43 protein-coding genes (1 of these 43 running past the window's edge) are annotated in these 57,671 nt (G+C 31.5%); 22 read left to right on the top strand and 21 right to left on the bottom strand.

Annotation, left to right across the window (positions count from 1 at the left end; translation table 11 throughout):
• Both ABD715_RS11925 and ABD715_RS11920 read left to right on the top strand, forming a co-directional pair.
• On the top strand, nt 1-369 hold the 3' portion of the coding sequence (locus tag ABD715_RS11925; RefSeq protein WP_344788476.1) for a glycoside hydrolase family 28 protein. 1,074 nt of this gene lie to the left of the window's left edge; the window shows 369 of its 1,443 coding nt (coding positions 1,075-1,443); the start codon falls outside the window, past its left edge; it ends in the stop codon at nt 367-369.
• A complete protein-coding gene (locus ABD715_RS11920) occupies nt 363-1,898 on the top strand; it encodes an alpha-L-fucosidase (RefSeq protein WP_344788475.1) in 1,536 nt (511 codons plus the stop codon). Before ABD715_RS11925 ends, ABD715_RS11920 begins: the two co-directional genes overlap by 7 nt.
• A 21-nt stretch (nt 1,899-1,919) precedes the next feature.
• Here the strand turns inward: ABD715_RS11920 and ABD715_RS11915 are convergent, their stop codons facing one another.
• From ABD715_RS11915 to ABD715_RS11885, 7 genes are all read right to left on the bottom strand, one after another.
• Nucleotides 1,920-3,461, bottom strand: a complete 1,542-nt coding sequence (locus tag ABD715_RS11915) for an acyl-CoA carboxylase subunit beta (RefSeq protein WP_344788474.1) — start codon at nt 3,459-3,461, stop codon at nt 1,920-1,922.
• A gap of 38 nt (nt 3,462-3,499) precedes the next feature.
• On the bottom strand, nt 3,500-4,942 hold the full coding sequence (accC, locus tag ABD715_RS11910; RefSeq protein ID WP_344788473.1) for an acetyl-CoA carboxylase biotin carboxylase subunit: 1,443 nt from the start codon (nt 4,940-4,942) through the stop codon (nt 3,500-3,502).
• 62 nt (nt 4,943-5,004) lie between these two features.
• Nucleotides 5,005-5,499, bottom strand: coding sequence for an acyl-CoA carboxylase biotin carboxyl carrier protein subunit (locus tag ABD715_RS11905; RefSeq protein ID WP_344788472.1), 495 nt, complete (start codon nt 5,497-5,499; stop codon nt 5,005-5,007).
• Nucleotides 5,500-5,748: 249 nt separating this feature from the next.
• The gene (locus ABD715_RS11900; RefSeq protein WP_344788471.1) at nt 5,749-6,423 is read right to left on the bottom strand and encodes a PrsW family intramembrane metalloprotease; all 675 of its coding nucleotides are present in this window, start codon (nt 6,421-6,423) and stop codon (nt 5,749-5,751) included.
• Between the two features lie 23 nt (nt 6,424-6,446).
• Nucleotides 6,447-6,998: an NUDIX hydrolase gene (locus ABD715_RS11895; protein WP_344788470.1), complete on the bottom strand. Its 552-nt coding sequence runs from the start codon at nt 6,996-6,998 to the stop codon at nt 6,447-6,449.
• A 9-nt stretch (nt 6,999-7,007) separates the two neighbouring features.
• A complete protein-coding gene (locus tag ABD715_RS11890) occupies nt 7,008-8,159 on the bottom strand; it encodes an aminotransferase class V-fold PLP-dependent enzyme (protein WP_344788469.1) in 1,152 nt (383 codons plus the stop codon).
• A gap of 48 nt (nt 8,160-8,207) precedes the next feature.
• Nucleotides 8,208-9,296: a M42 family metallopeptidase gene (locus ABD715_RS11885; RefSeq protein ID WP_344788468.1), complete on the bottom strand. Its 1,089-nt coding sequence runs from the start codon at nt 9,294-9,296 to the stop codon at nt 8,208-8,210.
• 103 nt (nt 9,297-9,399) lie between these two features.
• Between ABD715_RS11885 and ABD715_RS11880 the strand changes: the two genes are divergently transcribed.
• The 3 genes from ABD715_RS11880 to ABD715_RS11870 are packed head-to-tail and all read left to right on the top strand — an operon-like array spanning nt 9,400 to nt 11,251.
• A complete protein-coding gene (locus tag ABD715_RS11880; protein WP_344788467.1) occupies nt 9,400-10,086 on the top strand; it encodes a DUF4294 domain-containing protein in 687 nt (228 codons plus the stop codon).
• The gene (gene trhA, locus ABD715_RS11875) at nt 10,079-10,711 is read left to right on the top strand and encodes a PAQR family membrane homeostasis protein TrhA (protein ID WP_344788466.1); all 633 of its coding nucleotides are present in this window, start codon (nt 10,079-10,081) and stop codon (nt 10,709-10,711) included. The genes ABD715_RS11880 and trhA overlap by 8 nt, the downstream gene beginning before the upstream one ends.
• A gap of 39 nt (nt 10,712-10,750) precedes the next feature.
• Nucleotides 10,751-11,251, top strand: a complete 501-nt coding sequence (locus ABD715_RS11870) for a GNAT family N-acetyltransferase (protein ID WP_344788465.1) — start codon at nt 10,751-10,753, stop codon at nt 11,249-11,251.
• Here ABD715_RS11870 and ABD715_RS11865 read toward each other — a convergent pair.
• From ABD715_RS11865 to ABD715_RS11850, 4 genes are read right to left on the bottom strand one after another with little or no spacing between them, the layout of a single operon-like run.
• A complete protein-coding gene (locus tag ABD715_RS11865; RefSeq protein ID WP_344788464.1) occupies nt 11,238-11,666 on the bottom strand; it encodes a DUF4268 domain-containing protein in 429 nt (142 codons plus the stop codon). The two genes, ABD715_RS11870 and ABD715_RS11865, sit on opposite strands and share 14 nt — an antisense overlap.
• A 12-nt stretch (nt 11,667-11,678) precedes the next feature.
• Complete coding sequence (locus tag ABD715_RS11860) at nt 11,679-12,665, bottom strand: phosphotransferase (protein WP_344788463.1); 987 nt, start codon at nt 12,663-12,665, stop codon at nt 11,679-11,681.
• Nucleotides 12,666-12,681: 16 nt separating this feature from the next.
• Nucleotides 12,682-13,356, bottom strand: coding sequence for a ZIP family metal transporter (locus ABD715_RS11855; protein ID WP_344788462.1), 675 nt, complete (start codon nt 13,354-13,356; stop codon nt 12,682-12,684).
• Between the two features lie 35 nt (nt 13,357-13,391).
• Nucleotides 13,392-14,123: a class I SAM-dependent methyltransferase gene (locus ABD715_RS11850; RefSeq protein WP_344788461.1), complete on the bottom strand. Its 732-nt coding sequence runs from the start codon at nt 14,121-14,123 to the stop codon at nt 13,392-13,394.
• A gap of 254 nt (nt 14,124-14,377) precedes the next feature.
• Between ABD715_RS11850 and ABD715_RS11845 the strand changes: the two genes are divergently transcribed.
• Both ABD715_RS11845 and ABD715_RS11840 read left to right on the top strand, forming a co-directional pair.
• On the top strand, nt 14,378-15,538 hold the full coding sequence (locus ABD715_RS11845) for a THUMP domain-containing class I SAM-dependent RNA methyltransferase (protein WP_344788460.1): 1,161 nt from the start codon (nt 14,378-14,380) through the stop codon (nt 15,536-15,538).
• 97 nt (nt 15,539-15,635) lie between these two features.
• A complete protein-coding gene (locus ABD715_RS11840; protein ID WP_344788459.1) occupies nt 15,636-16,850 on the top strand; it encodes a hypothetical protein in 1,215 nt (404 codons plus the stop codon).
• A gap of 12 nt (nt 16,851-16,862) precedes the next feature.
• On the opposite strand, the gene ABD715_RS11835 is transcribed toward ABD715_RS11840, so the two are convergent.
• Nucleotides 16,863-17,501: an alpha/beta hydrolase gene (locus ABD715_RS11835; protein WP_344788458.1), complete on the bottom strand. Its 639-nt coding sequence runs from the start codon at nt 17,499-17,501 to the stop codon at nt 16,863-16,865.
• Between the two features lie 64 nt (nt 17,502-17,565).
• Between ABD715_RS11835 and ABD715_RS11830 the strand changes: the two genes are divergently transcribed.
• The 5 genes from ABD715_RS11830 (at nt 17,566) to ABD715_RS11810 (ending at nt 22,606) form a co-directional block, all read left to right on the top strand.
• Nucleotides 17,566-17,991 carry a PaaI family thioesterase gene (locus tag ABD715_RS11830; RefSeq protein WP_344788457.1) on the top strand — a complete coding sequence of 142 codons (426 nt, stop codon included), beginning with the start codon at nt 17,566-17,568 and terminating at the stop codon, nt 17,989-17,991.
• Nucleotides 17,991-19,118, top strand: coding sequence for a chorismate-binding protein (locus ABD715_RS11825; RefSeq protein WP_344788456.1), 1,128 nt, complete (start codon nt 17,991-17,993; stop codon nt 19,116-19,118). The genes ABD715_RS11830 and ABD715_RS11825 overlap by 1 nt, the downstream gene beginning before the upstream one ends.
• 145 nt (nt 19,119-19,263) lie before the next feature.
• Nucleotides 19,264-21,015 (top strand): 2-succinyl-5-enolpyruvyl-6-hydroxy-3-cyclohexene-1-carboxylic-acid synthase, encoded by a 1,752-nt coding sequence (gene menD, locus ABD715_RS11820; RefSeq protein WP_344788455.1) that lies wholly within the window; start codon nt 19,264-19,266, stop codon nt 21,013-21,015.
• 89 nt (nt 21,016-21,104) lie between these two features.
• Nucleotides 21,105-21,443, top strand: a complete 339-nt coding sequence (locus ABD715_RS11815; protein WP_344788454.1) for a DUF2853 family protein — start codon at nt 21,105-21,107, stop codon at nt 21,441-21,443.
• Between the two features lie 332 nt (nt 21,444-21,775).
• Nucleotides 21,776-22,606, top strand: coding sequence for a CvfB family protein (locus ABD715_RS11810; protein ID WP_344788453.1), 831 nt, complete (start codon nt 21,776-21,778; stop codon nt 22,604-22,606).
• Here the strand turns inward: ABD715_RS11810 and ABD715_RS11805 are convergent.
• The 3 genes from ABD715_RS11805 to ABD715_RS11795 all read right to left on the bottom strand — a co-directional run bounded on the left by ABD715_RS11805 (nt 22,598) and on the right by ABD715_RS11795 (nt 25,676).
• Nucleotides 22,598-23,026, bottom strand: coding sequence for a hypothetical protein (locus ABD715_RS11805; RefSeq protein WP_344788452.1), 429 nt, complete (start codon nt 23,024-23,026; stop codon nt 22,598-22,600). The two genes, ABD715_RS11810 and ABD715_RS11805, sit on opposite strands and share 9 nt — an antisense overlap.
• A gap of 218 nt (nt 23,027-23,244) precedes the next feature.
• Nucleotides 23,245-24,375 carry a redoxin domain-containing protein gene (locus ABD715_RS11800; protein WP_344788451.1) on the bottom strand — a complete coding sequence of 377 codons (1,131 nt, stop codon included), beginning with the start codon at nt 24,373-24,375 and terminating at the stop codon, nt 23,245-23,247.
• Between the two features lie 104 nt (nt 24,376-24,479).
• Nucleotides 24,480-25,676 carry an HYR domain-containing protein gene (locus ABD715_RS11795; RefSeq protein ID WP_344788450.1) on the bottom strand — a complete coding sequence of 399 codons (1,197 nt, stop codon included), beginning with the start codon at nt 25,674-25,676 and terminating at the stop codon, nt 24,480-24,482.
• Nucleotides 25,677-25,963: 287 nt separating this feature from the next.
• Here ABD715_RS11795 and mnmE point away from each other — a divergent pair, with 287 nt between their 5' ends.
• Complete coding sequence (mnmE, locus tag ABD715_RS11790) at nt 25,964-27,352, top strand: tRNA uridine-5-carboxymethylaminomethyl(34) synthesis GTPase MnmE (protein ID WP_344788449.1); 1,389 nt, start codon at nt 25,964-25,966, stop codon at nt 27,350-27,352.
• A gap of 599 nt (nt 27,353-27,951) precedes the next feature.
• Here the strand turns inward: mnmE and ABD715_RS11785 are convergent.
• The 5 genes from ABD715_RS11785 to ABD715_RS11765 form a co-directional block, all read right to left on the bottom strand.
• Nucleotides 27,952-28,617 (bottom strand): LbetaH domain-containing protein, encoded by a 666-nt coding sequence (locus ABD715_RS11785; RefSeq protein ID WP_344788447.1) that lies wholly within the window; start codon nt 28,615-28,617, stop codon nt 27,952-27,954.
• A gap of 50 nt (nt 28,618-28,667) precedes the next feature.
• A complete protein-coding gene (locus ABD715_RS11780) occupies nt 28,668-28,883 on the bottom strand; it encodes an acyl carrier protein (protein WP_344788446.1) in 216 nt (71 codons plus the stop codon).
• A 31-nt stretch (nt 28,884-28,914) separates the two neighbouring features.
• On the bottom strand, nt 28,915-31,152 hold the full coding sequence (locus ABD715_RS11775; RefSeq protein WP_344788445.1) for an amino acid adenylation domain-containing protein: 2,238 nt from the start codon (nt 31,150-31,152) through the stop codon (nt 28,915-28,917).
• Nucleotides 31,153-31,316: 164 nt separating this feature from the next.
• Nucleotides 31,317-32,273, bottom strand: coding sequence for a 2,3-diaminopropionate biosynthesis protein SbnB (locus ABD715_RS11770; RefSeq protein ID WP_344788444.1), 957 nt, complete (start codon nt 32,271-32,273; stop codon nt 31,317-31,319).
• A 36-nt stretch (nt 32,274-32,309) separates the two neighbouring features.
• Nucleotides 32,310-33,254 carry a pyridoxal-phosphate dependent enzyme gene (locus ABD715_RS11765; RefSeq protein WP_344788443.1) on the bottom strand — a complete coding sequence of 315 codons (945 nt, stop codon included), beginning with the start codon at nt 33,252-33,254 and terminating at the stop codon, nt 32,310-32,312.
• Between the two features lie 617 nt (nt 33,255-33,871).
• Here ABD715_RS11765 and ABD715_RS11760 point away from each other — a divergent pair.
• The 9 genes from ABD715_RS11760 (at nt 33,872) to ABD715_RS11720 (ending at nt 56,442) form a co-directional block, all read left to right on the top strand.
• Nucleotides 33,872-35,668, top strand: coding sequence for a helix-turn-helix domain-containing protein (locus ABD715_RS11760; RefSeq protein ID WP_344788441.1), 1,797 nt, complete (start codon nt 33,872-33,874; stop codon nt 35,666-35,668).
• Nucleotides 35,669-36,012: 344 nt separating this feature from the next.
• On the top strand, nt 36,013-36,879 hold the full coding sequence (locus tag ABD715_RS11755) for an alpha/beta fold hydrolase (RefSeq protein WP_344788439.1): 867 nt from the start codon (nt 36,013-36,015) through the stop codon (nt 36,877-36,879).
• A 33-nt stretch (nt 36,880-36,912) separates the two neighbouring features.
• Nucleotides 36,913-38,337 (top strand): amidohydrolase family protein, encoded by a 1,425-nt coding sequence (locus ABD715_RS11750; RefSeq protein WP_344788438.1) that lies wholly within the window; start codon nt 36,913-36,915, stop codon nt 38,335-38,337.
• Between the two features lie 168 nt (nt 38,338-38,505).
• Entirely contained in the window at nt 38,506-38,952 is a 447-nt protein-coding gene (locus ABD715_RS11745) for a hypothetical protein (RefSeq protein WP_344788437.1), read from the top strand.
• Nucleotides 38,953-39,186: 234 nt separating this feature from the next.
• Nucleotides 39,187-40,509 carry a hypothetical protein gene (locus tag ABD715_RS11740; protein WP_344788436.1) on the top strand — a complete coding sequence of 441 codons (1,323 nt, stop codon included), beginning with the start codon at nt 39,187-39,189 and terminating at the stop codon, nt 40,507-40,509.
• Nucleotides 40,510-40,635: 126 nt separating this feature from the next.
• The gene (locus tag ABD715_RS11735) at nt 40,636-42,087 is read left to right on the top strand and encodes a T9SS type B sorting domain-containing protein (RefSeq protein ID WP_344788435.1); all 1,452 of its coding nucleotides are present in this window, start codon (nt 40,636-40,638) and stop codon (nt 42,085-42,087) included.
• A complete protein-coding gene (locus ABD715_RS11730) occupies nt 42,088-45,441 on the top strand; it encodes a PorP/SprF family type IX secretion system membrane protein (protein WP_344788434.1) in 3,354 nt (1,117 codons plus the stop codon).
• A 311-nt stretch (nt 45,442-45,752) separates the two neighbouring features.
• Complete coding sequence (locus ABD715_RS11725) at nt 45,753-55,439, top strand: T9SS type B sorting domain-containing protein (protein ID WP_344788432.1); 9,687 nt, start codon at nt 45,753-45,755, stop codon at nt 55,437-55,439.
• Nucleotides 55,440-55,464: 25 nt separating this feature from the next.
• Nucleotides 55,465-56,442 (top strand): PorP/SprF family type IX secretion system membrane protein, encoded by a 978-nt coding sequence (locus tag ABD715_RS11720; RefSeq protein WP_344788431.1) that lies wholly within the window; start codon nt 55,465-55,467, stop codon nt 56,440-56,442.
• 388 nt (nt 56,443-56,830) lie between these two features.
• Here ABD715_RS11720 and ABD715_RS11715 read toward each other — a convergent pair whose 3' ends face one another.
• The gene (locus ABD715_RS11715) at nt 56,831-57,520 is read right to left on the bottom strand and encodes a VOC family protein (RefSeq protein ID WP_344788430.1); all 690 of its coding nucleotides are present in this window, start codon (nt 57,518-57,520) and stop codon (nt 56,831-56,833) included.
• Between the last annotated feature and the right edge of the window lie 151 nt (nt 57,521-57,671).

Genomic DNA, 57,671 nt, shown 5'->3' with positions numbered 1-57,671 from the left:
CCAGGACATTATATTGAAAATATAACCTTAGAAAATATTTATTTTTCTTATACTGGTTTTGGAGATTTAAATTTAGAAGATAGAGTTGTTCCAGAAGACGAAGCAAGGTATCCAGAGCAACTTTTCTTTGGAACTCTACCTTCTTATGGCATGTATTTTCGTCATGTAAAAGGGTTGAATCTTAAAAATGTAAACTTAGGGTTGCGTAATTTAGATAACCGACCAGCCATTGTTCTTGACGATGTTTATAATAGTAATCTTAAAAATATAGATTATGACCTTTCATCCAAAGTAAAATTAGGAATAATCAAAAAGCATACAAAAAATATAAATTCAAAAAATGTTAATTCAAATATTAAAAGATGGTAGGTAAAAAAATAATGTTTCGAGCTATTTATTTTATACTAAGTTTTGCTATTGTTTCTTGTAATAAAAAAGAAAATTCTATAAAAACGGTTCCCTTTTTAGAAAAAAAAGAACAATATAAAGCCAACTGGTCATCGTTACAAAAGCATAATACACCACAATGGATGCTAGATGCAAAATTTGGAATATACTGTCATTGGGGAGCACAATCTGTAATGCACGATTTAGGGGAGCCTAAAATGAGTGCTCAAGATGCTATTAAAAACTGGAAAGGAGAAAACTTTAATGCCAAAGCATGGGTAGATTTATTTCAAAAAGCAGGAGCGCAATTTGCAGGACCAGTAGCATGGCATGTTAATGGTTGTTTAAATTGGAACAGTAAAATTACAGACTGGAACACGGTACAAAAAGGACCTAAAATTGATATTTATGGAGAGTTAGCTAAAGAAATTCGTAAAACCGATATAAAACTTATGGCTTCTTTTCACAGTTCGACACTTTGGGGACAAATGAGCAAGACAGATAAAACGTATTTAGATCCTTTAGGAGATTATTCTAGACGAGGTAATACACCCAAAGTACATGGCGAAGATGGCAGGTATACTAAAGCTTATTTAAACGGTTGGCTAGATAGAATGAAGGAAGGTTACGAGCTACACCAACCAGATTTGGTTTGGGTAGATGTTGGTTTTGGTGGTACTGTTGGTCCAGAAAAAAAGCATCAAATAGTTGGCGGTAAAATTATAGATTCTGACAAAACATTAATGATTGATGGTATTAGAGAAGATGTGCAGCAAGATTTTATAAGTAGTTATTATAATGCTGCTTTAAGTTGGGGTAAAGATGTTGAGTTTATTTATAAAAGTTTCGACATACCACCTGGAGTTGCCATGAGAGATATTGAAAATGGTAATTTAGATGGTATGCAATACGACCCGTGGATGGCAGATATTAACATGCAACAGCATATAAAATGGCCTTTTGTTTGGTTTTATAATTCAGAAAATAAAATTAAAGATGCCAATATACTAGTTGATATGTTGGCTGATATTACTTCTAAAAATGGAAGAATACTTTTAAATGTTCCTCCAAAAGCAGATGGATCGTTTGCAGAAAATATTAAAGAAGAATTATACAAAATAGGGGATTGGCTGCAGTTAAATGGAGAGGCTATTTATGGAACAACACCATGGGTTTTTTATGGGGAAGGGCCAAGTTATATAAAAAATCCTGGACACCATGGTCAAGGTAAAAATCATGGAAATGATATGCCTATATATACGTCTAAAGATATTCGATTTACCCAAAAAGAAGGTGTTTTATATGCCATTGTTTTAGATTGGCCAGATGGTGAGTTAGATATAAAATCTTTTGGTTCAGATGGTAAACTATATGCTAACGAGATTAAAAAAATAAGTCTTTTAGGAAGTGCATCTAAATTAAAATGGAAGCAAAACTCACAAAGTTTAACTGTACAGTTTCCTGAAGAAAAACCTTGTAATTTTGCTTATGTATTAAAGATTGAGCGTTAAAACTTAATTTAATAACTTTTTTTATAAAGGGATGTTGCCATGTTTTCTTTTAGGAAGTTCTATTTTTTTATTTTCTAACATGGCGAAAGCTTTTAAAAGTTTACGCCTTGTGTTTTGCGGTAGTATAACTTCGTCTATAAAACCACGTGCAGCAGCGCGATAAGGGTTTGCAAATTTTTCTGAGTACTCAGCTTCTTTTTCAGCTAGTTTTTCTTCAGGATGGTCTGCATTTGCAATTTCTCTTTTAAAAATAATTTCACTTGCACCTTTGGCACCCATAACTGCAATTTCTGCTGTAGGCCATGCAAAATTTAAATCGGCACCAATGTGTTTAGAGTTCATAACGTCGTAAGCACCGCCATAAGCCTTTCTGGTAATTAAAGTTACTTTTGGTACTGTAGCTTCGCTTAAAGCGTACAACAGTTTAGCGCCATGTACAATAATACCGTTCCACTCTTGATCGGTACCAGGTAAAAAACCAGGAACATCTACTAAAACTAGTAAAGGAATATTAAAACTATCGCAAAAACGCGTAAATCTTGCTGCTTTTTTAGAACTATTTACATCTAATACACCTGCTAAAAATAAAGGTTGGTTGGCTATAATACCAACGCTTCTTCCTCCAATTCTAGAAAAACCTACAATAATGTTTTCTGCATAATCTTTGTGTATTTCGTAAAACGAATCAGTATCAATAATACCATTTATAACATGATGCATGTCATAAGGTTTATTGGCGTTTTCTGGAATTATGGTAGACAAAACATCTCTTAGTTCTTCTTTTGGTGTAAAAGGTAGTAACGGTGCAGTTTCGTTATTATTTTGAGGTAAGTAACTTATTAGTTTTTTTAAATCTTCTAAACATTCAACATCGTTAGCCGATGTTTTGTGAGCAACACCAGATTTAGAGGCGTGTGTGTACGCACCACCAAGTTCTTCGCTGCTTACTTCTTCGTTTGTTACAGTTTTTACAACACTAGGACCAGTTACAAACATATAACTTGTGTTTTCTACCATCATTGTAAAATCTGTTATTGCAGGAGAGTACACAGCACCACCTGCACATGGTCCCATAATGGCAGATATTTGAGGAATAACACCCGAGGCTTGTACGTTTTTATGAAAAATATCGGCATAGCCACCAAGAGATCTTACTCCTTCTTGAATTCTTGCGCCACCAGAGTCGTTTAGTCCAATAATTGGCGCTCCTACTTTAGTTGCTAAATCCATGATTTTACAAATTTTTTCGGCATGGGTTTCAGATAAAGAGCCTCCAAAAACTGTGAAATCTTGAGCATATATGTAAACTAATCTATTGTTTATTGTACCATATCCAGTTATAACACCATCGCCATAATATACTTCGTTTTCCATTCCAAAATCTGTAGTTCTATGTGTTACTAAAACTCCAATTTCTTCAAAAGACCCTTCGTCCATTATATAATTTACACGTTCTCTAGCTGTTAATTTCTTTTTGGCGTGTTGCCTATCAATGCGTTTTTGTCCGCCACCTAAATAGGCTTTTTCTAAGCGGTTGTTTAATTTATTTATATTAGATTTCATGTGTATGTGCTTTAATTTAGTTGTGTTTTAGCTAAAAACTAACAGTTAGGTAATCTTAGTTGCTTTTGATCTTCTAAATACTTTTTAACTGCAATTAAAGCAGCTAGTCTAGCTTTATTAGAGGTATTAGCTTCTAAAACTTCTGGATTATAATATTTTTTCACAAAATGAGTGTCAAAATGTCCAGATTGAAAGGCTTCATGATTACATACATATTTACCAAAATTTAATGTAGTTTCTACGCCTTCTACTTCGTAATTGTCAATAGCTTTTAGCATGAGTTGAATAGCTTCTTCTCGCGTTTTTCCATAGGTTATTAACTTAGCGAGCATAGGATCGTAATAAATGGGAATATCCATATTGGCTTCAAAACCATTATCAACTCTAATACCTTTTCCTGTCGGAATTTTGTAAGCACTTAAATAACCCACACTAGGTAAAAAATCGTTTAAAGGATCTTCGGCATAAACTCTTAACTCTAATGCATGTCCTTTAATTTTTAAATCTTCTTGCTTTAGTTCTAGTTTTTCACCTCTGGCAATTTTTATTTGTAATTCTACCAAATCTACACCTGCAATAAGCTCAGAAACAGGATGCTCTACTTGTAGGCGCGTGTTCATTTCTAAAAAATAGAAGTTAAGGTTTTCATCCAATAAAAATTCTACAGTTCCTGCCCCTAAATAATCACAAGATTTAGCCACTTTAATAGCTGCTTCTCCCATTTTGGCTCTTAATTCTGGTGTTAAAATGGTAGAAGGTGCTTCTTCAATTACCTTTTGGTGTCGCCTTTGTATACTACATTCTCTTTCAAAAAAATGCAAAATGTTACCATGACTATCTGCCATAATTTGAATTTCGATATGTCTTGGCGAACTCACGTATTTTTCTATAAAAACAGAACCGTCTCCAAAGGCAGAAGTAGCTTCGCTAATAGCTCGTTGCATTTGCGATTCTAAATCACTTTCTTTTTCTACAACACGCATACCTTTTCCGCCTCCACCTGCCGAGGCTTTAATTAAGATAGGAAAACCAATCTCTTTGGCAACTTTTTTGGCTAGTTCTATATCGGTTATTGCTTGGTCAATACCTGGTACCATTGGGATGTTGTAAGCTTTTACAGTTTCTTTTGCTGCAAGTTTACTTCCCATTATTTTAATGGCTTTAGATTTTGGCCCAATAAATATGATGTCGTTTTTTTCTGTTAAGGCTGAGAATTCTGCGTTTTCACTTAAAAAACCGTAACCAGGATGAATGGCGTCTACACCAAGTTGTTTGGCTACTTCTATAATTTTATTGCCTTTTAAATATGATTGGTTTGATGGAGATTCTCCTATATGCACAGCTTCGTCTGCGAGGCGAACATGTGGTGAGTTTCTATCTACGGTAGAGTAAACAGCAACCGTTTTTATTCCCATTTTTTGAGCAGTTTTTATTACTCGAATAGCGATTTCTCCTCGATTGGCGATTAGTATTTTTTTCATTTAAATGGATTGTTTTTATTTCCGCGCAAGCGAAACCTTAATATGTTTAGTTAAGCGATGTATTAAGATTTAGTATCGAATTCTATTAGTTGTTCATTCTTATCTACAGCAGCTCCTTTTTTTACTGAAATAGTTTTTATAATGCCATTAATGGGAGATGTAATTATGTTTTCCATTTTCATAGCTTCAAGTATAAGTATAGGGTCGTTTTCTTTAACCTCTTGGTTTTCTTTAACCAAAACATCTATAATTAACCCTGGCATTGGCGCTTTTATGGCATTAACTTGTTTTAACTTGCCGGTTTCGAATCCCATAGTTTTTATTAGGGAGTCTAACTCGTTGTTAATGTTTATGTTAAAAACAGTATTATTAATGTTTACTTTATATGTTTTTTCAAGAAAATTAGAGCCTAATATTTCAGCTTTTATAGAGTGGTGGTCTTGAATGATGTGATATTCGTTTTCAGAAATTTTAAGTGTGTCTAGTTTTGAAATATCATCGCTATTTAAATCAAAATCATATTGATTATTTACATTTACTTTAAATACTTTACTCATGCTAATACAAGATTATTTACTAGTAAATATATGAATTTTTTTGCGCTTATTTTTTTGATTTATTTGTATGCTGAAAGTGCTCGTTTTATAACATGAAAAAAGCCGTTTAAATAAATTTAAACGGCATTTTCTCAATTTGCTAGCATCTATAAGTCTCTCACATTTATTGGATGCTATGGTAATAGTCTCTCAAGTGCAAATTTATAAGATATGGCTTACATTTGCCTATTATAAATTCATAGGTTTTTACTAAATTTTGAATTTTGACTGATTTTGGTGCCTTTTTATCGCTTTTTTTGATAGGAATATGGCTATTGCTAGAGAAATAAATGCACCAACCCATATTCCTGGAATAAAATCGATAAATAAAAAGAAATCATATGCACCATGAAAAAGAATGGCTAGGAGTAATCCTGCAATATTTAATAGCGATTGATGGTTTGAAAATTTAGCTTTGCCTACAAAATATCCCATTAAAATACCAAAAGTTGCATGAGCGGGAATTGCTGTAAAAGCACGAAGCATAGCGGTTTGATATCCGCTTTCTAATACGTAAAAAATATTTTCTGTAGCAGCAAAACCCATCGATACCATTACTGCGTAAACTATACCATCAAACTGTTCGTTAAATTCTTTATTTGGTTGTGCGTAGTAGCGTACTATAATATATTTGCTAAACTCTTCGGTAAAACCAACAACTACAAAAGCTTTTAAAAATTGCTGATAAACACTATGATGCTCTGTTAAAGGTAAAACAATATCAAAAGCATAGTAAATTAAGGTCGTAACTATAATACTAACTATAGCGCCAAGTAAAAAGTTGTAAAATAGAATGCGTTTGGGCTCTTTTTCGTATGTATCGTTAAAATAAATGTAAAGTATAACAATAATAATAGGGGCAAGGGCAAGTAAGAGTAAAGTCATTTATAAATAATGATCTGTAAAAATTAAGAGGTTTTATTTTGAATATGTTGAAGTACAGTAAGGTAATAGTTGCTATTTGTGGCTACAAAATGGTTGTTAGTTTTACTTTGTGCTAATAGGTTTTTAAAAGTTGCAATATTTACTAGTTTTAAAGCTTTAACCTCTTCTTCTTGGCGTTTTAAATTAGCAAGTGGTTCTTTAAGTTCTGCTATAAAGGTATTATGAAACTCGTTGTCTATAATGCCATTTTTGTAGTTTTGGAAACAGTTAAAAACACCTATTTTATGCAAATCGGTTTCTATAATGTTTAATCCTATTTCTTCTTTTGTTTCTCTTATAGCTGCTTGTTTTATAGACTCGCCAGCATCTACATGTCCTGCTACAGAGACGTCCCACATGAGCGGACATATTGTTTTTTTTGCAGAACGTTGAGAAAGTAAAACGAAGCCATTTTTTGTGTAAAACCATACATGTGCTGTATGGTGATACAAACCTGTTTGGTGAATAACCGATTTTAATTCAGATTTTCCTGTTGGATAGCCATTTTTATCAACAACATCAATAAATTCATCCATAGTATTAAATTATAAAATAGAAGTTAAACATTGCAAAAGTATGGTAAAATCTTCTTTTGTGTTAAATAGATGGCAAGATACACGAATATAGTTACCTCGAATAGACACAAAAATTCGATGCTTTTCAAGTTGCGCCTTTAATGTTGTTAAATCGATATTATTTGGTAATTCTATACCAAATAGATGATTTGCTCTATACTCAGAATCTTCTATTTGGCAGCCTAGCTTAGTAAGTGGTTTTATAATGTGTTGAGAAATTTCTTGACAATACAATTGAATATATTCTGGAGTCCATTCTAGAATATTAGAAATAGAATCTTGCAGCATGGCTACAGCAATAAAATTAGCATTTTCTCCAGAGTTGTATCTAGCAGCTTGTATTTTATATTCTGATTGATAATTTGTTAAATCAGCAAAATTGTCGCTATTAACTCTATTGCTCCAATTTTCTTCAATGGGTATTCCATCATCAAAATAAGGTCCATAATATGCTAACCCGTAAGCATAGGCTCCAAATAACCATTTGTAGCCTGCACAAATTACTGCATCTGGCTGAATATTTTTTATAGAAAAAGGCAAAGCGCCTAAAGACTGCGTAGCATCGACTATAAGTAGTGCGTTTTTAGTTTTTGCCTTTTTGCTAATGGCTTTTAGGTTAAAAAGTGTGCCATCTGCCCAATGGATGTGACCTATAGCAATAACAGCTGTTTTTTCTGTTATACTATTTAATATGTCGATATTCCAGTTTTTGCCTCGATTTTTTTTGCCTTTTGGTTTCGCTATGGTAATTATTTTAGCATTATATTTTTCAACAAGGCGTTGCCATGCGTAAAAATTGCTAGGAAATTGATCTTCTACAATTAAAATTTCGTCTCCAGCATTTAAAACAATATTATTTGCAACTGTTGCAATGCCATAGGATGCAGACGGAATCGCTGCAATACGTTCTGGTTCGTTTGTATTAATTAATTTGGCAAATTGTTTTTTAAGCAAATTTAAAGGCGAAAAAAAGTCGTTGCTCGTAATGGTAAATGGTACACTTTTTTTATCTATAGCTTTTTTACCAGCAAGATTTGTACTTTTTAATAAAGGCGACATAGTCGCTGTATTTAAGTAAGTAATATGGTTAGGTAAATCAAATAAATGCTTTAGGTTTTGCATAATAATTAAGAATAAAAAATCCCGCCATTTGGCGGGATTTAGTAAGTTTTATTTAAAGTAACTAAACGTTTCCCCGTCTTCTATTTTTAATAGTGTTTCGTAGATAAGTTTAATAACATTTTCTACATCGTCTTTATGTACCATTTCTACAGTGGTATGCATATAGCGTAATGGTAACGATATTAAAGCACTAGCAACACCGCCATTGCTATAAGCAAAAGCATCTGTATCTGTACCTGTAGCGCGAGATAGAGCAGAGCGCTGAAAAGGAATTTTTTTATCTTCTGCTGTTTCTGTAATTAAATCTCGCAATTTTTGTTGTACAGCAGGAGCATAAGCAATAACGGGTCCAGCTCCAATTTCCATATGCCCCGCAGTTTTCTTTTCAATCATTGGGGTTGTTGTATCGTGTGTTACATCAGTAACAATAGCTGCATTTGGTTTTATAGTATGTGCAATCATCTCTGCACCACGTAAACCTATTTCTTCTTGTACAGCATTTACAATGTAAAGTCCAAAAGGAAGTTCTTTTTTATTTTCTTTTAATAAACGGGCAACTTCAGCTATCATAAAACCACCCATTCTGTTATCTAAGGCACGACAAACAAATTTATCGCCATTTAGAATATGAAATTCGTCTGGGTAAGTAATAACACAACCAACATGTACGCCAAGGTTTTCTACCTCCTCTTTAGTTTTGCATCCGCAATCAATAAAAATATTATCTGGTTTTGGCGCCTGCTCTTTAGCGCGGTTTCGTGTATGTATAGCTGGCCAACCAAAAACACCTTTTACTATACCGTTTTTAGTATGAATATTAACAACTTTACTTGGTGCAATTTGATGATCGCTACCTCCGTTTCTAACCACATAAATAAGTCCGTCGTCACTTATATAATTAACATACCATGCAATTTCGTCTGCATGTCCTTCTATAACAACTTTGTATTTAGCATCGGGGTTTATAACACCAACCGCTGTACCATAGGTATCGGTAATAAATTCATCTACATAAGGTTTTAAATAATCCATCCATAATTCTTGCCCAGTCCATTCGTATCCTGTTGGCGCTGCATTATTTAAATATTTCTCTAAAAAGTCCATAGACTCTTTAGTAAGTAAGCTCTTTTCTGCCATATTTTTTAATTTTCAACTAAAATAATAATATATCTATAAAATAAATGTTTTACAGAATGTAAATTATTAATTTTGGAGAGATTATTGCTCCTTTTGTTAATAGATGATTTTTTTTAGATACATATTTTTATTTTTTCCATTTCTTGTATTATCTCAAGTAAGCGGTAGAACTCTGGACTCTACACAAACAGATTACATTATTGTAAAAGGAGACTCGATACCACGAACGTCTATAGATTTGGACGAAGTTATGCTTTTGCATAAATTAAAGTTTAATAGTAGGGAAGAGCGTGTGCGCTATTTAATTTTAAGGCGAAAAACAATAAAAGTATATCCGTATGCAAAAATGGCTGCAGATCGTTTAGATTCTTTAACAAAGCATTTAGCAACTTTAACTAAGAAAAGAGATAAGCGACGGTATACTAAAAGAATTCAGAAATATATTGAAGGTGAGTTTTCTGAGAAACTAAAAAAAATGTCGCGTACCGAAGGACAGATTTTAGTAAAACTAATTCATAGGCAAACTGGTATAACAGCTTTTAATCTTGTAAAAGAATTGCGTAATGGTTGGCGAGCCTTTTGGTATAATACAACTGCAAGTATGTTCGATATTTCTTTAAAACGAGAATTCGATCCTGTAAACGAAAAAGAAGATTATTTAATAGAAGATATTTTGCAGCGTAATTTTCAGAGTGGTCGCTTAGAAAGACAAAAATCGGCTATTCCTTTTGATTTTTACGACTTAACCAATAAATGGCTACGTGCTAAAACACCTGAAAAAGATGAGTGACAAAATTCAATCGCCATTTGAAGAAAAACTAAATGCTATTTCGCATGGTGTTGGTGCCATTTTAGGCATTATTGCTTTGGTTTTACTTGTTATTTTTAATACAGATAAAACCCATTGGAGCCTATTTAGTGTTATAGTTTATGGTGCATCTATTATTTTATTATTTGCAGTATCTACAGTGTACCATACGGTTAAAGATGTTGTAAAAAAACATAGTTTTCGTATTTTAGATCATATCAGTATTTATGTACTTATTGCAGGAACTTACACTCCCGTATGTTTAATTACACTTAGCGATAGTAGTGGTTGGACCATCTTTTGGGTTGTTTGGGGTATTGCTGCCTTTGGAGTGGTTTTAAAACTGTTTTTTACTGGGCGTTTCGAGTTGTTTTCTACACTGTTGTATTTAGTAATGGGTTGGCTTATTGTATTCGATTTTACAACGCTTAGCAATGGTATAGGTAGCGATGGTGTTTTTATGCTTTTTGCAGGAGGCTTGGCATATACGGTTGGTATTATTTTTTATGCTATTCATAAAATACCCTATAATCATGTTATTTGGCATTTATTTGTTTTAGCTGGTGCTATTTTTCATTTTTTTATGATTTTCTTATATGTTATATAAATAATTATTTTTTACTATTGGTTATACTTTATTTTTTTTATGATAAAACTAAACAAAGCAACAAATCAAAACCATTTTATAATAATAGAAACGCTTGCCAATACTATTTGGCGTGAGCATTATCCAAGTATTATAACTATAGCACAAATAGATTATATGCTTGAAAAATTTAATTCTATTAATGCCATAGAAGCTCAAGTAAGTGAAGGTGTAAATTTTTATTATATGACTTTTAACGAAACTCCTGTTGGTTATATGGCGATAAAAAAAGAAACCGATTTTTTGTTTTTAAGTAAGTTATATGTGTTAAAAAATTATAGAGGAAAAGGCGTAGGTACGGTTACTACTCAATTTATTATGGATGAGGCTGCTAAAGGTAAATTAAAATCTATTCAATTAAAGGTAAATAAATATAACTTAAACTCTATAGCTGCTTACCAAAAAATGGGATACAAAAAGGTAAAGTCCATGGTAACAGATATTGGCGAAGGTTTTATAATGGACGATTACTTGTTAGAGAAAAAAATTAGCCCTCAATAACATCTTTATATTCTAAAAAGAAGTCTTCAAATAAAGCCATGTGTATATTAAAAAACTCCATAACATCTCGCCACGAGTTTTTATTATGGATGGATACTTTTTTATTTAAAGGTACAAGAATTCTAGATATTTCTTTTTTGTTATCTAAAATATATTCTTCGTGATAAATGGCTTCAGGTAGATATTCGTCAAGTAAAATAGACTTTAAAGCAACTAGTTTTTCCCAATAGTTAATGCGGTTTTCTAAATCGTCTTCAAGATCTAAAACAACACAAGCTGTTTTATTATCAAAATGAAATTTAAAACTAAAGCCTTTTAATTTTGTATCGTATAAAATCCATTTTCTTGGAAACGATTTTCCAAAACTTGTCCAAAAACTTTCTCTTAATAATCTAGATTCTTCTTTGCTAAACACGTTTTATATAAATTATATATCAATATTATTAAATTTCATCCATTTGTCTACCGTTTGTATCCAATAATTTAAAAAGTTTTCATTGTAAAAAATACTAGAAAAATCGTTAAATCTTTGTGCATGTATACCTCCATAATACAGCCAAATGGCTAATCCGCCATAGGGAATTAATCTTTTTTCTTCGTCGCTAATAGGTGTTACAGATTGGTAACCTTCAATAAGCGCATTCATTTTTTCTTTAAAAACGTCTTTGTTAGGTTCGTTTCTAAAAATAACCATAATACTATAAGCTAAATCTAAAAATAGCCAACCGTTTCCACAATTATCAAAATCAAAAAAGGTGATATTAGTCTCGTTTTCAATTTTTATATTCTCGTACCATAAATCGAAATGTACAATGCCAGAGCGCAAAGCATTGGTATTTGCTTTTTTGAATTGAGAAGCAATAATGGTATTCGCTCTTTTAATAAAATTAATAGACTCTAATGGTTTAGAAAAAGTACTTTCAACTTGGTTTAGAGCCCAATTTACAAGTGTATCTGCATTGTAATTAATTCGATTAATAGTTTTGTTTGCTGTTATTAAATGCATTTTTGCCATTTCTAAACCTAGAGTTAGGCAATGTTTTTTTGTAGGGTTTACTATACTGTCTCCTATGGCATATGTAAATAAAACAGCATAACGCAACCCTTCTGCAGCTTGTAGTACTTGTATGTAGTTAGATGTTTTGTCTTTAATAGGGTACGCTACAGAGATTTGATTATCGTTTAATAAAAGAAGTAAATCTAATTCGGCTTTAATTTCTGCTTTTGTGCGCCAATTTAAATTATAAACCCGAAACACATATTTACAGGTGTCATTTTCTATTATGTAAGTATGGTTAACACCAATTTTAATAATGCGACAGTTTGTATTGGCATTAAAACCATATTGCTCTACCACATAATTACCCAAATATTTAGGAGAAAGGGTAGAAGTTATGGCAGGAAACGGTTGCATTATAATATTATTAAAACTACATTAGGTAAGCTATACCAACACCTAAAATTATAGAAATAAACTTTGATAAATTAAATTTGTGACCATCTCCGGTTTCAAACAAAATAGTTGTAGCAATATGGAAAAAGATACCAATAACTAGCGCATTAACACTGTTAATAAACATTTCGCTTAAATTTGCAGTGTTAGATATTAGTGTGCCTAACGGAGTCATGGCTGTAAATATTAACAAAAAAACTCCAATTTGTAGTTTGCTATAATTACTTTGTAGTAAAAACAAACTTACAATAGTAGCAATAGGTATTTTATGTATTAAAATACCATAAACTATATCGTTATGCTCATGTATAGGAAAACCTTCTAAAAAGCTATGAATACATAAACTAATAAATAACAACCAAGGAAAATTTGTTTCTTTTTTATCTTTATGTACATGCCCATGTTCTGCACCTTTAGAGAACAACTCTAAAATAATTTGCAGCATAATACCACACATAATATACAAACCAGCAAGTTTGGTGTTTAAGTGATGGTAAACCTCTGGTAATAATTCAAAAAGAGTTAAAGCTAATAAAAAGGCACCACTAAAAGATAGTAATAACTTAGTGTTAAACGACTTTTTGTTTTTGGTTAAAGCTGCAATTATAATACCTATTATAACAGCAAGAATGGGTAATAAAAATTTATTCATTAAAAAAACTAATTATTCTGTAGTTTTAAATTTTACTATTTAAAAATCATCACTAAACGTTCCGATGTTTTTGGGTTAAATTTATTTAATTTATAATCTCCAAAAATATCTAGTAAATGCACGTCGGCTTGTTCAAAAAGCAATTCAAAATCGTTTAGAGTAAAACCTCTAACACGTTCTTGAAATGCGTATGGTGTATCGTTTGCTTCAAAAGTTATATCTTTAATAATATAACCATTTTTAACATAGCGTTTTAAGCTAAACGTAATACCATCAACTGTTTTAATTTCTTCTGGTACTAAATTATCAATAACAAATTCACTATTCATAAAATCTATAACACCAAAGCCAAAATCGTTTAAATCAGATTTAATAGCCTTAATGGTTCTTAAATTATCCTCGTCTTTATCAAAATAACCAAAACTTGTAAATAAGTTAAAAACCGCATCAAACTTAGCATTGTATGGCAAACACATATCGTGAACCTCAAAATTTAGGCTATGGTTTTCAAATTGTTTAGCAAATTTAATACTGTTTTCGCTTAAATCTACACCCGTAACTTTGTATCCAATTTTGTTTAAATATCTAGCATGTCTGCCTTTGCCACAAGCTAAATCTAGAACAGATCCAGTATCTGGTAAATTTAAATAATTAGTAAGCGTATCCATAAAAGCATGTGCTTCGGTATCGTCTCTATCTTTATATAAAATGTGGTAAAATGGTGTGTCAAACCAAGATGTAAACCATTCTTTTTTGTTGTTGCTCATAGTTTTGGTTGGAGGTTACTCTAAGTTGCACGGGCAACTTAGAGTCAGGCTTTCCGCTATATCTTTTTAAAAAGGGCATTACTAAACCAAGAAAAATTTAGTTGCAAACTAGTTGCATAGTCCTTAGTTAAATTATAGCAAATTAATTTTTAAAAAGGATGTCGCATCAATCCTTAACCCAAATTATTAATAAACTTTAACGTTTGCCGCAAAATTACGTTATTTTTGCAATCTATTAGTTGTAGACGAAAAAAATGGCAGAAAATTTCAAAATGGTAGCCAAAACCTTATTTGGTTTTGAAGACTTACTAGCAAGAGAGTTAACACAGTTAGGAGCAGTACATGTAAAAACTGGCGTGCGTAACGTAAGTTTTATGGGCGATAAAGGCTTTATGTATAAAGCTAACTTGGGCTTGCGTACCGCAGTAAAAATATTAAAACCTATACATAGCTTTAAGGTTAGAAACGAAAAAGATTTATACGATAAAATTAATAAAATGCCTTGGGAAGATTATATGAAATCTTCTGGTACCTTGGCGGTCGATGCTACAATTCATTCAGATTTGTTTACGCACTCACTTTACATAGCTCAAAAAACAAAAGATGCCATTGTAGATCGTTTTAGAGACAATACAGGCGAACGCCCTAATGTAGATTTAAAATTTCCAGACTTAAAAGTAAATGTACATATAGACAGACAGCAATGTACCATTTCGTTAGACTCTTCTGGAGACTCCTTACATAAACGAGGCTATAAATTGGCAACAAATATTGCTCCAATAAACGAAGTTTTAGCAGCTGGATTAATAATGCTTTCGGGTTGGGATGGACAGTCTGATTTTATGGACCCTATGTGCGGATCTGGAACCATGCTTGCAGAAGCAGCCATGATAGCTTGTAACATACCTCCAAACTTAATGCGAAAAGAATTTGCTTTCGAGCGCTGGAGCGATTGGGATGTCGATTTATTCGAGAAAATAGAAGAATCGTTATTAGGTAGAACGCGAGATTTCCATCATAAAATAATTGGTTACGATAAAGCACCAAGTGCTGTAAATAAAGCCAAAGAGAATATTAAAAATGCACAATTAGACGACTTTATAGAAATAAGACACGAAGATTTCTTTAAAACCAGAAAAGCAGGTGATGCTAAATTGCACATGGTGTTTAATCCGCCTTATGGCGAGCGTTTAAATATAGACATGCAAGAATTTTATGGTAATATTGGTGATACACTTAAACAAAATTATCCGGGTACCGATGCTTGGTTTATTACCAGTAATCTTGATGCTCTTAAATTTGTTGGTTTGCGCCCATCTAGAAAAATACAATTATTTAATGCTAAATTAGAGTCGCGCTTAGTTAAGTATGTTATGTACGAAGGCAGTAAGAAAGGGAAGTACATAAAAAAATAATATGTAGCTTTAAATTACCATGAAAATACGTTTTGCTTTTTATTGTTTTTTTAGTTTTTACCTAAGTCTTTACAACCTTAAAGCGCAAAGTTTAAATTTGTTTAAGCAAGTAAAAACAGAAACAAAAATTAACAATAATGGAGTAAGTACAACACTTATTAATAAAGGAAAAGACAAGGTTTTTCATGTTTTTTCCAACAATACCAATACTAAAAATAAATATGCTTGGTCTAGTATTTTAATAAAAGAGAAAAAAAGGCTTTCTAAATACAACTTTATTAGCGCTGTAGTAGAGAACAAGGGAAAAACAGAACTCGATGTTATATTTTGGGTAACCTCTGGAAAAGGCTGGAATGCTGTTGCAGATACGATAACTCTTGCTGCAGGAAAAAAGAAAACATTAACATGTAATTTAAGAGAACAATTTCCTGATGGCACTTTTAAACTAAACCCTAATTATATAAACCAAATACAATTAATGTTTGTAAATGCAAAAGGATTTATAGATGTTGAGTGGTCTGCTTTAAAAGCAAAAGAAAAAATAAATAATTGGGATAGACCTAAAAACAGATTGGATGTACCAATAGCTAAACAAACCAAACCCAAAGCAGGAACTCGTTTTTACTATAAATTAAATGCTGGTTCTAATTTATATAGTGTTGTTTATTTGCCAAAAAATTGGAAACCAAATAACTCTAAAAAATACCCCGTAATAGTAGAATTTCCTGGTAATGTATATTACACAAAACAATGTTATTCTACAGGCAAACCAGAAGACTGTGTTATTGGTTATGGTATGAGCAAAGGTGAAAATGCGATATGGGTGAGTTTACCATTTGTAGACTATTCTAAAAATAGTATTGCAGAAAACGGTTGGGGAAATGCAGACAACACAGCAGATTATACCGTAAAAACAGTAAACCATATTATAAATAATTTTGGAGGAGACGCAAACAATATTGTTTTAACGGGATTTTCTAGAGGAGCTATAGCTTGTGGTTTTATAGGTTTAAGAAATGACGAAATTTCTAATTTATGGAAAGGTATTCATGCTTGTCAACATTATGATGGAGACGGATGGAAAGGGGCTAATATGGCAGAAGCCTTAGTACGCCTAAAACGCTTAAAAAAAATAAAACTGTTTGAAACAGATAATAGCGAAAGTAAATTAAAAGCTATGCTAGATAAAGTAAATGCCGATGTAGTTTATTATAATTCGGGGTTAAAAGCTCATGCTTGCGATATGTTTTTAGATGATAGAACATCTACTTTAGCCTTACGTACGTGGTTTAAAAGTTTAGTTTTAAATTAATTAGCTTTGTAATTATTGAGCTAAAGCTTTTATAATATTTATGTTTACTTCGTGTTTACCATCAAATAGCTCAACTTTTAAATTATTTTTAAAAAGGGTGTGTGCTCGTTTTAATTCGGTTTGCAAGCGGTTTGGTGTAATATATTCATCTTTATCACCACAAACAACATGAGTTTGCCCGTTGTAAAAGTTAAAATCATTTTCGTTCAATTCTTTTGGAATACTACCAGAATGTAAAATAAGTTTATGGCATTGTAACTGTTTAAAAGCTACATAGCGAGTAGCAACACTTACGCCTTGAGAATACCCAAATACAATAATATTTACATTACTGGGGATGTTTTCTTTTTGCAAAATCGAATCAAAATAGTTTAAAATGTTTTTGGATTCAGTAGTTGTGTTTTCTTTTGTTAACCAACTAGCGCCAACATATTTAAAATCTTGTTTTACGTAATACTTGCTTGGTGCTTGAGGAGCAATAATATAGTTTTCGTCAGTATTTAAATGTTTAAAATATTTTAAGAAATACCGACTTAAATACCCTAATCCGTGACATACAAACCAAACATTTTTTGTAGAACTTTTAAGCGTATTTAAAGTAGAGTAGGAGTTGGTTGTTGTATATGATATTTCTTTTTCTTCTGATTTCATTTACACTTATCTTTTGTACTTTCGCAATATAATTTATTATCGATTTTAAAAATACATTATTTATATGCAAATATCTAAAGACACCATTTTAAAACAAGCTAATGCAGCTTGTAAAAACACCTTAATGGAAACGTTAAATATTGAAATGGTAGATTTTGGAGACGATTATTTAACAGCAAGAATGCCTGTAAATGCTAAAGTGCACCAGCCAGACGGTGTGTTGCATGGTGGTGCTACTGCTGCTTTGGCAGAAAGTGTAGGTAGTTTTGCATCGCATGTTTTTATAGATACAGAAAAGTTTTTTGTTCGTGGCTTAGAAATTACAGCTAACCATGTTAAAAGTGTAAAAGAAGGTTTTGTTTATGCAAAAGCAACATTTTTGCATAAAGGAAGAACAACCCAATTATTAGATATAAGAGTAACAGACGAAGCTAATAATTTAATTTCTATTTGTAGATTATCTACCATTACGTTGCCAAAAAATAAATAATGATTTTGGAAGATTTCTTTGCTCTTTTAGAGCAACAATATAGCAGTAAATTACCTTTTGTAGCGTATAGAAAACCTAATAGATTAGAGATTAAGTCCTTGCTTCAAAATAATGAGGCGTTACACATAAATACTAATTTTACAGATAGCGGATTTGTTTTCTCTCCGTTTGACGATATAGATGAAACAGTTATTATTCCTGTAAAAGATTCTCAAGTTATTTCTACAATTTTTTTTAAAGCAAAATATAAAAACACAGATTTAAACCCGTTTTTAGAAACAGAAAGTTTAGATTCTAAAAAAAAGCATATTGCTTTAATAGAAAAAGGAATAAGAGCGATAGAGGACGATGCTTTTAAAAAAGTAGTCTTGTCTCGTAAAGAAACTGTAGCGGTTTCAAAAAATAACCCTATAACCATATTTAAAAAGTTGTTACATAAATATACATCGGCATTTGTTTATTGTTGGTATCATCCAAAAGTAGGGCTTTGGTTGGGTGCAACACCAGAAACTTTAATAAAAATAGAAGGCAACCGTTTTTCTATTATGGCTTTGGCAGGTACTCAAAGTTTTAGCGAAACAACAAATGTGGTATGGAAAGCAAAAGAGCAACAAGAGCAACAGTTTGTTACAGATTTTATAGTTAATAATATTTCGCCTTTTGTAGAACAGACAAAAATATCTGAGACAGAAACTGTAAAAGCAGGTAATTTATTGCATTTAAAAACCATGATTTCTGCACAGCTAAAATCGTCAATGTTTAATTTAAAATCTATTATTTCTGTTTTGCACCCAACACCAGCAGTTTGTGGTTTGCCAAAACAAGAAGCTAAAGATTTTATATTGAAAAACGAACATTATAATCGCGAATTTTATTCTGGTTTTTTAGGCGAACTAAACATAGAAACTACTGTAGCGCCAAGATCTGGCAAGCGTAATATAGAAAATAGAGCGTATGCTGTAAAGCGAAAAAGCACACAACTATATGTAAATTTACGCTGTATGCAATTAAAAAATAGCGAGGCCACTATATATGTTGGAGGCGGTATTACAAAAACATCGCATGCAGAAAGCGAATGGGAAGAAACAGTAGCCAAATCTTTAGTGGTTAAAAGTATATTAGAATAGCTGCATTTTTAATACGTATTTCTTATTTTTACGGTACAAATTTTACATTAAAATAAAAGGCTTTTATTTTATGATGTTTAATTTGTAAAAACATATATAGGTTAAGTTGAAGGCTTAATATATTCTATTTTACAGAAGTACTTAAATGATATACCCAAAAATTCCGTTAGCACAAACTGTTATTCAGCTTTGTAAAGCGAAACATATAAAACATATTATTATTTCTCCAGGTAGCCGAAACGCACCTTTAACTATTGGTTTTTCTAACGATAGTTATTTTAATTGTTACAGTATTGTAGACGAGCGTTGTGCTGCTTTTTTTGCTATGGGAATTGCCCAGAAAACAAAAGAACCAACAGCTGTAGTATGTACATCTGGATCGGCATTATTAAATTATTATCCAGCTGTAGCCGAGGCCTATTATAGCGATATACCATTGGTTGTTTTATCTGCCGATAGACCAAAACATTTAATAGGTATTGGCGATGGACAAACTATTAATCAGAAAAATGTTTTTAAAAATCATATTTTATATTCAGCAAATTTAAAATTAGATTTAGATGAGAAAGCAAAAACAGAAGAAGAACTTCCAATTTTTAAAAATTTAGAAAATAAGTTAGAAACGTTATTAGGTTTAAAAGAGTCTATACAAACCTTTAATAATCAAGAAATTAATAAGGCAATTAATATATCTATTACAAATAAAGGACCTGTACATATAAATATTCCTTTTGACGAACCTTTATATAATACGGTTGATACTTTAGATGCTAATTTGGTTGTTATAGAGCCAGAACCTGTTATTCTAAACATTGACGATAGTGACATAACTAAATGTGCAGAACTTTGGAATAGAGCTAAAAGAAAATTGGTTTTAATTGGCGTAAACGATCCGGAGGATATAGACGAATCTTATTTAAATACTTTAGCAAAAGATGATAGTGTTTTGGTGTTTACAGAAACTACATCTAATATTAGTAATGCATCGTTTTTTCCAAGTATAGATAAAATAATAGCGCCATTTACAGATGATGATTTTAAGAGGCTACAACCCGAAATTATTTTAACTTTTGGGGGGTTAATAGTTTCTAAAAAAATTAAAGCTTTTTTACGAACCTATAAAGCGAAACAGCATTGGCATGTTGATTTAAAAAAGGCTAACGATACTTTTTTTAGCTTAAATAAGTTTTTTAAAACGAGTCCTAATTACTTTTTATCTAAGTTGTTTTCTGTAACTAAACCAGTTAAAAGTGATTATAAAGTATATTTTGATAACATAAAAACATACAGAGAGGCGAGGCATAATGCGTATTTAGAAACCTTAGAATATTCTGATTTAAAAGCTTTTAATTCTATTTTAAAAGCCATACCAAATAATACAAATTTACAATTAAGCAATAGTTCTACGGTAAGGTACGCACAGTTGTTTAACTTAAATAGTACATTAAATGTGTATTGTAATCGTGGTACAAGTGGTATAGATGGAAGCACATCTACAGCTATTGGTTTTGCTTTAGCTAGCCCAAAACAAACCACTTTAATTACTGGAGATATTAGTTTTTTTTACGACAGTAATGCTCTTTGGAATAATTACATACCAAAAAATTTTAGAGTTATTTTAATTAATAATAGTGGTGGTGGTATTTTTAGAATTTTACCAGGAGATAAAAACACAGAGGCTTTCGATACTTTTTTTGAAACAAAACACTCGCTTAATGCAAAACACCTTTGTAATATGTATGGGGTTAATTATTTAAAGGCTGAAAATATATTAGATTTAGAAAAAAACTTGGAGTCTTTTTATAATGATGATATAGGGCCTAAGCTACTAGAGGTTTTTACTCCACGAACTTTAAATGATACCTTGTTAATTAACTATTTTAAATTCTTGAAATAGTTAATATGTGACTTTGTTTTTTTTCTTGTGTCTAAAAATTGTTACCTTTAAAAAGCTATCAATTAAATATTAATATTAAACAAATCATTATGAGTAAAAGAGATGACCTTATTGTAAAGTATGCAGCCGATTTAAAAGATAAATGTGGTGTAGATGTAGACATGGATTTATTGACTAAAGTTACTATTGGTTGCGGACCATCAATTTATAACAAAGATTCTTCTACGGTTTCAGGGTCGGATGAGTCTGAGTTAGCAACTGTAAAAAACAACTTTTTAATTAAGAAATTAGGATTGTCTGACAGTGAAGATTTAGATAAGGGTATTGACGCAGTTATGGAAACTTACGGAAAATCTAACCGTAATAAATACAGAGCAGTAGTGTATTACTTACTAACTAAACACTTTGGTAAAGAGTCTATTTATTAGAAAAAAATAAATTTTAATTTTAAAGCGTTACAATAATTTTGTAACGCTTTTTTATTTTTATTGGTAGATGTTGAGTTTTAATAGACCAGAAACCTAAAGTTATAACCTTTTTTTGGCAGGTAGTTGCAGGAGCGATAGCAGCGACATCCTTTTTTGTGTACCACACTTTTACTTTAAAAACGAATTATTGTTTTTCTATTTGGTTATAAAAAGTAAAATATTTTGATGCAAAAAAGATATAGCGAATAGCGCGGTTTTTATTTTTCTTAAAAACCTGCCCAAATTAGAATGTTTTTTAAGTTATCTTTTCTTAATATGATTACCTTTGCGCTATGATACAAATAGGACAAATAAATACGTTAGAAATACTTCGTGAATCTGAACATGGAGTTTATTTGATTGATGCAGAAGATAATCAAGTTTTACTACCAAATAGGTATGTGCCACGTGAGTTTAAAATTTACGATAAGCTTGATGTTTTTGTGTATTTGGATAACGAGCAACGCCCTGTGGCATCTACAGATTTTCCTTATATTAAACTTGATGAGTTTGCTTTGTTACGTTGTAATCAAGTTAACGATCATGGTGCTTTTTTAGATTGGGGATTAGTTAAGGAGTTATTTTGTCCGTTTAGAGAACAGGCCTTTAAAATGAAGCCTGGAGGTTGGTATTTGGTGCGTTGTTATATGGACGAGAAGTCTGAAAGATTAGTTGCGTCTAGCAAAACAAATAGGTTTTTAGATAATAAAGAATTAACAGTGGCTGAGTTTGATGAAGTTGATTTAATTGTGTCTCATCCATCGGATATTGGTATGAATGTTATTGTAAATGGGCAACATATGGGCTTAATTTATAAGAATAATATTTTTACAGATTTAAGTATTGGAGATCGTATTAAAGGTGTGGTTAAAAAAATAAGACCTGGTAATAAACTTGATATCGCTTTAGGGCAAATTGGTTATAGAAATATAGAGCCCAATGCAGAGCTTATTCTTAACGAATTACACGATAATGGTGGGTTTTTAAGTTTGACGGATAAGTCTAATCCAGACGCCATTAAAGATGCTTTACAAATGAGTAAAAAGAACTTTAAAAAGGCTGTTGGTAGCTTGTATAGACAGCGCTTAATAGAAATAAAAGACGATGGTATTTATTTAATATAGAGATAGTTGTATCTCGTGCCTTACTTTACGATAAACAAAATCTACCGCTTCGTAAATGTTGTCGAAGTCAATATTATGCGATAAGCAATAATTGTTTTCTATTTTTGCATTCATTTTACTAGCTGGTGTATAGCCTACAACAGCATAGCCTTTTAAATTTTTAAATTGCAACCTAAATAAAGGTACATCTAGTAATTTTATGGAGTAAGAGTTTATACGGTTAGAGATGATACCAAAAGATCTGGCATCTCCAAAATATGTTTTTATTTCGTTAAATATTTCTGTACAGTTATCGACATCTACGTGTACCGCCTCGTAAAATTCTATAATCGCTATGTGATTAAAGAAAAATATGTCTCCTATTTTGGTTTTTACTTGTTTTAATACTTGATTTGAAAAATCGGATTCTAAAAGTTTCATATTTAATAGCTACTTTAAACAATAGTTCTTAGTCATACATATTGATGTCTAGAGCTTTTTATGACACAATAAAAAGCCAAAAGTCACTATTTTATGTGTTTTTTTGCTTTAAATACGGTTGAGATTGAGAATAAAAAAAGAGTTGAGAGACTTTAATTAGCATAATAATTAGTTAGTGGTTGAGAGTTTTTGTAAATGTAAAAAATAAAAATGCTATTTTAATAAATAAGTTCTGCTATTTTATTTTCTAGAGCGCTACCTCTTAAGTTTTTTGCAATTACTTTACCAGACGCGTCCAAAATAAAAGTAGCAGGAATAGAGCGTACACCATAGCTTCTTGCAATAGGATCTTGCCAAGATTGTAGGTTAGATACATGGTGCCAAGACATGTTGTCGTCTTGTAAGGCTTTTATCCATCTATCTTTTTGTCCGTTTTTATCTAGAGATACACTAATTATTTCTAATCCTTTTTCATGGAATTTGTTGTACGTTTTTACAACATAGGGGTTTTCTCTACGACAAGGTCCACACCATGAAGCCCAAAAATCTATAATAGTTACTTTACCCTTAATATCGTATAACGCTAGTGGTTTTCCTTCTGGAGTATTAGCTGTAAAATTAGGTGCCATATCTCCAATTTGAATGCCTTTTTGTTGTTGCCTTAATTGTTTTTGCTTTAGAATAGAAGCATTTATATACTTACCGTATTCAGAGTTTTTAATAGCCTCTGTTAAGCCAGAAAATAAGTTTTCTAAGTCTGTAATAGAGGTTTGTTTGTCTGTTATAATACTATTTAAAATAATGGCAGAAACATACGAGTTCTCATGATTTTTTATAAAATCTAAATTTAGGTTAGATAATTTTTTTCGGTTTTCTATTATGTTTTTATATAACTCACTTTTATTAGTTGCATTTTGTATTGTAGCTTTTTTAAATTGATTTGTTAACGTTTTTATACGCGTATTTAATTGGCGTTGTTCTTTGCTATACAGCGCATACTCTTTATTGTTGGTTGTACCGCTAACATTGGATGTTTCTATGCTATCTTTATTTATTGCAATATCGATGGCTCCGTTTTCTATAATTAATGGTAAATAGTTTTTATGCCCATCAATATATAAATACTCCAGGGTAGGTTCGTTTCTTACGCCTTTAAACGAGAATTTTTCGTCTAAAACAATAGCTGTATCTTTATTAATAAGTTGACCACGCTCGTTAGGTTCTTTTAAATAAGCACGCATACCGTTGTAAATACCTTTCGCTGTTCCGTTTATTATATAGTGATCTTTAATTTCTGGTTTACAAGAAAAAAGTGAACATAATAAAAGCAAGTAGATAATAGATTTCATTTTTTTAAGTATTTTGAGTCAAATATAATTATTTATAAAACAGAAACCGCAATGTTTTAGCATTGCGGTTTCTGTAAAAATGAATTTTAAGCTTGATTTTATAATTAGTTATCTTCTAATTTCCATGTTCTAACCCAATCGTATTTTGTTGTTAAATCGTCGAAAGATCCGGTTTCAAATATCCCTCCGTTATCTTCAATAGGGTTCCAATTATAGGTTTCTATAGCCATTGTAATATGGCCTTCTAAGTCAAAATTAGCAGGTGGGTTTGTAATGCTGTGCGATAGCTCTCCATCTAGATAAAATAAAATTTCGGTAGGCGATTTCCACCAGCATCCGTAGACAAAAAACCTAGAGTTATTTTTTTCTGATAATATGGTTTTTGCAGGTGATTGTTTTGCACCAGTTACCTCTGTATCGCAATCTCTATCGTGTCTCCATGTATTTGATGCGTATATGTTTGCAAAATTTTTGGCCCAAGACTGTGTGCCACTATGTACACGACCAACACATTCTTGTATGTCTAGTTCTAATTTTCTAACAGGGCCAGAATTACAATTCTGTAAAAAAGCAATCCAGAATGTAGAAGACATTACGGTTTTATTTGCCTGCATTCTACACTCGTAATACATACCATATTTAGCCTTTTCTTTAGATCGTAAAATAGCGCCACCATGTGTCCATGTGGTACCTTTTACAGTTTTTGGTGTGTCGTACTTAAGTACCGTTATATTTAAGTTACCATCGCTAACAGTTACATTGTCAGAATCGAACAGAGCAGGAGGTCTGCCATACCAACCAAAAGGATCGGTCGCTGGGTCTCTATGCCATTTAGCGTCGTTAAAGGTTATACCTTCAAATTCATCAGACATATTCTCTACTTTTGTCCACTTTTTACCTGTTGGGGTTGGATTTGTGTTAATAAAATAAGGTAAATTTGCAGATGCTTCGCTTTGTGTTACAATAACATCAAAACTACAAGTGGTTATGTTACCAGCAGCATCTTTAGCTTGATACGTATTTGTTGTTGTGCCTATTGGGTAACTATCTCCAGAGGCTAATCCTGCAATTTGATTGGTTGTTACACCGTCTAAATTATCTGTGCCAATGGGTGTGGTGTAGTTTACAATAGCTTCATTTGTAAAAACGTCTATTGTAACATTAATTGTTGTTGGGCAACTTAGTGTTGGTAAAATGGTGTCTTGTTCTTTTTCTTCTGTGTCGTTATCACTATTACTACATGTAAATAGAGAGATTAGCAGTAAAAGTAAAAAGGCTTTTGTTAAGTTGTTTTTAATCATAGTTTAGTTAAATATGTTTTAGTAAAATTAATATTTGACACTTATTTATAAGTTGTGTAAAATCTTATTATGTTGTTCATATGGTTAATTTTTTTATGCTTTTAATTATAAATTATAGCTTAAGTATTGGTTTTAGTTAGTTTTACGCGTGGTAGTAATTATGTATTAGTGTTAAGACTATTAATTTACATTGCTAGTTTTTGTTATTAAATTAAGAGTAGATAGCTGCACATATTTAATATTTTACGAAAGCATAAATACCAATTACAATTTCATATTTTTGTGGCATGATACATCAAGATACTATAGTTGCATTAGCAACACCATCTGGAGCGGGAGCTATTGCTGTAATACGTTTGTCTGGCCAAGAAGCTATTGCTATTGCAGAGAAAAAATTTAAATCTATTTCGGGTAAATTACTTAGCAAACAAGCTACACATACCATACATTTAGGGCATATTGTAGATAATAATAGAACTATAGACCAAGTTTTAGTTTCTGTTTTTAAAAATCCTAACTCGTATACCGGAGAGCATGTAGTAGAAATATCGTGTCATGGTTCTAATTATATTCAGCAAGAAATAATACAATTATTTTTGCGTCAAGGGTGTAGAATGGCAACAGCAGGAGAGTTTACTTTAAGAGCTTTTTTAAATGGTAAATTAGATTTAAGTCAAGCCGAAGCTGTAGCCGATTTAATATCTAGCGATAATGAAGCATCACATCAAATTGCCATGCAGCAAATGCGAGGTGGGTTTTCTAGTGAAATTGCAAAGTTGCGCGAAGAACTTTTAAATTTTGCTTCGTTAATCGAGTTAGAATTAGATTTTGCAGAAGAAGATGTAGAGTTTGCAGATCGCTCTCAGTTTAAAGCCTTAGTAGAGAAAATAACCTTTGTTTTAAAACGCTTAATAGACAGTTTTGCAGTAGGTAATGTTATTAAAAACGGAATTCCAGTTGCTATCGTTGGAGAACCTAATGTTGGTAAATCTACACTTTTAAACGCCCTTTTAAATGAAGAAAGAGCAATTGTGAGTGATATAGCAGGTACTACTAGAGATACTATTGAAGACGAGTTAGTAATTCGAGGTATTGGTTTTAGGTTTATTGATACTGCAGGAATTAGAGAAACTAAAGATGTTGTTGAAAGTATTGGTATCAAGAAAACTTTCGAAAAAATGGAGCAAGCCCAAGTGGTTGTACTTCTTTTTTCTGCCGAAGAATTTAAAACAGAAAGCAAACGATTAAAAATAGAAATTGAAAAAATTAAGAATAAGTTTCTGCTTAAACCACTTTTAATTATAGCTAATAAAATTGATACTCTAAATACAGAAGAATCAGAACAATTAAAGCTTCAGTTTGAAAACGTCCATTTGCTATCGGCTAAATCTGGTTTAGGAGTAGAGGAGTTAAAAGAAAAGCTGATAGGTTTTGTAAATACAGGTGCGCTTCGTAATAACGAAACAATAGTAACTAATACAAGACATTATGATTCTTTATTAAAGGCTTTTGAAGAAATTCAGAAAGTAAAATATGGATTAGAGTCAGGTTTATCGGGAGATTTAATGGCGATAGATATTCGTCAGGCGTTATATTATTTTGGTGAAATAACCGGGGAAATTACTAACGATGATTTATTGGGGAATATTTTTGCTAATTTCTGTATTGGAAAGTAAGCAAACTTGTTAAGCTATGATTTGCATAAACGAAGTTATCCCGAATTTATTTCACGATTTTTAAAAGCGATTTAGTATTGTTTCTCTATTTTATTGTGTTTTTTTTAAGAGGATAAATAAGATTGTTCTAATGTTTAGGTTATCAAAGTAATACAAAAAGAAAAAGTATATAATTCCATTTTAAAACGTACTGTACGGGATAGGTTTAATAACAAAAGCGACTCTCTTAAAAAGTAGTAAAAGAAAAAAGTATAAAGCTAGATATTGATGATTCTTATTTTTAATTAATTTTATAGTTAAATGTTTCAAACCACAAAGGCCTATTATGTATAGAAAAGTAAACTCTTTTTTTGTAAAATAAGAAACTGATACCTAAAAGGAATTTCCATATTAGTAGTATCAATAGTCTCTAAATCTATAGCGTTAATACCGAAGAGAAGAGATTATAATTGCCCTAACCATAATTAAAAGTTTAAAGGTAATAGCTAAAACGTTGTAGTTAAGTTTTAAAAGCAGAGATGCCTTAGAAAGGTATCTTCTGCTTTTTTAAATAAATTTACAAATGTTAATAATTATTAGTAAGAGGGTAATTATGTATGCTAGTTAGTTTTAGGTATAACCATTACTTTCTCTTTAAAACGATAAAATACTGTAGTGTCATCTTTTATATTTTTATCGACCAACATTCCCGCTTGAATAACATTGTTGTTACCAATTGTAATACCTGGTAATGTAAAAGAGCGGATACCAAAAGAGTTGTTATTACCAATTTTTGTTGTTCCACCTAAATTAGTGTCAGAGAAAAAGTTATTGTCACCAACCACACAATCGTGACTAATGGTACAGTGTGAAACTATTAAATTATGGTTACCAATGATTGCATATTTTTCGACCATACAAAACGGACCTATTATATTGCCTTCTCCTATATTTAATTCTTTTGGTTTTACAACACTATGGTGGTAAAAGCTACCAATTGTAGCATTCTTTTTTTTAAGCGCTTCAATCATTTTTTCTCTAAAGCTTATACTCATTACTGCTAGTAATACTTCTTCTCCGAGTTTTGGCTCATAAGAATCTATATCGCAAAGAACAGGCGCTTTAAAATTATATCGGTCATAATTATCCTTTAGATGATCTGCGTAATCGATGTAGCCTAAAATATTTATGTTTTCTTCTTTAGGTACTCTCAAGTTGTTATCTTCTATAAAGAAAGTTATTTCTGCAGCACAGCCTCCAGTGCCTAAAATAATTACGTTTCTCATTTTGATATATTCTTTAATTTAGGGTGTTTATTAGAACTCGTTTTTAAAGCTTATTTTTTGCTTTCAATAAGGTTTTTTAGTCCTAAAATAGTTTCTGCGTTGTTTACTTCTTCTGCAGAAACTTCTACATTGTAATCAGAAAAACAAAGTGCTATAATCGATAATATTGTAAGCGAGTCCCATGCATCAAAAGAAGAAAGTTCGTTATCAAGTTCTACCTTTTCAACTTCTAAGATTTCAGCAATATTTTCATTAAAATTCTCCATGTACTATATGTCTTATTTGACTTTTTATTTATTATAATTTTTGTAAAGCATTACGATCTATTTTACCATTTTGTGTTAGTGGTAAATCTTCTAAAACATGAAATTTTCTAGGAATCATATAGTGAGGTAAATCTTTTTGCAATCCAGCTTTACATTGATCTATTAGGTTTTGATTGTTTTCAATATCACTGTCAAAAACTAAAAAAGCATGTAGTGATTTTCCTTTTAGTAATACAGCATTACCAGTAACACCTTTTTGTTTACTTAAAGATTGTTCTATTTCTCCTAAATCTATTCTGTAACCATTAAGCTTAATTTGGTTGTCTTCTCGTCCAAATAGATGCAGTATGCCTTCATGTGTCCAACTTCCAATATCTCCAGTTTTATAAAGTTTAAGGTTTTCTTTAGGCTTTAAATGGTCGTGAGTAAAAACAGCATTTGTTTTTTCAGGGTCACCTATATATCCTCTTCCTACGCCTACACCAGAAACAACCACATTTCCTTTAGTGCCTATTGGTGCAAGTTGGTCAAAGGCATCAACAACATAAACATTTAAATTTTGAATTGTTGTTCCTACTGGCACCATAGAGCCTTTAGGTGTCTCATACATAAAATGATGTGTAATATCATCTGATGCTTCTGTGGGACCATACGCATTAACTAGTGGTATTTTTTTAAAAAGATTAAACCAAGAGGTAACCAAACCAATTTTTAGAGGTTCTCCAGTAACCATTAAGTATTTAATGGTTTCAAAAAAGGAGCGGTTATGTTTACATAATTGAAGTAGTATTTTCATGTAAGAAGGAACTAATTCTAATATTGTAATACGGTCTTCTTTTACTTGATTTAAGAATTGATGCATATCTAAAATTAATGCATCGGAATAAATAACAGTTTTGGCACCAACCATTAAACCTGAGATGAGTTGCCAAACCGAAATATCAAAACTTTGAGAGGAATTTTGAGCTACGATATCGATATCTGTCATTTCAAGATCATTCACTTTTGAAAACAAATGATTTAACATGCCTTTATGTTCTATCATTGCGCCTTTTGGTTCTCCTGTAGAACCAGAGGTAAAAATAATGTAAGCTAAATTATCGGGCCCAGATTTTCTAGATGGATTAGCTTCGTTTTTAGAATTTTTAAAAAAAAGGCTGCCATTAATAAGCTGTGAGTTAAAATTGTTTTCTTTGACTACAATTTCAATTTCATCCAAACTTTTAGTGTCGTGTATAACAAATTTGGCATCGGTTTTATTAATAATGGTACTTTTTCTGGTTTTGGGCCAATCTGGGCGTACAGGTACATAAACACCTCCAGCTTTTAAGATACCTAAAACGGTTGCTACCCAAATTTGGTCGCGCTCCATAATAACAATTACAGACTCTTCAATATTTAATTTATTATCAATTAAGTGTTTTGCTAATGTATTAGCATAGTTATTTAACTCATTATAAGTCCATTGTGTGTCTTCAAATTGTATTGCTATTTTATCAGGATATTGTTTTACCTGATCTTCGAATACATCAACAAAGGTTTTTTCTGTAGGATAATCTACTTTTTTATTATTAAATAATTCTAATAATGTGTGTTGTTCTCTTATTGGTAAAATTGACTGTGACGTATGAGATTTTGTCTCATCTTTTGCCATTAGCTTTAAAGTATTACAATAATACTCAGATATTGTTTCTATCTGTTCTCTAGAGAATTCATTTACATTATACAAAATGTTTAATTGTATAGTTTTGTTTAAAGTGTTAGAAAAATAAGCACCAAACGAAATGTCTTCGTCTAAATTAACAGTAGACGTATCTATACTTTCATTATGATCTTTATAAAGAAAATAGGTTTCAAATAGGTTTTCAACAATATTAAGTTCTGCTTTTAAATTATTTAAGGTATACTGAAGAAAAGGATTAATTGCCTTTTCTTCACTTATAATATTGTTAATTAATTTATTCCAACTTCCATTATCGCACTGTACTCTTAAAGGAAGCGTGTTTTCTTTGTTAACACCAATTTTTAACCCTGTAATAATATCAATATTACCAGATACAACACTTAAAACTTTGCAATGTGATGATAAAAGAATTGACGATATAGGTGCTTTTAGTTTTTTACTTAAGGCAATTATATTTTGCGATAATTCCTCTGATAAGCTTATGGTATAGCTTTCAACTTTTTTTTGTTGATTAGCATTTTCGCTCCATCGTGGAATTTGAGTGAATACACTATTGCTCAGTTTTTTAGTCCAAAATTCAGTCACTTTTTAATTAGATTATTTTTGATGACGTCTTATACATAGAGGTTTAACAATTAAAAACCTCTATGTTGTTATACAAAAAACAACTAATTATTTTTAGTATAATAGAATACGACGGTAATTTATAAAACGTTTTTACTATAATTAAGTATTGTTGATATGCTAAACTAATCCAAATCGGTACCTATACCTAGGTCGTTTGCCTTTGTAAAATAGTATTGAGATATGGCTATATCAAAAACAGCCATTCCCATAGGGTTAAACATAACCACTTTATTATCTAAATCATCTAATTGAGACTCGAAATCATCATAAATATTAAATACATCTTTTTCATTTAGACCATGTTGTAGGTGCATAAGTTCTATATCTGTATTTTCTCTACAAATTTCTTCCCAATCATCAACAAGCATTACATCTACGGTTTTCATAAATTCTGGGCAGTAATCTCGTAAAGATACATTTAGGTGTAGTGTACCTTTTCTACCAGTGCTATTTATGTATCTGTCATTAGAAACAGTACATGTCATAACAATATCAGATTTGTCTACAATTTCGTTCCAACTATTAACTAAAACTACTTTATGTCTATACGAGCTTGGAATTTCAGAAATATCTATAGCTCTCTTATCAAAAAGATGTACTTTATTTAACTTTTCGCCAAGCAAATTTGCACACATATCTAAATGTAATTTACCTATAGGACCAAAACCTATAATACCAACATCAAATTTTTTATCTTGATTTTTAGTATATTTATTTAGTAGTAAACCCGAAACAGATGCTGTTCTTATACCACTAATTACTCCAGAATTTATAATGCAATAAGGTTTTCCTGTGTCTACATCATTTAAAATTACAACCGCATTAGCTCTTTTTTCATTTTTTTTTATGTTATCAGGAAAACTAGAAATCCATTTTATACCAGCGCTACCATAATTACCACCAATATAGGCAGGCATTGCTATAATTCTATTGTAGGGCTTTCCATATCGTAAATAAGGTTTTACAGGTTGAGCAAAATTAGAGGCTCTTAATTCACTCACAGCAGCATCAATTACAGAAATTGTTTGGTTCCAATCAATTCCAATTTCCATTAATGCATTTTCATTTAGGTATTTCATATATTGTTTAAGTAATTTTTAGTAAATGTATAGTTATTATAAGTAATTATCGACATATGATGTACCTCTATCTGGGCAAATCATCATAATTTTAACATCTTTGTTTTTATGTCTTTTAAGTAATCTTTGAGCTGCAGCATAGGCAGCTCCAGAAGAGGCTCCTGCAAATATTGCATTATTACGAGCCATTTTTTTGCAATTATCGAGAATTTCTTTTTCATCAAAAATCATAGCCTCATCTACTTCTCCATAATTAGCTATAAAGTCAGATTTCCTGCTAGATCCCAATCCTGATAATTTTCTTTTTTGCGGTGTGTTTTGAAAAACCATTGAGCCTTTTACATCAACTCCAACAACCTTTATATTAGGGAAATATTTTTTTATTTCTCTAGATACACCAGTAATGGTACCGCCAGTACTTACAGCAATAACAATATAGTCTAAAGTATCCATTTGGACACTTAGTTCTTGTGCAATAGATTTATACCCCATCCAATTGTAATCGTTTTTGTATTGGTTGGGATGGAATACTTCTGGATGTTCTAATTTATAATTTTCTACAGCTTTAATTCTATTAAGTAAATATCCACCAGTAGCATCAACTTCTGTAACTTCTATTACTTTTTCACATAGAAATTTTAGTGCTTTTTTGTTTATAGTTGTTATGTTGGGGTCTATAACAGGAATGAAATTAATACCTAATGCAAGAGCAAATTGAGCCAAAGAAATACCAAAGTTTCCTGAGGTAGATTCAATTATAGTGCTATTCTTATTTAATAATTTTTTTTCAATAGCTTGGGTTAATATAGATAGTGAGGCTCTATCTTTAGTACTACCAGTAAAATTTAGATATTCTAATTTTGCAAATATCCCTTCGCTTTTTCCTGTAAATGGTATTATTGGTGTATTGCCAATTAAAGCAGAAATATGTTCTAATTTGCGCAATAAAGTACAATCCTCAATTTCGGTATTTACTATCATAATTTTATTATTTTTTCATATTGAAAACTCACTCTCACGTTGCTAAATAATTTAATTAAAGTATTTGAAAGAAATCTTATCGCTCAAATTCATTTTTATATAGGCGAGAGGTTAATTTAATCTAAAAAAGACATGAAAAATCAACTTTTTTAATAAATATTACAGAAGATTAAGAAGCCTTTTTTACCCTTGATTTTTATTTGTTCCCTGTAATTTTTTTGTGCTATTTAATAATAATTGCTTAATAAATTCTTATGCTTTGATAGTTTTTTATTTGATTCATGATTTTTAACCAACTGTTTTTTAGTTGTTTATGTATTTTTCTATATTATGATAAAACATACAAAACAACCAAATACTATATGGATTTTAAAAATGTTGTAAATTATCTGTTAACATTTATAAAATATAAATAGTATTAATTTTATAGCTAATAAAAATTAAATGGGAGAAGTTTTTTTGTGAATTATTTAATATAAGATAGACAAAAAACTTCTTGTAAAAAAATCATCATTAATTTAAACCTAATAAAAACATTGCTTTTTTATATTTGTATCATCTAATTATCAGTGTATTAAAAAGCATAGATTTATTTTATGCAAATAAAAGTATAAGCAGTGTCAATCTTATCTAAATCTATAGCGGTATTACCATTTAGTAATTTAAGTAACGTTTTTGAAAACGAATACTTTAGCGACGGTATTACCGAAGAGATTATTAATGCTTTAACCAAAGTAAAAGGGTTAAAGGTAACAGCTAAAACATCATCGTTTGCTTTTAAAAACAAGCATATAGACGTTAGGGAAATAGGAGAGCAGTTAGGTGTATCTACAGTTTTAGAAGGTAGTGTGAGGTTTTATAATAATAAAATAAGAATTACTACGCATCTTATTCGAACAGATAATGGTTTCCATTTGTGGTCTAGCAATTTTAATAGAGATTTAATAGATATTTTCGATTTGCAGGACGAAATTAGCCTGTTAATTGCCGAAAATATTAGGGAACAATTTGGGCATTTAGATATTGCAGAACATCTTGCTACTATAGATACTAGAAACGTAAAGGCATATAAGTTGTATTTGCAAGCTAAGCATTTACGACATAAATGGAATACAGACGACGTGGCAAAAGCTACAGTCTTTTTAAAAGAAAGTATTACTATTGATAATAGGTTTTCTGAAGCTTATTTCGAGTTAGGTTGGTGCTATGGCATGCAGGCCAGTTGGGGCTATATACCAAAACTTGAAGGCTTAGAAAAGGCGAATTATTATATAGAGAAAGGTTTGGTTTTAAATCCGGAATCTTATTTAGGGTATTACGCCAAAGCTACTATTAGTTTTTGGGGATACTGGAATTATAAAGATACTTTTTATTATTTAGAAAAATCATTAGCCTTAAACCCTAATTTCTCTGAGGTGTACAATGCCACGACCGATTTATACTGTGCTTTAGGTTTAGTAGATAAGGCTTTAGAAGAAAATAAAAAAGGTTTACAAGTCGATCCGTTATCGGTAAATCATCATTTTACAAAAGGTAATTTGTTATATTTTAAAGGCTACTATAACAAGGCTATACAGGCGTTTAATAATGCTCTAGAATTAAATACATCGTTTGCTTTAGCGCTAGAAATGAAAGCTGCAGCGCTAATATTAAGTAAGCAAGAACAAGGGCTTAAAGACTTTTTAAAAACAAAACCAATTTTAGAAAAACCAGAAACGTGTAAAGATATTTATAATTTAATGCATAAGGTTTCTGTATTTAATGTTAAAAAACGAGAGGTAAACGCTAATACAAATTATAACGATGCTGCATATATAAGTTTAAGATTGTGGAATTTTTATTTACAAATTTATCTGGGTAATCATGAGTTGGCTTTAAATATTTTAAAGCAAAAAATAGAGCAGCGCTCTGGGCAAATATTTAATTTTAAAAACGATCCTTTTTTAGAGCCTTTAAGACAATACAGCACCTATAAAAACATAGAAAAGCAAGTGTTTGCTAAGCAAAAAATACCTGTTTTAAAAAATGAAACCATAAGCGTTGCATCTACCAATCCCTTAAATAAAGACGAGATTGCTTACTACACAGCAAAATTAAAGGTGGCTTTTACAGAAGACCAAGTGTTTTTAAATACCAATCTTACTTTAAAGAGTTTAGCAGAAACTATTAGTTTACATCCTAATAAATTGTCTTGGTTGCTAAATGTAAGTTTTAACCAAAATTTTAACGATTTTGTAAATTCTTACAGATTAACACATTTTAAAAGCATAGCTGTTAATCCTAAAAATGCACATATTACTATATTGGGTTTGGCTTACGATAGTGGTTTTAACTCTAAAAGTGTATTTAATACTTTTTTTAAAAAAGAAGAGCATATTACGCCTAGTAAGTGGCTTAAGAATCAATTGTCATAAGTTTTAATATTGATTAATATTAGTTTCTGGTTTTTAGCAGGTTCTGATTTATAATCTCGAACGATTATTGTTTGTTTATATATCATATTTGTAATGCAAAAAACATCATCAATCAAAAAATAAATAGTTATGACAACCTTGCACAAAATTTTAGTACTAGCCATAGTATCGCTTTTGCTTCTTTTTACCTCGTATGTCGGTATATAGAAAATTAAGTTTCAGCTAGCATTGTAATTCAAAATTTCTCTATTCATTTTAATACAACTTTCGGTACATAAAGTAGAGTAGAGGTGTTTTCTATTCAATATAAGTCATTTTATGGCTTTTATAAGTATTAACAATTTATGAATTCATATTTTAAAAATTCCGAAGTAAAAAAAGAGGCGCTATTGTTGTATTATAGTAAGCTTAATGCTTTAAATATAGAGCATCAAATTCTTAATATAGAAACAAGTTTTGGTAATACCAATATTATTGCAACAGGTAATAAAAATAATAAACCTTTGGTTTTAGTACATGGTACTAACGGTTGTGCTCCACTAGCTTTAGAGGCGTTTGGTAATTTAAGTAATAAATTTAGAGTTTTTGCTGTAGACGTTGTAGGTCAGCCTAACTTAAGTGACGAAAATAGGCCAGATATGTCTGGTTTAGATTATGGTAAATGGATGTACGAAATTATATCACGTCTTAATATTTATGAGGTGTATTTGGTTGGAATTTCTTTTGGCGGATTTATTAGTTTAAAAACTTTGGTCTATGATGACAGGCGGATTGTCAAAGCTTTTTTAATTGCACCAGCAGGTGTTATTAATGGCAACCCATTAACAACATGGTACAGCGTGTTTTTACCTTTAAAACTTTATAAATGGACAAAAAACACGAAGTTTCTTAATCGGTTTTTAAAAACATTGTTTTCTTACAACGATGCTTTTGCATTAAAATTTTTAGCGCTTATTTTTTTAAATTATAATATAGATTTTTCTACTATTCCTTTAATAACAAGCCAAGATGTAAAAAAAATAAAGACCCCTATTTACTTTTTTACTGCAGAAAACGATGTGTTATTTCCTGGAGGCAAAATGGAAAAAAAAGTAAGATGTATTTTTAAGTCTTTAAAAAACTTTACTGTATTTAAAAATGCTAAACATGTTTTAAGCCAAGAGGATAACAATAAAATTATAGAATTTATATTAAAATCGAAATTGCAATAAATGTTTTTTGCTACACTTAATAAAGTTTGATACATGAAATTTTTAAAATATATTTTAAATATTCTTTTAGTTTTATTTTTAATAGTAATTATAACCGCTGTGGTTGTGTTTACAATAGATTATTTTAAAACAGATTATTTAGATATAGAATCTAATAAGGCGTTTAAAATGAACTCGTATGTTATTAAAAACGTGAATGTTGTACCTATGACTTCGGATACAGTTTTAAGGCAGAAACATATTGTTATTAAGAATGGAAAAATTAATGATATTTTGGACAAGCTCCCTAAAACAGACCTAAATATTATTGATGCTAATCAAAAATATATATCGCCGGGTTTAATTGATGCGCATGTTCATATTTGGGATAAGCAAGAGTTAGGGTTGTATTTAGCTAATGGTGTTACTGCTGTAAGAAATGCTTGGGGCATGCCTTTTCATTTAAGGTTAAAGAAAAAAATTAATGCAAATAAATTATTGGCTCCTTTACTAATAACTACAACACCAAAACTTACAGGTGTAATGCATGCCGAATTCGATCAATTGGGTGTTAAAGATGCAAAGCATGCACAAACACTTTTATCTAAATATAAAGTACAAGGTTACGATTTGATTAAAACCTATGCAGGTATGCCTAGTTCTATTTTCGATGCTGTATTATTAGAATCAGAAAAACATAATATGCCTATTGTGGCGCATCCTAGTTTTGAAGTGCCTTATAGTTATCATTTTAAAAAAGCCATTCAAAGTATAGAGCATACCGAAGATATAGTTCAAAATGCATTGCATTACAAGTTAGATTCTGTGGCTTTAAAAAATGTAGTTAAACACTATGCAGCCTTTAAAGCAGTACATACACCAACACTGTCAATATATCAAAATATAATTGATATTATAGAAAATAAAGATTCAATAATAACCCTAAAAGGAGGTGATTACATGAATCCTTCTGTGGTAAAATTAAGCTCTACAAACGATTATAATAAATGGACAAGCGAGCAATACTACAAACCAGAAACACTTATAAATATAAAAAAACAGCATCAGTTTCACTTATATATTGTAAAGCAACTACACGATGCTGGCGTGGTGCTTTTATGTGGCACAGATTCTGGAATTGTATTTAATACACCAGGTTTTACTATTCATGAAGAGTTAGCTTATTTTCTTGAAGCTGGTTTATCTCCTTACGAAGCTTTAAAAACAGCAACAGTTAATCCGTCAAATAAAATAGAATTGTTTAATAATTTAGGGACAATAGAAATAGGTAAGAAGGCTCATTTAATTTTATCAGATAAAAACCCTTTAGTACATTTAGAATCCTTAAAAAATCCTAGAGCAGTATTTGTTAATGGTAGGTATTTAAAAAGGAACAACTTAAATGTTTTTAAAACAAAAGCTAAGCGTAGAAAAACGGGAGCAATAACGCTTATTAGATTTTTAGAAAGCTTATTGTAAATCTTGATGTATTTGATATAGAAATTTAAAATGAAACTATATGTTAACACATTATAACTAAGAATTATAATGTGTTAGGTTGAAAAAAATATTAAAATAATCGATAAAACGTTTGTTTTTTACGTTTAATTACATATTTTTGTTGAGTAAATCCCCAAATCCGTTGATATGAAAATGAAAATTATGTTGCTTAGTTTTAGTATGTTTATGCTAGCAAGCACAGGTTTTGCTCAAAAAAAGAAAGCTCCTAAAGGTATAATTAGCGATCAAGTTGGTATTAAAAAGTATCATAATAAATCTGATTTAGAGCGCATGCAAAAAGGTGCTTTATTGGTGCTGTATAAAGAGCGTATAGAAACCCTAGTTAAAATGTTACCTTATATTGCTTTTGCTACTAAACCAGGTGTTACTATGGCATCTTTAGGTATACCTACTAATAGTGATAATACTAAAGCCTTAGATTCTCAATTTGAAGCTACAGACGATTTTTTAGAAACTACTAACGAGTTTCAAGATAGAATTTTGCCTTATTCTGATACTAAAAACCTTATTGCTGCTATTTTGTTTTACGAGGAAACATTAAAGTCTTTACACGAGTATAGCGAATTTCATTAAAAAAAAATATGTGTATTAAAAACATACCTATGATGTATGTTTTTTTTATGTTTTAATTTCTATATCTATTTTTACTTAAAGTTATTAACGTGCATTTCGTCGAATAAATGAGTGTTTAAAACTATATAATTACGTGTTTCACCGAAATAATTGGTATTTCATGGATTAATTGACTACTTTTGGAATAATCAAAAAATGCAATTATTATTAAGTTTTGCCCCAAAAATTAATACTATGAAAAATATAATAATAACATCGTTCTTAATACTTTATGGCTTTACAGCTGTTTTTGCTCAGCAAGAAAAAGGTATTAAAGGAAATACTAATTGGTTAGATAATTGGACTGAGTTTAGACCAAGCCAAGAAGATTACGGTGAACCTACCAAAATATTGACAGGAAATATTTCTGAAGATATGCAATTAAATAAACGTGATGTTTACTTGCTTATGGGAAGTGTTTTTATTACTAATAATGCGGTTTTAAAAATTGAGCCAGGAACTGTTATTTTAGGAGACTACAAATCTAAAGGGTCTTTAACAATTACTAAAGGAGCTTCCATAATTGCAAAAGGAGAATCTACCGATCCTATTGTTTTCTCTTCTAACAGAAGTGTAAAAAGACCAGGAGATTGGGGTGGGTTAGTAATTCTTGGAGAAGCACCAATAAACAGGTTTGGCTCTGGATCTGCAGCATCATATTATAGTAATTTAAGCCCTAGAGATTATGCAAATGCCAATTATGGTGGAGATAACATAGAAAGTAATTCTGGTATTTTAAAACATGTAAGAATTGAATATGCAGGTAAAAGAATATCTGAAGATACCTATTATAATGGTCTTTTATTAGCTAGTGTTGGTAAAGAAACAAAGTTTTACGATATAATGATAAGTCATGCAGGAGAAGATGCTTTCGAGGTTTGGGGTGGTAATTTATCTATGTTTAGAATGGTATCTTACAAATCTAAAGGAAGTGATTTTAAATTTAATTATGGCACCAGAGCGCATATAGCCAACTCTTTAGCTATTAGGTCGCCTTATGCATCAAACGGACATGCTAGATGTTTAGAAGTGAAGTCTTACGATAGCAAAGAAGAGTTTGATTTTAATAAAAAAACAACCTTTGTAAGTGCTACTAATTTAACCTTTTTAAATTCTAGCGAAAATTTAGAAGCCGATATTAAAATGGATTTGGTAAAAGAAGCTGTTTATGTAGGTGTAAGTTCTTTATTAAAAGTTAGTAAAAGTGTAATTTCTGGATTTAACCCTGCTGTTATTTTAGATGATGATATTACGGTAAATCAAAATAATTTGGATGGAATAAGACTTACAGATATGTATTTTAATAATTGTAATGGTAATATTTTTACAGAAAATAATTCTAACAACGAAGATTTAGAAAATTGGTACGGAAATTTATCTTTTGCCAATGTGTATTCTAAAAGCCCTAATGGTGAAACATTTATAGATTATAACAATAAAAGAAAGCCAGATTATAGGTTACGTATTAATAAAATAATGGCAACTAACAATGATCCAGATTTAGAAAAGGAAGATTAATATATTAATGGTAATTAAATAACAAATTCTTCCCAATTAGTTAATACTAAACCTGGGGAGTCTTTTTAATTTAAACACAAGCTATTATTGTAGTTTTAAAGGTGTTTTTAATAAAAAAAGGTTAAAATGAAACATACTATTTTATGTAAAATTATTATCGTTTTTATTATTTCTATTTCAAATAGATTAATTGCTCAAATTACAATTAGTAAACCCAGTTTAGGTTTTACTCAAGTGTGTGCTAGTTCTTCTTTTAATAGCTATAAAGTTACTTTTTCTTTTTCTCCAGCAGTAAGTTTAGGTGCAACCAATCAGTTTCAAATAGAATTATCTGATAGTTCTGGCGATTTTACAAATTCAACCATTATACACACTTCAGCAGCAGGCGAGGTTACAACATCTCCAGCTACGTTAACATTTTCATTACCTACTACAATTTCGGGAGAAGATTATCAATTAAAAATAAGAAGCACATTACCAGCAGCATCAAGTAGTGCCTCAAACGCATTTGCAGCGTATTATAAAATTCAAGACACACCATTTTCAATTAATAATTTAATAGAAACGGGTTTATATTGTACCGGCGGTAGTTACTTATTAACTATAGATAATCCTGGTGGCCCCATGAACGATTCACCCTTACAATACGCATCCTTAACCTTTAACTGGTTTAAGGTAACAGGACCAACAAGTTCTGTTTATATTGCTACTAGTCCAACATTATTAGTAAACCAACCAGGCACATATTTTGCCGAAACTAATTACGGTACATGTACCTCAAATTCGTTTTCAAATCGTGTTACAGTAAGCGAAGCATCATCAACAAATGTAACTAGCTCTATTAATTCTAGTCTTGGTAATCCGTATTGCTCTAGTCAAGGTAACACGGTATTAAGCGCAATTAATGGCGATTCATATCAATGGTTTAAAGAGGGAAATGTTATAGAAGGCGCAACAAGTCAAATGTATAGTACTAATGTACCTGGTAATTATTCGGTAACTATAGATTTAGGTAATTGTACAGCTAGTGCTTCTATTGTTTTAGATAATGGTGAATTTGTAAGCGAAATAGATGCGCCAGATGAACAAGAGGTTGAAGAAGATCAAACCTTTATTGTAACCGTAACTACAGATGCTGTAAGTCCAGAGTTTAAATGGTTTTTGAATAATAATTTAATTACAGGCGAAAGCAGTAGAAGTTACGAAGTTAGCCAAAGAGGAAACTATAAAGTTGTTATAGAGCAAAATAGTGGTTGTGCATCTTCAAAAGAACATGTTTTTAGTGTAACAGAACCAAGTGAACTTTTTCCAGATGTTACAAATATTCCAAATGTAATAAGCCCTAATAATGATAATATAAACGATACTTGGGTATTACCTAAAGACTATGTTAGTGGTACAAATACAGAGGTTATTATTATAAATGCACAGGGTAAAATAGTGTATCAAACTAAAGATTATCAAAATAATTGGCCTACCAATCAAATAGATTTTACAAGTATAAATCCGGTGTATTATTACATCATTACAACTACCAATAACCAAACTAAAAAAGGCTCTATCACTATTGTAAAATAAATGAAAAAAACGCTGTTACATATCGTTTTACTATTCTTTATATCGCAGCATTTTTTTGCTCAAGACGATAACGATGTGGTTACAGCTTGGTCTTTGCCAGTTAGAAATTCTTTAAAATTTAATAGGTACGTAATAAATCCAACTTTTAGTTTTGTAAGAGAGCAAAATAAATACATCAGTTTTACCAATAAAAAACAATGGGTTCAGTTTGACGATGCGCCAGAAACATATTTGGCTAGTTATTCTGGTAGATTAAAAGAAAATATAGGCGTTGGTGTTGGTGTGTTTCAACAACAATATGGAGTGCTTACTACTTTTGGTGGTGTAGTTAACTTTGCTTATAACGCAATGCTTAACCGCGAGAGTAACTTAACATTTGGTGTAAATTTAGGCTATTATCAAAGTGGTTTAAATACAGGAAGAGTCGTTACTAATTTTCCAGACCCATCTTTAAATAATGTGCCTTCTAGCTCGGTTGTGGCTATTAATCCAGGTATTAATTACGGAACAACATTTTTAGATTTTGGTATATCTGTAAAGAATGCGGTTGCTTACAATATAAATACATCCGAAATTATAGAAAATAATCCAGAACAAGGCATTCAAGGCCATGTTATGTATACGGGTTATATGACGAGTCGTGGTTTTTTTGATGATGCTAAATTCTCAGGTTTATTACGTTCAGAATTTAAAAGTGAAGAAACCATCGTTTCTGGAATAATGATGCTGAGTATTCCAAAAGGCATTTGGGGACAATTAGGTTATAATTCGCTTTATGGTGTATCGGCGGGTTTAGGGGTAAATATTACAGAGCAAATTGCATTGGAGTATAATTATGAGCAATCTATTGGAGATTTATCAGCTTTTGGTAATTCTCACGATATCACTTTGGCATATAGGTTTAAAAATAAAAATAGGTATATATATAGCGGAGATGATAAAGAGGAAGCTTTATTATCCGGTAATAAGAGAAGGCGTAGTCCAGCAAAAACTAATCCAGTAACAGAAGCAGATAAACAAGCTATAGCTGATGCTAAGAAAAAATCTAGGGAAGAAGCTATAGAAAGAGCTAGGGTTAAAGCTGAAACTAGAGCTATGTTAGCAGCAGAAGCCAAAGCTAAGCGTGATGCAAAAATTAAGGCTTATGAAGATAAAAAAGCAAAAGCTCAGCAAGCATTAAGAGTAAAAGCTGAAGAACAAGCCAAAATTAAGTTAGCAGAAGAAGCTAAAGTAAAAGCAGAAGAACAAGCCAAAATTAAGTTAGCAGAGGAAGCTAAAGTAAAAGCTGAAGAGCAAGCTAAAATTAAGTTAGCAGAGGAGGCAAAAGCAAAAGCAGAAGAACAAGCCAAAATTAAGTTAGCAGAAGAAGTAAAAGCAAAAGCAGAAGAATTAGCTGAAATTAAGTTAGCAGAAGAGGCAAAAGCAAAAGCAGAAGAACAAGCCAAAATTAAGCTAGCAGAAGAAACTAAAATAAAAGCAGAAGAATTAGCTAAAATTAAGTTAGCAGAAGAAGCTAAAATAAAAGCAGAAGAATTAGCTAAAATTAAGTTAGCAGAAGAAGCTAAAGCAAAAGCAGAAGAATTAGCTGAAATTAAGTTAGCAGAAGAGGCTAAAGTAAAAGCAAAAGAACAAGCTGAAGTTAAGTTAGCAGAAGAAGCTAAAGCAAAAGCAGAAGAACAAGCCAAAATTAAGTTAGCAGAAGAAGCCAAAGCAAAAGCAGAAGAATTAGCCAAAATTAAGTTAGCAGAAGAAGCTAAAGTAAAAGCAGAAGAACAAGCTGAAATTAAGTTAGCAGAAGAGGCTAAAGTAAAAGCTGAAGAACAAGCCAAAATTAAGTTAGCAGAAGAAGCTAAAGTAAAAGCAGAAGAACAAGCCAAAATTAAGTTAGCAGAGGAAGCTAAAGTAAAAGCTGAAGAGCAAGCTAAAATTAAGTTAGCAGAGGAGGCAAAAGCAAAAGCAGAAGAACAAGCCAAAATTAAGTTAGCAGAAGAAGTAAAAGCAAAAGCAGAAGAATTAGCTGAAATTAAGTTAGCAGAAGAAGCTAAAGCAAAAGCAGAAGAACAAGCCAAAATTAAGCTAGCAGAAGAAACTAAAATAAAAGCAGAAGAATTAGCTAAAATTAAGTTAGCAGAAGAAGCTAAAATAAAAGCAGAAGAATTAGCTAAAATTAAGTTAGCAGAAGAAGCTAAAGCAAAAGCAGAAGAATTAGCTGAAATTAAGTTAGCAGAAGAAGCTAAAGCAAAAGCAGAAGAACAAGCCAAAATTAAGTTAGCAGAAGAGGCCAAAGGAAAAGCAGAAGAACAAGCCAAAATTAAGTTAGCAGAAGAGGCCAAAGCAAAAGCAGAAGAACAAGCCAAAATTAAGTTAGTAGAAGAAGCAAAAGTAAAAGCAGAAGAACAGGAAGTAAATAAGGATGCTGTTGCTGAAAACGAAGTTTTAAACCCTATTAATATTGAAGAGGAGCCAATTGCTAGTACTGCCACAGATAATATTGCTGTATCATTAAATCAATTGAATAAAATTGCACAGCAATCATCTATAGAGCAAAGAAAAATACTTGTAAATTTAACAGAAAGCGTTGCTTATAAGCAGGAAACTTTAGATGAATTAAAAGAAGAAAACGATTTAAGCGATCAAGGTATTGTTTTAGCTCCAAAAGCATTTAAAAGTATAAGTGCTGAAAATGCAAAATTAGAGGCTCTAAAAATTGAATTAGATAATATTATTAAATCTCAAAGTGAAAGGATTTTAGAATTAGAAACGTTGTATAAAAAGCGACTTAAAAAAATTAAAGATAAAAATGATGTAGATAACTTATTCTTTGAAAAGGAAATTCAAAAATTAAAATCCAATCAATCAGAGGTCGAGGCTTCTCGTGTACAATTAATTTATAAGTTAGCAACAATAAAAGTTGCTACAGAGGTAGAGCGAAAAAGACGTATAAAGCGTGCTGCTTACGATAATGATAAAGATCAATATCTAAAAGATAGAAATACTTTAAATAGAATCAAGAAGTTTACAAAGATTAGTACTGTACCTTTAACTACAGCAGACTTTGATTTTGGTGAAAAGCAAAGTGGAAATATTCAGATAGTTAAGAATATAAAAAACGTTGAAGATGGTTATTATTTAGTAATTGCAGTACATAGCGATGTAGAAAAAAGAGATGAATTTTTAAGAAAAGCTGTAGCAGCAGGACAAACAAACATTAATTTTTTCCACGATGTTACCCATAATAAATACTTTATATATTACGAAAAGTTTGATTCCATAAATCAGGCTAAAAATGCAATGTCTAATAAATCAAACGAACCATATAATATTAATATGTCTATGGTTAAAATCGAAAATTAATAATTACTATTACATAATAACTACCATTACTTTCTTATTTTTTCATATATTTATAATATTATTCTCTCATTTTAAAAGGTGTGTTATGTTAAAAGATTTATCAATTCGATAAACAACACTAATTTTACCCTTTAGTTTTATTGTAATCCGAAAAAAATAACGATATTTATACCGTTTAAAATCGTTAAATTTAGATAAAAGTACTTTTAAGAAGTATTATTCATACAATTTTTAGTAATTTTGCCTATATGTAAAACAAGAGTTATTCTTTTTTTAAGTCCCAATAATTAAGAATACTAAATAAAGCTACTATGAGAAAACCTACTAACGTAAAATATGGCATAATTCTCTTCTTGCTATTTTTTAGTTTACAATTGTTTTCACAAAATTTTGTGCCTTTTAATCCTCGATTTAATGAAGATTTAAAAGGAGACATTCAATTAATTGGAAATAATATTTTAGGACCAGATAATAATGCTTTTAATGATGGTTCTGTCTACAATCATAATGTCGATATGGTTTATATTGATATTGATGGAGATCCTACTACGTTTAGTTCTTCTAGCGCAAATTTAGATATACCTAATCCAGGGTGTTATAAAATTATTCACGCTAGTTTATATTGGAGTGCAGTTACAGAAGGGACTGAGTCTTTTACTAATGTAAAGTTTAAAGGGCCTTCTGGTGGTTATAATGATGTTGTAGGTACTGTAATTTTTGATGCCAATGGTACATCTGTAGATAGAGGCGATAGTTTTCCTTATGCTTGTTATGCAGATGTTACATCTATTGTAACGAACTTGGCAACAGATTTAGGGACTTATACCGTAGCTAATGTTTCTTCTGCCCAAGGAGAAACAGATTTAATAGGTAACACTACTGGAAACTCTGCTGGTTGGTCTTTGTTTATTGTTTACGAAGACCCAACAAAGCCAGGTAAATCGATAACAAGTTTTGATGGTTTTAGCGCTATTAGTACAAGAGCTGGTAATCCATCTTTAGACATTCCTGTTTCTGGATTTAGAACAGTTCCAGCTCCTGCACCAGTAAGAGCAAATTTTGCTTTTGCAGCCTTAGAAGGAGATAGCCCAATTAGGGGCGATCAATTATTACTTAATAATGTAAACTTATCGACAGCAGACAGAAGTGCTTCTAACTTTTTTAATAGTTCGGTAACCCAATTAAATGCCTTGCCTGTTTCTGGCAGAAACCCGAACAGCTCTAATACTTTAGGATTCGATACAGGTGTAATGGTAGTGCCAAATCCTAGTAATACTGTAATAGCAAATGATGCTGTTGCAGCTACAGTAACTTTAAGTACTACTGGCGATACGTATTTTCCTTATTTTTATGCTTTTGCAGTAGAGATTATAGAGCCAAATATTGTTTTAACTAAAATAGTAGAAGATGTGGCAGGAAACGATATTGGAGGTCAGTTGGTTAATTTAGGCGATGAGTTAAACTACGTTATTGGATTTCAAAACACAGGAAACGATAATGCTACAAGTTTAACTATTAGAGATGTTTTACCAATAAATATTGTTTTTGATTATCCATCAGATATTGTATCGTTACCTTCTGGGGTTTCTGTTCAGAGCTATAATCCTGCAACACGAGAAATAATTTTTGCAGTTGATAATTCTATTGTAAAGGAAAACGATCCTGTACAAGAAATTAGATTTAAGGTTACCGTAGTCTCTACATGTAGCTTGTTAACCGATGCTTGCTCTAACATAATTAGCAATCAGGCATTTTCTACTTATAATGGTACATTAAACCCAACGTTTACCATATCAGACGATCCTAGTTATTCTACAAATACAGGATGTTTATTAACACCAAAAGCAACAAATTTTTTGGCAGATATTAATTGTGTTTTCGAAGAAGAGGTTATTCTTTGTGGCGCAAGTACAGTATTAACAGCAGGAAATGGGTACGATCAATATTCATGGTCTACTAGTCCGTCAGGAACACCAGTAATAGGTACTACACAATCTATAACAGTAACAGATGTTGGCACATATTATGTACATAATTCTGCTATAGCACCTTGCCAAGATACAGATCAAGTTTTTGAAGTAATTACATTTGGAGCAAATGTTACAAATCCCTTGTTACCTTTAGCCGATCAGGTGGTTACATGTCCTAATGATGGAAAAGAATTGCCAAATTTCTTTTTATGTGGCTCTAACGATTCGCGACCTGTTCAAACAGGAATAACAGATGCTTCCTCAATAATATGGGAGCGTTTAGACGAAACCAGTTGCGATGCAGTTGTAAATCAAGATTGTGCAAACGAAAGTTCTTCTTGTGTTTGGAATCAAGTAGAAACAGGACCAGACTATTTAATTGATACATCTGGTCAGTACCGATTAACTTTAAATTATTCTGGAGGTTGTTTTAATCAGTTTTATTTTAATGTTTACGAGAATTTACTAGTACCAACAGCAACTTCTCAAGATATAGTTTGTACAACGCCTGGGCAAATAACTATTAGTGGAGTACCAAGCGGATATGAGTATAGTATAGATGGTGCTAATTATCAGGCTAGTAATGTGTTTAGCATTAATAATGCAGGTATATATACTATATATATTAGGCAAGTAGACGTGATGCCAAATCCTTGCATTTTTACTGTACCAGACATTCAAATAAGAGAGCGAGATTTTACAGTATCTAATATTATAACACAGCCTTATTGTAATGGTGAATTGGGTAATATAACTGTAGCTGCAAACGATGCACGTCCACAATATTTCTTTTCTATATCTCAAGGTGCAACTTTAGTAAACAGTGTTGGACCTATTGTTGATAATCATTACGACTTTGAAAATCTAAACCCAGGAACATATACAATTAATGTATCTACAGAAGATGGATGTATACATACAGAAGATATCGAAATTATAAACCCACCATTATTAACAGCAACATCAGCTTTAACAAAACCTTTAACTTGTACAGATGGTGAAATTACAGTTTATCCAGATGGCGGAACACCTCCATACTTTTACTTTGTAAATAGTACTACCAATTTTCAAACAACACCTATAATTGATGTTACCGCAAGCGGAACTTTTAATATTACTGTAGTAGATTCTAATAACTGCTCTGCAAATACATCTATAACAGTAACAGCAACTGAAGCACCAGATTTTAATGTAACTAAAACCGATATTCTATGTGTAGATGATGGTGATGCAGGTGTTATAAGTATTAATGTAACCAATGCAAATGGGAATACTTTAGAATATAGTATAGATAATGGTGTAACTTTTGTTAATTCTTCTGTTTTCTCTGGACTTTCTGCTGGAGATTATGATGTTATTGTACAGTACTCAACTTCTGGCGATGTGTGTGCTACAACACCACAACGTATTAGCATAAATGCAGCTACAGCAATTTCTGGTACAGCAACGCTTACAACGCCTTATACTTGTACTACAAACGGAGAAATTACTGTTTCTGGCGTTACAGGCGGTACAGCTCCATATCAATACAGTATTGATGGTATTACTTTTCAATCTGGATTAACGTTTTCTAACTTAACAGATGGTTCGTATACAGTAACTGTTAGAGATGCTAATAACTGTACTTTAGTTACAGCTCCAATTATAATAGATGCTTTAGATCCTCCAACAGATTTAAGTTTTTCAAGTTTAGCATTAACCTGTCCAACAAATACAACAAATGTTACAATAACTACAACAGGAGGTGTTGGTACTTTAGAGTATCAAATTATAGCGCCTTCAGGATCTGTAACTGCATATCAAGCATCAAATGTGTTTTCAAATTTAACTTCAGGTACTTATACTTTTCAAGTACGAGATCAAAACCATTGTGTTTACAGTGAATCTTATAATATTACGCCATTACCAACTTTAAACATCGTTGGTCAAGCCATAAGCGATATTACTTGTTTAGGTAGCACAGATGGAACAGCTCAATTTAATATTTCTGGTACAACAAACTTTACATACACAATTAATGGAGGCAGTTCTACAGTAGGTACATCTCAAATTGATTTAACAGGTTTAGCTGCAGGTGACTATACTATTATTGTAACAGATACAGATACCAACTGCCAAGAAACAGAAACCATAAGCATTAGTGCGCCAACAACAGCTTTAAATATAACATTAACAGTATCTCCAATAACATGTGATGCAGATGGCAATGTAGTAATTAACGCAGTAGGAGGCTGGGGGAGTTATGTTTATACTTTAACGCTTCCAGATAACACGGTTTTACCTGGGCAAACTAGTAATACATTTTCTAATTTATCACAGCAAGGTACGCATATCGTTACTGTAGAAGATGCTAAAGGTTGTGTGGTTACTAATACATTTGCTTTAAACACGCCAACAGCTCCAAGTGCTACTCTAGATGTAAGCTCTAATTATTGTTACGATGCTACTACAGGTTCTAATTTACAAGTAAATGCAACTGGCGGACAAGCGCCTTATGAATATAATATAAACGGAGGTCCTTTTACTTCAAATAATACATTTAATAATTTAACACCAGGCACGTATACCATTTCGGTAAGAGACAGCTATGGGTGTACTATAACTTTGCCTGCAGAAACTATAGAGGCAGAATTGATGTTTAACACGGTTTTAAATAAAGATATAGATTGTACCACATCTCCTGATGCTTCAATAACCGGAACTTTTTCTGGTGGATATGCTCCGTTTACCTATGCAGTATCTTTTAACGGAGGTGCTTATTCAGATTTAGGAACTACAACATCTCCATTTACTTATACAACTGCTACAGATGGTACATATCAATTTCAAATTACAGATTCTAGAGGTTGTACGGTAGAGTCTACTGTAAGCACTGTAAATGCAATAACATTACCAGAAATAACTTCGGTAACGCAAACACAACCGGTTTTATGTTATGGCGATGCTAATGCAGCTATTCAAATTACTATCAACAACGCAGTAGGAACTCCAGATTTCACTATTAATGTTAATAATGATACAACTGGAACAGATTACGGTACTCAAACCTCAGGCTTACCCGCAGGGACTTACACGATAACTTTAACAGATTCGAAATCTTGTACAGATACCGAAACCATTATCATCGCAGAACCAAATGCAGTTTCTTTTGATTTAGACAAAATTGATATTACTTGTGATGTAAATTTAGGGTCTAGCTTAGGAGCCATTACTGTAGAAAATGTATCGGGAGGTACTGCTCCTTTTACTTATTATATTACAAATAATTTTGGAGATGCAATAACTGGTAATCCATATATAGCAACAACAGGAGAAAATCATACATTTACAATTATTAATTTTGGAACGTACACTATAAATGTTGTAGATGATAATGGATGTAGTCTTTCTAAACAAATAGTTATAGCATCGCCTCCTTCAGATTTAGATATAGATGTGGCTACTACTGTACCAGATTGTGTTTCTGGCGGAACTGCAGAGATTACAGCTATTTCTGCTCTTGGTAGTGGGGATTACGAATTTGGAATTTTAGAGTTTAACACTGCTCCATACACGCTAAATTATTTAGCTCCCGATACACCAGGAGGCAGTGTACGAACCTTTACAAATTTAATTCCAGGTGTGTTGTATTCTTTTGTTGTTCACGATAGAACTACAAATTGTTATTTTGTTAAAACTGCAGATACACCTATAGCGCAAGCTTCTACCTTAACATCTACTCTAGACCCGCATAATGTAGTTTGTATAGGCGAAAATAATGGTAGTGTAACATTTACTTTAGATAATTTTGATAGCACTACATCTTCAATAGATTATACAATACGCCAAGCGTACACCAATACTGTAATAAGTGGTCCTATTAATTTACCTGTTACTTTTGGTGTTCCAGAAACGGTAACAACACCATCAACATTATCTCTTGGACAATATTATATCGCTTTTACAGAAAACGGATCGGGAGCTTTTAATGGATGTCAGTCTGCTTCAGCTATTTTTGAAATAACAGAATCTTCGGTCGATTTAGATGTTTCTGCCTCTGTAGACCGTAATGCAAATTGTAATACTAATTCTGGACTTGTAAGTGCTATAGCAACACATGGTACAGCCCCTTATTTATATCAATTAACAACATCGTCTACACCTCCTTTAAGAATAGATAGCTCTTGGAATACAGCGAGCACTTTTAATGTAGATGCTAATAGTTATTTTGCTCATGTTATGGATGCTAATGGTTGTATAAAAACAACAGGAGTTATTGTATTACCAAACGATCCGCAACCCATAATAACTGCATCATTAAATAATCAATGTACAGTTAATGAAGGTGAATTTGAAATAGATGTTAATTTAACAACTAGCGGAGTAGGACCTTATAGTTATAGTGTAGACGGTGGCGCTTTTCAAACACGAACAGCTCCGTTTACAATATCAAATTTATCATCAGGCACACACACTGTTGAGGTTCAGGATAGTAATGGCTGTGGAAATATGGAAACCGTATTAATAGAAACACCAATAGGCATTACTCCAGCGGTAACAGCTTTACCAACTTGTTTAAATAATGATGGAGAAATTACAGTAGCAGGTTTTGGTGGATCTGGATCTTATACCTATGCTATAAGTCCGAGTGCAGGCACAACCTTAACTGGAAATGTGTTTTCTAATGTGCCTTTTGGTACTTACACAATAACTATTACAGATTTAGCTACATCTTGTACAAGTGATGCTACAGTAACATTAGAGCCTGCAACACCAGTAACATTTACAACCACGGTAAACGATGTAAGTTGTAATGGAGGAAGTAACGGAACTATTACAGTTAATTTACCAGCAAGCAACAATAACCCAATATATACTTACGAAATTATAGCTCCTATTACTGTGGCTCCGCAAACATCAAATGTGTTTACAGGTTTGGCCTTTGGAAATTATTCGGTGCGAGTTCATTCAGGAAGAGGATGTTTTGACACTCAAACAGTTTCTGTTGGAGAGCCTGACTTATTAGCTGTTTCTGGAACAGCAACAGATTTTTCTTGTGCCATAGATAATTCTGTTAACACTGCAATTTTAACCATTGCAGAATCTGGAGGAACAGCACCATTTACCTATAGTATTGATGGTGTAAATTATTTAAGCACCAATACTTTCGATATCATAGATACAGGTAGTGTACAAAATATAAATATTTTTGTAAAAGATGCCAATGGTTGTATAGATACAAATACAGTAGCTATTAACCCACTAACAGTTATAACAGCAACAGCAGTTACTATAGCAACCCCAATAGATTGTAATGGTACAGGAAGTGTTAGCATTAATGTAACAGGAGGTTCTGGTAATTTTAGTTATCAAATGTTACCAAGCGGCACGGTACAAACATCAAATATTTTTAATATTACTGCGCCTGGCGATTATTACTTTAGAGTGAATGATATAGATACAGGGTGTTATAAAGAAACACTTCCGTTTACGGTTAATCCTTTTAATAATGCTGAGGTCGTTTTATCGCCAACAACTGCTGTAACTTGTTTTGGAGATTTAAATGGAGCATTCGAAATTAATGTAAACGATTATTCTGGTGCTTATAACTACGAAGTGTTTAACAGTTCTGGTGTTTCTATAAATGGTATAACTGCTGCAAATACAAGTATTAATCCAGAGGTTGTATCTGGTATGCCTGCTGGTAATTTAACCGTAGTTATTACAGAAACCGAATCTCCTTTTTGTGTTGTATCATCTAATGTTATTACAATAGATTCTCCAACAGAGGCTTTAACAGTTACTGCAACTCAAACATCTAGTGTTACTTGCGATAACAATAAAGGCACAATTACCGCTATTGCTCATGGTGGTTGGGGCACTTATGAATATGAATTAACTGGAACAGCAACTGTAGCATATACTACTAATGGAACATTTACAAATTTATCTGCAGGAACTTATACCGTTAATGTAAGAGATGCTAGTGGTTGTATTGCTTCAGATGGAGAAATACTTACTATACCAACACAAATTAATGCTACAGTAACAGCTAGCACAAATACCTTATCTTGTTTTGGAGATACTAATGCAAGTATTACTGCAAGTGTGGTTACAGGAGGAGAGGGTAGTAATTATTCGTACACCCTTAATATGTTATCTCCAACAGTAACATCTTCGGGGCCACAAACAGCATCAACATTTACTAATTTAGGTGTTGGTACATATACGGTAACTATTACAGATGGTTATAATTGTGAGTTTACATCTGCCAATATTGTTATTACAGAGCCATCACCTATAGAGGCTAGTTTGGTTAAAAATACATCGCAAACATGTTTAACAGGAGCCTCGTTAACGTTAAGTGCTTCTGGCGGAACAGGAACATACGAATATAGTGAATCAGAAACATTTACAACCATTTTAGGAAGCTTTGCAACGTCTACAACATTTTCTGTAACAGATGGTATTTATCAATATTATGTAAGAGATGTTAATGGATGTATGTCTAACGTTTCTAACCAAATAGCTATAGATCCTCTACCTACGTTAATGGTTAATTTAGAAGCAGAAAACATCGAAATTAATTGTACAGGAGACGAAATAGGCACTATCTATGCCACTGCAGAAGGAGGTTTAGGTAATTATGTATATACATTGCAAGATACATCGGGTACAGCAATTGTGCCTGTAACACAAGATTCGCCAGGTGTATTTACTAATTTACCAGCAGGTAACTATCAAGTACAAGTAGAAAGTGGCGATTGTTTAGCAACATCAAATCAAATATCAATAACAGAGCCTTTAGCGCCATTAACAGTAGTTTATAATGTAGAAAATATTACATGTCCTGGTATAAATAATGGTAGTATTGAAATTAATGCAAATGGTGGTACAGGAATTATTAAGTATGCCATTTCTCCAAGATTAGATCAGTTTTTTGAAACCAATATCTTTGATGAGCTAGCTCCTGGTGTATATCAGGCTGTGGTTCAAGATGAATTAGGTTGTTTTGTTATTATAGATTTTGAAGTTGAAGATGCTACACCTGTTATGGTAACCATTGTACCTAATTCTATAATGCCAGAAGTTTGTGATGGCGATATGGATGGTGAGTTTAGTATTTCAATTTCTGGAGGTAATATGCCTTATAGTGTTGCCATTGATGATATTAACGGAACATATACTACAGGCACAACTACGCAAACAGATTTCGATTTTACAAACTTGTCTGGTGGAGATCATTTAGTTTTTGTTCGTGATGCTTTAGGTTGTGAAACAGAGTGGAATATTAACTTCCCAGAAGCTGTTCGCATAGACCCAGAAGTAGATCTAGATTATGGTTGTGAAAACAACCAGTTTACTAATACCGTTACAGTAACGGTAGACGAGAGTATTACAAACCCCGCAGATCTAGATTACGCTTTAAATGGAGGTGCATACCAAACAAGTAATGTATTTACAAATGTTCCTTCTGGATTAAATAATATTATAGAAGTAAGACATACAAATGGTTGTATAAAATCTACATTACCTTTTGATATAACAGATTATCAGCCTTTAGCATTAGCCTTAAGTGACGGTAATTTAAACGAGATTGTAGCAACAGCAACAGGTGGTTCTGGTATATACGATTACGATGTTAAATACGAATTTAGCTCCAACAGCGAACCTTACGGAAGCACAAATACATTTATCTATTACGAATCTGGAGAGTACACTGTTACTGTTACCGATAGTTTTGGCTGCTCGGTTAGTGCCACAAGATATTTTGAATTTATAGATGTGTGTATTACTAACTACTTTACACCTAATGGTGATGGTGTTTTAGATGGTTGGGGACCAGGTTGCACAACAAATTATGACGATTTAACTTTTGATATTTTTGATAGATATGGACGTAAAGTAGCCACCTTAGGTGCTGGCGAAAAATGGGATGGAAAATACCATGGTAAAGAGTTGCCTACCGGAGATTATTGGTATGTTGTAAAATTAAACGATAAGAAAGATGATCGCAGTTTTGTTGGGAATTTTACCCTATACAGATAGATCTTCTAAAAACATAAAACAAAAAATGCGAAAACTAATCACATGTTTACTTCTTTTGGTTATAGCTAAAAGCTATAGTCAAGAGTTGAATTTGCCTGTTTTTACGCAACACTTGGCCGATAATAATTTTGTTATTTCACCAACATATGCAGGTATAGGCGATAATTTACAAATTAGAGCTAATGCACTAACGCAATGGGTAGGTATACGCAATGCACCCGATAATCAATCTATCTATGCCGATTTTAGAATAGCAGATAGATCGGGTATTGGTGTGTCGTTTTATAACGATAAGAATGGAAATACCATACAAACAGGCGCTAAGTTTTCGTTTGCACATCACCTTATATTAGATTATTATACAAAACAATATTTGTCTTTAGGTATTTCGTATAACATTAATAATTTTAAAATAGACATTAATAATTTTAATACAAATTACGAAAACCCAACTTTAGATCCTTTTGTAACAGACGACAGATCGACATCTAACAGTAATTTTGATGTTGGTGTACTTTATAGAAATCATGGTTACTTTTTAAGTTTTAATGCCAATAATATTTTAGAAAAAAACTTTGATGGCGATTTAAGAAAAACAGAGCCAAATCAACTTTTAAATTATCAAATATTTACAGGCTATACCATAAAGGGACCTAAGAAAAGTGGAATAGAGTACGAGCCATCAATTTACTATCAAATGTTTAGTAGCGACAAGCGTTCTAGTACCGATTTAAATTTTAAATTTAGAAAATACAATAGAAACGAAGACTATTATTGGGCTGGCATATCGTACCGTTTTCTTAACGATCAAATGTTAAAACCATTAAACATAGGGCCCATGGTAGGTTTTAAAAAGTCTATATTTTATATGGGTTACGCTTACCAAATAACAACAAACGATTTGTCTGGATATAACTCTGGAACACATGTTATAACTATAGGTTTAGACTTTTTGCAAGGTATAAGTAATTGCCCATGTACGCAAAGTGCAGTACATAAATAGATGTATTTATTTCTAGAATATAGACTGCAATTGAGGTTTTATTTTAGGAAAATTTTTACAAATAATACTAACGCTTTTAAACTTTTAATTTAGTAATAACAGATAGAATATTTGTAAGAACGTTAGTAATTATTTAATACAAAGACTGGTTTATCATAGAGCCAGTCAACATCAAACCTGCATACTGTTATCAAATGTTGCTCGTCCCATAACAAGGGAGATAATTCCATTGTTAAACACGCCTTATTCATTTCCTTTCTTAGTTTTTATTCTAATTCCGTTGTCAATTAGTTGCGCAGTTCTTCTTTTTATTATTTCTATAATACCCTTATAACAAGTGACCAAATATGCGCTAGTCTTTGATTAAACATAAAACTATACAGTATTTTTAACTCTGTTCTTTGCTGGCGGTAGTTTTTAATTTTTCATTCCTATATTCTATATAATATTCTCTTTCATTATTTTCAATAACCGCCTCAAATGGTTCGGGTTTTATTTTTATAGATGTTGGGAACCAAATGTCTTTTAAATTATAGTTTGGTAAAAGAAAAATTCCTTCTTGTGTACCATTTGTTCCAAATCGTTCAATATCTCCTTTCCAATATTCTGTATGCAATTCAGTTTGAAGTTGCTCATTTGTTCTTTTAACATTGGTTGTTGGCAATCCCATTTCATTTATTCCTAAAACTTTAGAAATATCAAATTCGTCAGAATCATCATTATTCAAATCGTATCTTACAATAAATTCAGCTATATTTCCACTTGCATCATAAAAGTAAAAAGAGTCTGCATTCCAAGAGTAAAAGTTTTGAATTTTTCTACCATTTTCAATATTTACAACTTCAGTTCTTTTTTCCATCCATTTTAAAGCTTCGTTTAATTTATTTGAAGGTATTAAAAAACAATAATGATATTTATATTCTCTTTCTGTTTTCTCATATGATAATTCACTCCAACCAACTTTTACAGAAAAATAATTAGTATTTCGTTCTAAAACTTCAAATCCTAAAGTCTTAGAGTAAAACTCTAATTCCGATTCTAATTTATTAGTATAAAGTTTTAGTTTTTTAAATTTCATAGTTTGCTTTACTCAGTTTTTTAATGTCTCGTCCTGAAATATGGCTACAGGTTAAAATTGAATTTACGCTGATAATTTATATACCATATTTGGTGTTTTATAATCTAAAGATAAGTGTAATCTTATTTCATTGTATAAATTAATTGCATTT

Source organism: Postechiella marina (assembly GCF_039538365.1).
Lineage (GTDB): Bacteria > Bacteroidota > Bacteroidia > Flavobacteriales > Flavobacteriaceae > Postechiella > Postechiella marina.
This window is presented reverse-complemented; position numbering and strand designations above follow the sequence as displayed.

What these genes read in the sequence shown, in the direction of transcription:
- ABD715_RS11735 (WP_344788435.1), top strand. Translation starts at nt 40,636, where the DNA reads ATGAAACATACTATTTTATGTAAAATTATTATCGTTTTTATTATTTCT.
- ABD715_RS11740 (WP_344788436.1), top strand. Translation starts at nt 39,187, where the DNA reads ATGAAAAATATAATAATAACATCGTTCTTAATACTTTATGGCTTTACA.
- ABD715_RS11765 (WP_344788443.1), bottom strand. Translation starts at nt 33,254, where the DNA reads ATGATAGTAAATACCGAAATTGAGGATTGTACTTTATTGCGCAAATTA.
- ABD715_RS11830 (WP_344788457.1), top strand. Translation starts at nt 17,566, where the DNA reads ATGCAAATATCTAAAGACACCATTTTAAAACAAGCTAATGCAGCTTGT.
- ABD715_RS11810 (WP_344788453.1), top strand. Translation starts at nt 21,776, where the DNA reads ATGATACAAATAGGACAAATAAATACGTTAGAAATACTTCGTGAATCT.
- ABD715_RS11900 (WP_344788471.1), bottom strand. Translation starts at nt 6,423, where the DNA reads ATGACTTTACTCTTACTTGCCCTTGCCCCTATTATTATTGTTATACTT.
- ABD715_RS11825 (WP_344788456.1), top strand. Translation starts at nt 17,991, where the DNA reads ATGATTTTGGAAGATTTCTTTGCTCTTTTAGAGCAACAATATAGCAGT.
- ABD715_RS11905 (WP_344788472.1), bottom strand. Translation starts at nt 5,499, where the DNA reads ATGAGTAAAGTATTTAAAGTAAATGTAAATAATCAATATGATTTTGAT.
- ABD715_RS11815 (WP_344788454.1), top strand. Translation starts at nt 21,105, where the DNA reads ATGAGTAAAAGAGATGACCTTATTGTAAAGTATGCAGCCGATTTAAAA.
- ABD715_RS11720 (WP_344788431.1), top strand. Translation starts at nt 55,465, where the DNA reads ATGCGAAAACTAATCACATGTTTACTTCTTTTGGTTATAGCTAAAAGC.
- ABD715_RS11870 (WP_344788465.1), top strand. Translation starts at nt 10,751, where the DNA reads ATGATAAAACTAAACAAAGCAACAAATCAAAACCATTTTATAATAATA.
- ABD715_RS11805 (WP_344788452.1), bottom strand. Translation starts at nt 23,026, where the DNA reads ATGAAACTTTTAGAATCCGATTTTTCAAATCAAGTATTAAAACAAGTA.
- trhA (WP_344788466.1), top strand. Translation starts at nt 10,079, where the DNA reads ATGAGTGACAAAATTCAATCGCCATTTGAAGAAAAACTAAATGCTATT.
- ABD715_RS11845 (WP_344788460.1), top strand. Translation starts at nt 14,378, where the DNA reads ATGGCAGAAAATTTCAAAATGGTAGCCAAAACCTTATTTGGTTTTGAA.
- ABD715_RS11730 (WP_344788434.1), top strand. Translation starts at nt 42,088, where the DNA reads ATGAAAAAAACGCTGTTACATATCGTTTTACTATTCTTTATATCGCAG.
- ABD715_RS11880 (WP_344788467.1), top strand. Translation starts at nt 9,400, where the DNA reads ATGATTTTTTTTAGATACATATTTTTATTTTTTCCATTTCTTGTATTA.
- ABD715_RS11915 (WP_344788474.1), bottom strand. Translation starts at nt 3,461, where the DNA reads ATGAAATCTAATATAAATAAATTAAACAACCGCTTAGAAAAAGCCTAT.
- ABD715_RS11860 (WP_344788463.1), bottom strand. Translation starts at nt 12,665, where the DNA reads ATGCAACCGTTTCCTGCCATAACTTCTACCCTTTCTCCTAAATATTTG.
- ABD715_RS11750 (WP_344788438.1), top strand. Translation starts at nt 36,913, where the DNA reads ATGAAATTTTTAAAATATATTTTAAATATTCTTTTAGTTTTATTTTTA.
- mnmE (WP_344788449.1), top strand. Translation starts at nt 25,964, where the DNA reads ATGATACATCAAGATACTATAGTTGCATTAGCAACACCATCTGGAGCG.
- ABD715_RS11855 (WP_344788462.1), bottom strand. Translation starts at nt 13,356, where the DNA reads ATGAATAAATTTTTATTACCCATTCTTGCTGTTATAATAGGTATTATA.
- ABD715_RS11770 (WP_344788444.1), bottom strand. Translation starts at nt 32,273, where the DNA reads ATGAAATACCTAAATGAAAATGCATTAATGGAAATTGGAATTGATTGG.
- ABD715_RS11920 (WP_344788475.1), top strand. Translation starts at nt 363, where the DNA reads ATGGTAGGTAAAAAAATAATGTTTCGAGCTATTTATTTTATACTAAGT.
- ABD715_RS11795 (WP_344788450.1), bottom strand. Translation starts at nt 25,676, where the DNA reads ATGATTAAAAACAACTTAACAAAAGCCTTTTTACTTTTACTGCTAATC.
- menD (WP_344788455.1), top strand. Translation starts at nt 19,264, where the DNA reads ATGATATACCCAAAAATTCCGTTAGCACAAACTGTTATTCAGCTTTGT.
- ABD715_RS11755 (WP_344788439.1), top strand. Translation starts at nt 36,013, where the DNA reads ATGAATTCATATTTTAAAAATTCCGAAGTAAAAAAAGAGGCGCTATTG.
- ABD715_RS11895 (WP_344788470.1), bottom strand. Translation starts at nt 6,998, where the DNA reads ATGGATGAATTTATTGATGTTGTTGATAAAAATGGCTATCCAACAGGA.
- ABD715_RS11800 (WP_344788451.1), bottom strand. Translation starts at nt 24,375, where the DNA reads ATGAAATCTATTATCTACTTGCTTTTATTATGTTCACTTTTTTCTTGT.
- ABD715_RS11715 (WP_344788430.1), bottom strand. Translation starts at nt 57,520, where the DNA reads ATGAAATTTAAAAAACTAAAACTTTATACTAATAAATTAGAATCGGAA.
- ABD715_RS11835 (WP_344788458.1), bottom strand. Translation starts at nt 17,501, where the DNA reads ATGAAATCAGAAGAAAAAGAAATATCATATACAACAACCAACTCCTAC.
- ABD715_RS11780 (WP_344788446.1), bottom strand. Translation starts at nt 28,883, where the DNA reads ATGGAGAATTTTAATGAAAATATTGCTGAAATCTTAGAAGTTGAAAAG.
- ABD715_RS11725 (WP_344788432.1), top strand. Translation starts at nt 45,753, where the DNA reads ATGAGAAAACCTACTAACGTAAAATATGGCATAATTCTCTTCTTGCTA.
- ABD715_RS11885 (WP_344788468.1), bottom strand. Translation starts at nt 9,296, where the DNA reads ATGGCAGAAAAGAGCTTACTTACTAAAGAGTCTATGGACTTTTTAGAG.
- ABD715_RS11890 (WP_344788469.1), bottom strand. Translation starts at nt 8,159, where the DNA reads ATGCAAAACCTAAAGCATTTATTTGATTTACCTAACCATATTACTTAC.
- ABD715_RS11785 (WP_344788447.1), bottom strand. Translation starts at nt 28,617, where the DNA reads ATGAGAAACGTAATTATTTTAGGCACTGGAGGCTGTGCTGCAGAAATA.
- accC (WP_344788473.1), bottom strand. Translation starts at nt 4,942, where the DNA reads ATGAAAAAAATACTAATCGCCAATCGAGGAGAAATCGCTATTCGAGTA.
- ABD715_RS11850 (WP_344788461.1), bottom strand. Translation starts at nt 14,123, where the DNA reads ATGAGCAACAACAAAAAAGAATGGTTTACATCTTGGTTTGACACACCA.
- ABD715_RS11745 (WP_344788437.1), top strand. Translation starts at nt 38,506, where the DNA reads ATGAAAATGAAAATTATGTTGCTTAGTTTTAGTATGTTTATGCTAGCA.